Source organism: Bradyrhizobium oligotrophicum, from assembly GCF_051168495.1.
Classification (GTDB): Bacteria; Pseudomonadota; Alphaproteobacteria; order Rhizobiales; family Xanthobacteraceae; genus Bradyrhizobium; species Bradyrhizobium oligotrophicum_A.
Map to the genome: position 1 here is coordinate 1 of NZ_JBNPVB010000033.1, position 40,621 is coordinate 40,621.

The 40,621-nt window shown below is 66.7% G+C and carries 31 protein-coding genes and 1 other RNA gene; 27 read left to right on the forward strand and 5 right to left on the reverse strand.

What is annotated here, in order from left to right:
* Positions 1-258: 258 nt before the first annotated feature.
* Entirely contained in the window at positions 259-891 is a 633-nt protein-coding gene (locus tag ACQR1B_RS34575) for a TetR/AcrR family transcriptional regulator (protein WP_434837374.1), read from the reverse strand.
* Positions 892-1,080: 189 nt separating this feature from the next.
* On the opposite strand from ACQR1B_RS34575, the gene ACQR1B_RS34580 reads away from it, so the two are divergent.
* The 3 genes from ACQR1B_RS34580 to ACQR1B_RS34590 all read left to right on the forward strand — a co-directional run bounded on the left by ACQR1B_RS34580 (position 1,081) and on the right by ACQR1B_RS34590 (position 6,327).
* The gene (locus ACQR1B_RS34580) at positions 1,081-2,400 is read left to right on the forward strand and encodes an HlyD family efflux transporter periplasmic adaptor subunit (protein ID WP_434837375.1); all 1,320 of its coding nucleotides are present in this window, start codon (positions 1,081-1,083) and stop codon (positions 2,398-2,400) included.
* A gap of 211 nt (positions 2,401-2,611) precedes the next feature.
* Positions 2,612-4,201, forward strand: coding sequence for a DHA2 family efflux MFS transporter permease subunit (locus ACQR1B_RS34585; RefSeq protein WP_434837376.1), 1,590 nt, complete (start codon positions 2,612-2,614; stop codon positions 4,199-4,201).
* Between the two features lie 308 nt (positions 4,202-4,509).
* Complete coding sequence (locus ACQR1B_RS34590) at positions 4,510-6,327, forward strand: ABC transporter ATP-binding protein (protein ID WP_434837377.1); 1,818 nt, start codon at positions 4,510-4,512, stop codon at positions 6,325-6,327.
* Between the two features lie 47 nt (positions 6,328-6,374).
* Here the strand turns inward: ACQR1B_RS34590 and rnpB are convergent.
* Positions 6,375-6,800, reverse strand: an RNA gene (gene rnpB, locus ACQR1B_RS34595) — RNase P RNA component class A.
* 140 nt (positions 6,801-6,940) lie between these two features.
* On the opposite strand from rnpB, the gene ACQR1B_RS34600 reads away from it, so the two are divergent.
* Both ACQR1B_RS34600 and ACQR1B_RS34605 read left to right on the forward strand, forming a co-directional pair.
* Positions 6,941-7,300 (forward strand): YciI family protein, encoded by a 360-nt coding sequence (locus tag ACQR1B_RS34600; protein WP_434837378.1) that lies wholly within the window; start codon positions 6,941-6,943, stop codon positions 7,298-7,300.
* A gap of 28 nt (positions 7,301-7,328) precedes the next feature.
* A complete protein-coding gene (locus tag ACQR1B_RS34605) occupies positions 7,329-8,573 on the forward strand; it encodes an RNA polymerase sigma factor (RefSeq protein WP_434837379.1) in 1,245 nt (414 codons plus the stop codon).
* A 4-nt stretch (positions 8,574-8,577) separates the two neighbouring features.
* Here ACQR1B_RS34605 and ACQR1B_RS34610 read toward each other — a convergent pair whose 3' ends face one another.
* Entirely contained in the window at positions 8,578-9,429 is an 852-nt protein-coding gene (locus ACQR1B_RS34610; RefSeq protein ID WP_434837380.1) for a peptidoglycan recognition protein family protein, read from the reverse strand.
* A gap of 560 nt (positions 9,430-9,989) precedes the next feature.
* Between ACQR1B_RS34610 and rsmH the strand changes: the two genes are divergently transcribed.
* The 12 genes from rsmH to ACQR1B_RS34670 all read left to right on the forward strand — a co-directional run bounded on the left by rsmH (position 9,990) and on the right by ACQR1B_RS34670 (position 23,123).
* A complete protein-coding gene (rsmH, locus tag ACQR1B_RS34615; RefSeq protein WP_434837381.1) occupies positions 9,990-10,985 on the forward strand; it encodes a 16S rRNA (cytosine(1402)-N(4))-methyltransferase RsmH in 996 nt (331 codons plus the stop codon).
* A 3-nt stretch (positions 10,986-10,988) separates the two neighbouring features.
* Positions 10,989-11,381: a cell division protein FtsL gene (gene ftsL / locus ACQR1B_RS34620; protein WP_434837382.1), complete on the forward strand. Its 393-nt coding sequence runs from the start codon at positions 10,989-10,991 to the stop codon at positions 11,379-11,381.
* Positions 11,378-13,126: a peptidoglycan D,D-transpeptidase FtsI family protein gene (locus ACQR1B_RS34625; protein WP_434837383.1), complete on the forward strand. Its 1,749-nt coding sequence runs from the start codon at positions 11,378-11,380 to the stop codon at positions 13,124-13,126. The genes ftsL and ACQR1B_RS34625 overlap by 4 nt, the downstream gene beginning before the upstream one ends.
* Positions 13,127-13,197: 71 nt before the next feature.
* Positions 13,198-14,658 carry a UDP-N-acetylmuramoyl-L-alanyl-D-glutamate--2,6-diaminopimelate ligase gene (locus ACQR1B_RS34630; RefSeq protein WP_434837384.1) on the forward strand — a complete coding sequence of 487 codons (1,461 nt, stop codon included), beginning with the start codon at positions 13,198-13,200 and terminating at the stop codon, positions 14,656-14,658.
* The gene (locus tag ACQR1B_RS34635) at positions 14,655-16,031 is read left to right on the forward strand and encodes a UDP-N-acetylmuramoyl-tripeptide--D-alanyl-D-alanine ligase (protein WP_434837385.1); all 1,377 of its coding nucleotides are present in this window, start codon (positions 14,655-14,657) and stop codon (positions 16,029-16,031) included. Before ACQR1B_RS34630 ends, ACQR1B_RS34635 begins: the two co-directional genes overlap by 4 nt.
* 194 nt (positions 16,032-16,225) lie before the next feature.
* On the forward strand, positions 16,226-17,332 hold the full coding sequence (gene mraY, locus ACQR1B_RS34640) for a phospho-N-acetylmuramoyl-pentapeptide-transferase (RefSeq protein WP_434837386.1): 1,107 nt from the start codon (positions 16,226-16,228) through the stop codon (positions 17,330-17,332).
* Between the two features lies 1 nt (position 17,333).
* Entirely contained in the window at positions 17,334-18,734 is a 1,401-nt protein-coding gene (gene murD / locus ACQR1B_RS34645) for a UDP-N-acetylmuramoyl-L-alanine--D-glutamate ligase (RefSeq protein ID WP_434837387.1), read from the forward strand.
* 49 nt (positions 18,735-18,783) lie between these two features.
* Positions 18,784-19,101, forward strand: a complete 318-nt coding sequence (locus ACQR1B_RS34650) for a hypothetical protein (protein ID WP_434837388.1) — start codon at positions 18,784-18,786, stop codon at positions 19,099-19,101.
* On the forward strand, positions 19,094-19,765 hold the full coding sequence (locus ACQR1B_RS34655) for a nucleotidyl transferase AbiEii/AbiGii toxin family protein (RefSeq protein ID WP_434837389.1): 672 nt from the start codon (positions 19,094-19,096) through the stop codon (positions 19,763-19,765). The genes ACQR1B_RS34650 and ACQR1B_RS34655 overlap by 8 nt, the downstream gene beginning before the upstream one ends.
* A 107-nt stretch (positions 19,766-19,872) precedes the next feature.
* Positions 19,873-21,024, forward strand: coding sequence for a putative lipid II flippase FtsW (gene ftsW / locus ACQR1B_RS34660; RefSeq protein WP_434837390.1), 1,152 nt, complete (start codon positions 19,873-19,875; stop codon positions 21,022-21,024).
* Positions 21,025-21,090: 66 nt separating this feature from the next.
* Positions 21,091-22,194 carry an undecaprenyldiphospho-muramoylpentapeptide beta-N-acetylglucosaminyltransferase gene (murG, locus tag ACQR1B_RS34665; RefSeq protein WP_434837391.1) on the forward strand — a complete coding sequence of 368 codons (1,104 nt, stop codon included), beginning with the start codon at positions 21,091-21,093 and terminating at the stop codon, positions 22,192-22,194.
* A 26-nt stretch (positions 22,195-22,220) separates the two neighbouring features.
* Positions 22,221-23,123: a helix-turn-helix domain-containing protein gene (locus ACQR1B_RS34670; protein ID WP_434837392.1), complete on the forward strand. Its 903-nt coding sequence runs from the start codon at positions 22,221-22,223 to the stop codon at positions 23,121-23,123.
* On the opposite strand, the gene ACQR1B_RS34675 is transcribed toward ACQR1B_RS34670, so the two are convergent.
* On the reverse strand, positions 23,087-23,824 hold the full coding sequence (locus ACQR1B_RS34675) for a carbonic anhydrase (RefSeq protein ID WP_434837393.1): 738 nt from the start codon (positions 23,822-23,824) through the stop codon (positions 23,087-23,089). The genes ACQR1B_RS34670 and ACQR1B_RS34675 overlap by 37 nt on opposite strands.
* A gap of 368 nt (positions 23,825-24,192) precedes the next feature.
* On the opposite strand from ACQR1B_RS34675, the gene murC reads away from it, so the two are divergent.
* From murC to ligA, 10 genes are all read left to right on the forward strand, one after another.
* Complete coding sequence (gene murC, locus ACQR1B_RS34680) at positions 24,193-25,596, forward strand: UDP-N-acetylmuramate--L-alanine ligase (protein ID WP_434837394.1); 1,404 nt, start codon at positions 24,193-24,195, stop codon at positions 25,594-25,596.
* 4 nt (positions 25,597-25,600) lie between these two features.
* A complete protein-coding gene (gene murB / locus ACQR1B_RS34685; protein ID WP_434837395.1) occupies positions 25,601-26,524 on the forward strand; it encodes a UDP-N-acetylmuramate dehydrogenase in 924 nt (307 codons plus the stop codon).
* A 69-nt stretch (positions 26,525-26,593) separates the two neighbouring features.
* The gene (locus ACQR1B_RS34690; RefSeq protein ID WP_434837396.1) at positions 26,594-27,583 is read left to right on the forward strand and encodes a D-alanine--D-alanine ligase family protein; all 990 of its coding nucleotides are present in this window, start codon (positions 26,594-26,596) and stop codon (positions 27,581-27,583) included.
* Positions 27,584-27,888: 305 nt separating this feature from the next.
* The gene (locus tag ACQR1B_RS34695) at positions 27,889-28,947 is read left to right on the forward strand and encodes a cell division protein FtsQ/DivIB (protein ID WP_434837397.1); all 1,059 of its coding nucleotides are present in this window, start codon (positions 27,889-27,891) and stop codon (positions 28,945-28,947) included.
* Positions 28,944-30,263, forward strand: coding sequence for a cell division protein FtsA (ftsA, locus tag ACQR1B_RS34700; RefSeq protein WP_434837398.1), 1,320 nt, complete (start codon positions 28,944-28,946; stop codon positions 30,261-30,263). The genes ACQR1B_RS34695 and ftsA overlap by 4 nt, the downstream gene beginning before the upstream one ends.
* A gap of 90 nt (positions 30,264-30,353) precedes the next feature.
* Positions 30,354-32,195, forward strand: coding sequence for a cell division protein FtsZ (gene ftsZ / locus ACQR1B_RS34705; protein ID WP_434837399.1), 1,842 nt, complete (start codon positions 30,354-30,356; stop codon positions 32,193-32,195).
* 345 nt (positions 32,196-32,540) lie between these two features.
* Positions 32,541-33,500 carry a UDP-3-O-acyl-N-acetylglucosamine deacetylase gene (lpxC, locus tag ACQR1B_RS34710; protein ID WP_434837400.1) on the forward strand — a complete coding sequence of 320 codons (960 nt, stop codon included), beginning with the start codon at positions 32,541-32,543 and terminating at the stop codon, positions 33,498-33,500.
* Between the two features lie 407 nt (positions 33,501-33,907).
* A complete protein-coding gene (locus ACQR1B_RS34715; protein WP_434837401.1) occupies positions 33,908-34,801 on the forward strand; it encodes an outer membrane protein assembly factor BamD in 894 nt (297 codons plus the stop codon).
* A 127-nt stretch (positions 34,802-34,928) separates the two neighbouring features.
* Positions 34,929-36,602 (forward strand): DNA repair protein RecN, encoded by a 1,674-nt coding sequence (recN, locus tag ACQR1B_RS34720; protein WP_434837402.1) that lies wholly within the window; start codon positions 34,929-34,931, stop codon positions 36,600-36,602.
* Between the two features lie 110 nt (positions 36,603-36,712).
* Positions 36,713-38,863 (forward strand): NAD-dependent DNA ligase LigA, encoded by a 2,151-nt coding sequence (ligA, locus tag ACQR1B_RS34725; RefSeq protein ID WP_434837403.1) that lies wholly within the window; start codon positions 36,713-36,715, stop codon positions 38,861-38,863.
* A 205-nt stretch (positions 38,864-39,068) separates the two neighbouring features.
* Here the strand turns inward: ligA and ACQR1B_RS34730 are convergent, their stop codons facing one another.
* Positions 39,069-40,346, reverse strand: coding sequence for a multidrug effflux MFS transporter (locus ACQR1B_RS34730; RefSeq protein WP_434837404.1), 1,278 nt, complete (start codon positions 40,344-40,346; stop codon positions 39,069-39,071).
* Between the last annotated feature and the right edge of the window lie 275 nt (positions 40,347-40,621).

Sequence of the window (40,621 nt, forward strand, 5' to 3'; positions counted from 1 at the left end):
CGGCCAGACCTGTGGTACCTGCCGCCTGCATTTTTTTGAGCAGGCGGGCCACGGGCGCGGCCAGCGCCCGGCCTTCCCTGCACCCTCGATCAGGTCGAGGGTGATCCGATCGCAAAGCTCGGGCGCAAGCCGCCGCGAGAAGGAGAGCGCATGTCTCGACTTGCTAGCATGTCTCGACTTGTCAGCATGTCGCGGGTTGCCCGCATGTCTCGACTTGCCGGCGTCAGCGCGCCGGACGGACGCGCAAGCCCGGCGGTATCAATCCTTCACGCCGTAATTGGCGAGAAACATCCGCACCGCGCTGCCCACCACCTTGCGAATGCGGTCGGGCGAGGGCGCCGGCTCGGCCTGGAAGATGAAGGGCAGGAACAGCGTGGCCTGGCACATCAGATGAAACTGCGAGGCTGCGAGCTGGCAATCCTCGATCGCCAATTGCTTCGCCGCGACGCGGCCGCGCAGATAGGTCGTGAGGCAGCCGATCGTGCCTTCCAGCACACGGTCGTAGTAGCGGCGGCCGACATCGGGCATGCGCTCGGCAATCGCCATCACCGTGCGGATCGCCGAGCCGCCGCCCGGACGGCACACCAGGGCGATATAGGCCTCACCGAACCCCATGAGATTGGTCGCGATGTCGCGGGTGGCGTCGAACCTGAACAGCAGCGCGGTGCGGGTTTCCTCTTCGACGATCGCTTCGAACAGGCCGATCTTGTCACTGAAATAGACGTAGAGCGTGCCCTTCGAGACGCCGGCCGCCCGCGCGATCTCGCCCATGCTGGCGCCGTCAAAGCCCAGGTCCATGAAGACCTTGCGGGCGCCGTCCAGGATCTGCCGCCGCTTCGAGGAATCCTCGTCCTGCGTCACCTGGGGTGTGTTTCTGGCCATATCAATCATTGGTTTAGACTGTTCCCGAAGATTTTGGCCAGCGCCAACGTCACGACAGCAAAGGCACGGATATGTTGCGCTGGCGAAGATATAAATTGACCGAACGGTTCGGTCAATGATAGATGTGGATTGACCGAACGGTTCGGTCGGAATTACGGGGCCGGGATGGCCCCGCTTTTCATGGGGTGGGAGTCTGCAATGGCCGCTGCGAGAGACCAGGCTGTACGGGCACGCCGTCCGGACGCTGAGGACGCGCCGGGACAGGTCAGCCGCGACGCGGCCCGTCTTCAGGCGAACGATGCCGGGCAGCGCAAGGCGTCCGATGCGAAGCCGGCCGATGTGACGGCGGACGTCACCACCGAAGCGCCGCTGGAATCGGCGCCGCCCGCCGGCAAGGCGCCGCCGACCGCACCGGCCGTGGCGCCGAAATCCGGCAAGCGCAAGCGCGTGCTGGCCGGCATCGGCCTGCTGCTGGCGCTCGCCGCCGCCGGCTACGCCACCCACTATTTTCTGGTCGGCCGCTTCATGGTCTCGACCGACGACTCCTATGTCCGCGCCAACAACACCGTGCTCGGCGCGCGCGTCTCCGGCCATATCCAGGAGATCGTGCCGCGCGACAATGCGGTGGTGCGCAAGGGCGACCCGATCTTCCGCATCGACGACGGCGACTACAAGATCGCGGTCGATGCCGCGCGCACCAGGATCGCCACCCAGGAGGCGACGATCGCGCGCATCGGCCGCCAGGTCGCCGCGCAGCAGAGCGCGGTCGAGCAGGCGGAGGCGAACCTCGCCTCGGCCGAGGCGTCGATGAAGCGGGCCGGACTGGACTATGAGCGTCAGCAGGCGCTGAGCACCAAGGGCTTCGCCTCGCACGCGACCTTCGAGCAGTCGGAAGCCGCGCGCGACCAGGGCATGGCGGCGGTCCGCGCGGGACGCGCGGCGTTCGACGCCGCGCGTGACAACGTCGAAGTGACGAAGGCGCAGCAGGCCGAGGCGCAGGCGCAGCTTGCGGAGCTGAAGACGACGCTCGCCAAGGCCGAGCGCGATCTCGATTTCGCCACGGTGCGCGCGCCGGTCGACGGCACCTTCTCCAACCGCCTCGTCAACACCGGCGATTTCGTCGCGGTCGGCCAGCGGCTCGGCAACGTCGTGCCGCTCGACGACGTCTTCATCGACGCGAATTTCAAGGAAACCCAGCTCAAGCGCATCCGTCCGGGGCAGCCGGTCACGATCAAGGTCGACGCCTATGGCGCGCGCGGCTTCAAGGGCGTGGTCGACAGCATCTCGCCGGCCGCGGGCTCGGTGTTCACCCTGCTGCCGCCGGACAACGCGACCGGCAACTTCACCAAGATCGTGCAGCGCCTGCCGGTCCGCATCCGCGTGCCGAAGGACGTCGCACGGCAGAACCTGCTGCGCGCCGGCATGTCGGTCTACGTCACCGTCGACACCACCGACGGCGCCAAGGATGCCGACAACGAGGCCGACCTCGACGCACCGGCGACGGTGCAGGGGAAGTAGGAACTGAGCGGCGGGGGCCGTGCTCTCGCCCCGATTTCGCTATTCGCCTCTCCCCGCTTGCGGGGAGAGGCCGGATGGCATCGCAAGATGCCATCCGGGTGAGGGGGACTCTCCACGAGCTCGATCTGTGGAGAGTCCCCCTCACCCCAACCCTCTCCCCGCAAGCGGGGCGAGGGAGCGCACCGTCTGCTGAGCTGGACCTCGAATCACCATGGCCACCGCAACGACAGCCAATCCCAGCATGGGCGCGCCGGCGGCGCCGTCCGACCGCATCGCGCCGCGGCGGCTGGTGGCGTTCCTGATCATGGTGTTCGGGATGTTCATGGCGATCCTGGACATCCAGATCGTCTCGGCCTCGCTCAGCGAGATCCAGGCCGGCCTGTCGGCGAGCTCCAGCGAAGTGTCCTGGGTGCAGACCGCCTATCTGATCGCCGAAGTGATCGCGATTCCCCTGTCCGGCTTCCTGTCGCGCGCGCTCGGCACGCGGCTGTTGTTCGCGATCTCGGCGGCCGGCTTCACGATCTCGAGCTTCCTGTGCGGCTTCGCCTCCTCGATCGAGCAGATGATCGTGTGGCGCGCGCTGCAGGGGTTTCTCGGCGCCGGCATGATCCCGACCGTGTTCGCCTCGGCCTACACGGTGTTCCCGCGCTCCAAATTCCACATCGTCGGTCCGATCATCGGCCTCGTCGCGACGCTGGCGCCGACGGTGGGGCCGACGGTCGGCGGCTACATCACCGACGTGATGTCGTGGCACTGGCTGTTCTTCGTCAACATCGTGCCGGGCGTCATCATCACGGCCGGCGTGCTGGCGCTGGTCGATTTCGACGAGCCGCATTTCGAGCTGCTCGACCGCTTCGACTGGTGGGGCCTCTTGTTCATGGCCGGCTTCCTCGGCTCGCTCGAATACGTTCTGGAGGAGGGGCCGCAATATGAGTGGCTGCAGGACAATTCGGTCGCGATCTGCGCCGCGGTCTGTGCGGTGTCGGCGGTCTGCTTCTTCTGGCGCGTGCTGACGGCCGACGAGCCGATCGTCGACCTGTTCGCGTTCGGCGACCGCAATTTCGCGGTCGGCTGCCTGCTGCAGTTCTGCATCGGCATCGGCCTGTACGGCCTGACTTACATCTATCCGCGCTATCTCGCCGAGGTCCGCGGCTACAGCGCGCTGATGATCGGCGAGACCATGTTCGTGTCCGGCATCACCATGTTCCTGATGGCGCCGGTGGTCGGCCGCCTGATGGTGAAGGTCGACATGCGCCTGATCATCGCGTTCGGCCTCGTCATCTTCGCGATCGGTTCCTATGAGATGACGGGGATCACCCGCGACTACGACTTCTGGGAGCTGTTCGTGCCGCAGGTGCTGCGCGGCGTCGGCATGATGTGCGCGATGGTGCCGACCAACAACATCGCGCTCGGCACGCTCGCGCCCGACCGCGTCAAGAACGCCTCCGGCCTGTTCAACCTGATGCGCAATCTCGGCGGCGCCGTCGGCCTTGCCGTGATCAACCAGGTGTTGAACGACCGTACCGACCTGCACATCTCGCGCCTGCACGAGCGCGTGAACTGGGGCAACGCGACCGCTGTCGAGACGCTGAACATGCTGCAGCAGAAGCTGCAGGGCATGGGCGATTCCGCCTTGATGGCGATGAAGCAGCTGTCGCAGATCGTGCATCGCCAGGCCGTGGTGATGGGCTATGGCGACGCGTTCTTCATGCTGACCTGCTTCTACATCGCGCTCAGCTTCATGGTGATGCTGTTGAAAAAGCCGAGTTCGCCGATGGCCGGCGGCGGCGACGCGCATTGAGCGGGGAAGCGCGCGGGTTGCCAAATCATACCATTGCTGGTATGGAACGGAAATTGTCGCTCGAACCGGGGAGATTTGCATGACCACATCGCATCTGCAGATCGCGTGCACCCGGTCGATGCTCGTGCTCTCGACCGCTGTTCTCTCCGCACCCGCGCGGTCGATGCCGGTCCTGGTGTTCCGTCGCTCGCATTGAGCGCCACCATTCTACTTCCCAACGCCTGATACCTCATTCGCAGACCGCACGCCGCGCGTGCGCCTGCTTCATTTGGAGCCGGCCGGCGCTGCGAGCGCGGCCGGATGACGCCATGACCATCGAAGTCTCCGGCCTCAAGGCCGACAAACGTCCCGCCGCCATCCGCGTCGTGATCCCCTTCGTCACCCGCCACTGGCTGAAGCAGCCGCGCATGACCCTCGGCGTCGCCGTGGCCTTGCTCGGCGCCACCGCCGCCGACCTGTTCATGCCGCTGTTCTCCGGCCGGCTGGTCGACGCCCTGACCCTCGGCCCCGGCAATGCCGATGCACGGCACGCCGCGCTGGTGGCGTTCGGCGCCATCGTTGCGCTCGGCTTCGCCTCGATCGTGCTGCGGCTGTCGGGACTGCAACTGATCGTGCCGTTCACCTTGCGCATCATGTCGGACGTCGCGCGCGAGGCCTTCGTGCGCGTGCAGCGCTTCTCGACCGACTGGCACGCCAACAGCTTCGCCGGCTCCACGGTGCGCAAGATCACCAGGGGCATGTGGGCGCTCGACCTCTACAACGACACCATCCTGCTGGCGCTGCTGCCGTCGCTGTCGGTGCTGCTGGGCTCGATGGTGCTGCTCGGCCTGCACTGGGGCGCGCTGGGCGGCGTGATCGCCATCGGTGCGGTGCTGTATGTGGCGATGACGGTCGTATTCTCGACCCGCTACATCGCCCCCGCCGCGCGCATCTCCAATGCCTGGGACACCAAGGTCGGCGGCACCTTGGCGGATGCGCTCGGCTGCAACGCGGTGGTGAAGTCGTTCGGGGCGGAGGCGCGCGAGGACGGCCGGCTGATGCGCGTCATCAGCCGCTGGAGCCGGCGCGTCAACCGCACCTGGCTGCGCTACAACACGACGGCGGCCGTGCAGCTCGGCGTCCTCCTGTGCCTGCGTTCGTCGGTGATCGGCGGCGCCGTGCTGCTGTGGATGGCCGGCAAGGCCTCGCCCGGCGACGTCACCTATGTGCTCACGAGCTACTACGTGATCCACGCCTATCTGCGTGACGTCGGCATGCACATCAACAATCTGCAGCGCGCGGTCAACGACATGGACGAGCTGGTGGCGATCCATGGCGAGCCGATCGGCATCGTCGATGCCGCCGATGCCAAGCCGATGACGGTGGCCGGCGGCCACATCGTGTTCGACGCGGTGACGTTCCACTATGGCGGTCATCGCACGCCGCTGTACGACCGGCTGTCGGTGGACATCCGGCCGGGCGAGCGCATTGGCCTCGTCGGGCGCTCCGGCTCCGGCAAGACGACCTTCGTCAAGCTGGTGCAGCGGCTGTACGACGTCAGCGGCGGCCGGATCCTGATCGACGGGCAGGACATTGCCCACGCGAAGCAGGATTCGCTGCGCAGCCAGATCGCGATCGTGCAGCAGGAGCCGATCCTGTTCCACCGCTCGCTGGCCGAGAACATCGCCTATGGCCGCCCCGGCGCCAGCCAGGCCGAGATCGAGCAGGCGGCGCGGCTCGCCAACGCGCACGAGTTCATCACGCGCCTGCCCAAGGGCTACGGCACGCTGGTGGGCGAGCGCGGCGTCAAGCTGTCGGGCGGCGAGCGGCAGCGGGTGGCGCTGGCGCGGGCGTTCCTGGCGGATGCGCGCGTGCTGATCCTGGACGAGGCGACCTCGAGCCTCGATTCGGAATCGGAGGCGCTGATCCAGGAGGCGATGGAGCGGCTGATGAAGGGCCGGACGGCGATCGTAATTGCGCATCGACTGGCAACGGTGCGCAGCCTCGACCGCATTCTCGTGTTCGACCGCGGCCGCATCGTCGAGCAGGGCAGTCACGCCACGCTCGTCGGCCGACCCGGCGGACTCTATCGCAGCCTGTTCGAGCGCCAGGCCACCGAGTTCGGCCAGCTCTCGGCTGCGGGCTAGTGAAAATGGTGAGGGGCCCGACGCTTGAGCGTCGAGCCCCTCATGAACATATCAGCCGGCCTGTAAGCCGGGTTCTGTAGGGCACCGCCATGCTTGCGCATGACGATACGCGACGGCCATTCCTCTGGGATCGCGCTTGCGCGAGACCTCGGGCAACCTACCCGGACGGCGAGCCTGACATCGCTCCCGCGGACGTCATCGCAAATGCGATTGTTTCCGCGTAGCCGTCCCTATTCGGTTTTGCTCCCGGTGGGGTTTACCATGCCGGTTCCGTTGCCGGCCCCGCGGTGCGCTCTTACCGCACCTTTTCACCCTTACTGCCTCCCTCGCGGGAGGAAGCGGTTCGTTCTCTGTGGCACTGTCCCTGGGGTCGCCCCCGCCGGACGTTATCCGGCACCGCATGTCGATGGAGCCCGGACTTTCCTCCCCGGCGGCCTTTCGGCACCTGCCGGAGCGGCCGTCCGGCCGACTGATGCGGCCTGAATGGGGCTTATCGACCGGCGCGTCAAGCCATCGCCGCGCCGGCCAAAAATATTATCCTGCGGGTGTCGTTCCGCGTCCGCGCCGTTCGACTGGATGTCGGCGAAGCAGCCGAAACCAAGGGAGCAGTTCGATGCAATATCTGCTGATGATCTACCAGAACGAGGCCGAATACGCCGCGTTCGAAGCCAATGCCGAACAGCGGCAGAAGATGATGGGCGAGTACCAGACCTTCACCCAGTCCATCGTCGCGAGCGGCAATTTCAAGGGCGGCGACCGGCTGCAGCCGACGACGACGTCGACGACGGTGCGGGTGCGTGACGGCAAGGTCCTCACCACCGACGGACCGTTCGCCGAAACCCGCGAGCAGCTCGGCGGCTACTACATGATCGAGGCCGGCAATCTCGACGAGGCCGTCGGCATTGCCGCGCGCATTCCGGGCGCCCGGTTCGGTTCGATCGAGGTCCGGCCGATCTGGCAGTACGATCACTGAGGCCAGCGCGGCGACAACGATGTCATCGATGACGCCTGATTCGATCGAGAAGGTGTTCCGCGACGAGGCCGGCCGCGCGCTCGCGACCTTGATCCGGCTCGTCGGTGACTTCGATCTGGCCGAGGACGTGCTGCAGGATGCGTTCGCTGCGGCGCTGCTCAAGTGGCGGGGGTCCGAGGCCCCCGCCAATCCGCGGGCCTGGCTGGTCAATGTCGCCCGCAACAAGGCGATCGATCGAATCCGGCGGCAGAGCAACTTTCGCGACAAGGAACGAGAGATCGTCCATGCCATCGAGCGCGATGCGGCCGCCGACGAGGCCGCAGTCCCGGCCGATCTCGACGACGACATGTTGCGGCTGATCTTCACCTGCTGCCATCCGGCGTTCGCGCCGGAGGTGCAGGTGGCGTTGACGCTGCGCACGGTCTGCGGGCTGACGACGGCCGAAGTGGCCCGCGCCTTCCTCGCCAGCGAGGAGGCGATGGCGCAGCGCCTCTTGCGCGCCAAGCAGAAGATCCGCCTCGCCGGCATTCCCTATGAGGTGCCCGGACCCGACGCTCGCGATGAACGGCTGCGCGGTGTCCTGACCGTGATCTATCTGGTGTTCACCGAAGGCTATCTCGCGACCTCCGGCCCTGAACTGATCCGCCACGATCTCGCCCGCGAGGCGATCCGGCTCGGCCGGTTGCTCCTCGACCTGATGCCGCAGGAACGCGATGTCATGGGACTGCTCGCCTTGATGCTGCTGCACGATGCGCGCCGGCCCGGGCGCACCACAGCGTCGGGCGACATCGTGCTGCTGGAAGAGCAGGACCGCTCGCTGTGGCATCGCGGGCAGATTGCCGAGGGACTCGCGCTGGTGGAACGGGCGCTCCGCATGAAAGGGCGGCCGCAGCCCTACACGGTCCAGGCCGCCATCGCCGCACTCCATGCCCAGGCGCCGAGCCACCGCGACACCGACTGGCGCCAGATCGTCGGTCTCTACGAGGTGCTGCTGCGGATCGCGCCATCGCCCGTCATCGAGCTCAATCATGCCGCCGCCGTCTCGATGGTCGACGGCCCGGCGCGGGCGCTCGCACTGGTCGATTCGCTCGCCGCGCGCGGCGGCCTGAAGCAGTACGACCTGCTGCCGGCGGTGCGTGCGGATCTGCTGCGGCGGCTCGACCGGCGCGAGGAAGCGCGGGCGGCCTATCGCATGGCGAGCGAAGCGACGCAGCTCGCGCCGCTGCAGCGGCTCTATGCCCGCAGGCTTGCCGAACTCGATGCTGCGTCCTGAGGTGTCACACCCGCGGTGCCGGGTCCTCGGCGGGCAGGCTCGTCAGCAGGGCATGCAAGGTCCACAAGGTGGAGCGGTCGGCGATGCCGTCGATCTTTTCGGGGCGGAAATGCCGCTGGAACGCGGTGACGACCTCCATGGTGATGCCGTCGAACTTGCCGGTGATCGGGACGCCATAGCCGTATTTGGCGAGCGCCTTCTGCAGGCCTTTGACATCGTCGCCGATGCTGCCGAGCTTCAAGGTCTCGCCCTTGGTGATCGTCGCCGGCTGCACCCAGTGGCCGACGCCCGAATTCGCCAGCGAATGCCAGGGAAATTTCTCGCCCGGATCCTTCTTGCGCGAGGGCGCGACGTCGGAGTGACCGAGCACGCGATGCGCCGGGACGTTGCGGCGGAGCATGATGCCGCGGCACAGCGCGATCACGGCCGCGATCTGCCGTGGGGGGAAATCCGGATAGCCCCAGTCATGGCCGCGGTTGACGATCTCGACGCCGATCGAGCAGGAGTTGATGTCCTCGTCGCCGCCCCAGGAGGAGAGACCCGCATGCCATGCGCGCAGCGCCTCCGGCACGCACTGCACGATGCGGCCGTCCTCGAGCACGACGTAATGGGCCGACACCTCGGTCCCTGCCGTGCACAGCTTGGTGATCGCGCCCTCCATGTCCGGCATACCGGTGTAGTGGAGGACGATCATGTCCGGCTGGCGGCCGCCCTTGCGCTCACCGAAATTCGCCGACGGGATCACGTCGGACGCGATCGACGAATCCGGCGTGAAGACAGGCAGGTCTGAGATGCCCTTTGGAATCGGCAGCGCACGTAGCCGCTTCGATTCGGGCTTGTCTGTTGAATTCGGCATGAAGCACTCGAAGCGGAGGGCGGCGACGGGCAAGGGCTCAAATCGAATATGGGCAGGCACTACGCTTTTACATCCGCTGGCTGCAATCGAAATCGCATGCTGGCCACTCGGATTGATCAGACCGTTGCGCAAACGCGGCGGTTCGTTGCCGGCACCTGCGGCCAGAGCAAGCAGATCGAAGTTTCGTCGACTCTCCCGTTCCAGACACGTGCCCAACATCCGCCACAGACCGTCAACGGTTTGTTAACGCTAAACGCCGTTACTAAGTGGTGAAGAGCCAAGCCGGCTTTCGGGACGGCAGCTGCCACATGCAAGGTCATCCGCGGGAGATCACGGTCTTGAACGGTGCCGGGAACCTCCGGCGGCGCGCGATCGATGACGGATCGGGGATCGCCCCGGCACGATCACCACGTGCCGGGGCTCACGCATGGGCGGGGCAGGTCGTCGCCCCTCCCGGGGGATGGCTTGGCGAGTTGACGGGGTGCGAGGATCGAAGGCGCGATGGGCTCGCAGCCGAGCAAAATCAGTCCGGAGCAGTGGCATCCTTGTGGAGCGGCCGCGTGAGCACGGCTGACCAGCGCCACATTCCGGTGCTCGGCCCCGAAGCGGTCGAGATGCTGGTGCCGCGCGACGGCGGAACCTATGTCGATGCGACCTTCGGCGCAGGCGGCTACACGCGCCTGATCCTGGCAACGCCGGGAACGCGGGTGATCGGCATCGACCGCGACAGCACCGCGATCGCCGGCGGCGCCGGCCTGGTCAGCGAGGCGGCCGGCCGCCTCACGCTGGTCGAGAGCCGATTTTCGGCGCTGGCCGATATCTGCGCCGCGCAGGGCCTCGGCCATGTCGACGGCGTCGTGATGGACGTCGGCGTGTCGTCGATGCAGCTCGATTCGGCCGCACGCGGCTTTTCGTTCCGGTTCGACGGTCCGCTCGACATGCGCATGGGTGGCGAGGGACCGACCGCAGCCGACATCGTCGCGCAGGCCTCCGAGCGCGATCTAGCCGACGTCATCTACATCTTCGGCGAGGAGCGACATTCGCGGGGCGTCGCGCGCGCAATCGTTGCTGCGCGGAAGGAGCAGCCGATCACGACCACGCAGCAGCTTGCGGGCATCGTCGCGCGCGTCGTGAGATCCAAGCCGGGTGACATCCATCCGGCGACGCGGACGTTCCAGGCGCTGCGCATTCTCGTCAACGAGGAACTCGACGAGCTCGAACGGGCGTTATCCGCAGCGGAGCGCATCCTGGCGCCCGGCGGCCGGCTGGCCGTCGTCTCGTTCCATTCGCTCGAGGACCGGATCGTCAAGACGTTTCTCAGTGACCGCAGCAAGACCGGTGGCGGCTCGCGCCATCTGCCGGAGATCGCGCAGGAGACACCGAGCTTCCAGCTGCACAACCGCAAGCCCGTCGTGGCCGCGGAGAATGAGATCGAAGCCAATCCCCGGGCGCGGTCCGCCAAGCTTCGCGGTGCCGAGCGAACGGCGGCGCCGATCCATCTCCCGTCCTCGTCATCTCCCTGGCCGCGCTTGGCCGATGTCCTGCGAGGAGGGTGACCGATGCGCCTCCTGCACCTCGTCGTGATCTGCTCGCTGATCTTCGCGGCTGCCTATGTCTATCGCATCAAGATGGAATCGACCGCGCGCGTCGAGCGCGTGCTGCAGTTGCGCGCCGAGATCCGCGAGCAGCGCGAAGCCATCGCGATTCTCCGCTCGGAATGGGCCAAGCTCGATGCGCCGCTGCGGCTGCAGGGGCTGGTCGAGCGGCATCTGCCGCTGAAACCGCTCAACGCCACGCAGTATGACGGCCTCAAGAACCTGCCGGAACGGCCGCCGCGATTTGCGCGGCCGGACAATCCGGATCCGATCGGATCGATGATCGATGCGATCGACGCGATCAACGAAGAGCCGCCCGTGACCGGATCGGTGCCTCGCCCGGAGGACCAACAATGACCGATCAGCTTTGGCCTCACGTCAAGCCGCAGGAACCGTGGCGGCAACGGCTGGTGCGTACGCTGCTGTACGGGCGCGGGGTTGATCGCACCGCCAAGGCGCGGGCGCGCGTCGGCCTGGCGATCATCGCCTTCGCCGCCGTCTACGCCGTCATCGGCGGCCGCCTCGTGATGTTCGCAGTTGGGTCCGACGGTCCGAGCGCGCGCCGCGCCGCCCAGCAGGACGCGATCGCGACCGCACGGCCCGACATCGTCGATCGCAACGGCGCCGTTCTTGCCACCGACATCAAGACGCCGAGCCTGTTCGCCGAGCCGCGCCGCCTCATCGACAAGGACGAGGCGATCGAGCTGCTGACCGCGACCTTGCCGGATCTCGATACGGGCGAGGTCCGCGACCGGCTGCTGTCGCGCAAGGGGTTCGTCTGGCTCAAGCGCGAGATGACGCCGAAGCAGCAGCAGGACATCCATCGGCTCGGTCTTCCGGGCATCGGCTTCCTGCGCGAGAACAAGCGCGTCTATCCGACCGGCAACGAGGTGGCGCATCTGATCGGCCTGGTGAACGTCGACAACCAGGGCATCGCCGGCATGGAGAAGTGGCTCGATAATCAGGGCCTCGCCGACCTGCACCGCGCCGGCTTCGCCACGGATCGTCTGCAGCGCCCGGTCGAACTCTCGGTCGATCTGCGCGTCGAGCATGCGCTGCGCGACGAACTGCTCAAGGCCAAGGACAAGTTCAAGACCAAGGCCGCCTCCGGTCTCGTCGTCAACGTCCGGACCGGCGAGATCATCGCGATGGTGTCGCTGCCGGACTTCGATCCGAACAACCCGAAGGAAGCGCATGATCCGGACCGGATCAACCGCCTGACGACAGGCGTGTACGAGATGGGCTCGACCTTCAAGGCGTTCACGCTGGCGATGGCGCTCGACACCGGCAAATATGATCTCAACTCGCTCTGGGATGCCCGCGGGCCGCTGCATTACGGCAAGTTCGCGATTCACGACGACGAACCAAAGGGCCGCTTCCTCAACATGAAGGAAGTGTTCTATTTCTCGTCCAACGTCGGCGCCGCCAGGATCGCGTTGTCGCAGGGCGTGGAAGCGCACAAGGCCTTCCTGCGCAAAATGGGCCAGTTCGACCGCTTGCGCACCGAACTGCCGGAGAGCGCCTCGCCGATCCTGCCCAAGCGCTGGGCCGAGTTGAACACGGTCACGATCGCATTCGGTCACGGCATGGCGGTGGCGCCGTTGCAGGGCGTGATGGGCGTCAGCGCACTGGTCAATGGCGGCCTGCTGATTCCGCCGACCTTCATGAAGCGCACCGAGGCGGAGGCGATGGCGGTCGCCAAGCGCGTCATCAAGCCGGAGACCTCCGAGAAGATGCGCTATCTGATGCGCCTCAACGCCGAGGTCGGCACCGCGCGCAAGGCCGACGTCAAGGGCTATTACATCGGCGGCAAGACCGGCACCGCCGAGAAGGTGATCAACGGCCGCTATGCCAAGAAGAAGGTGTTGACCCTGTTCACCGCCGTGATCCCGGCGGACAAGCCGAAATATCAGGTTCTGATCATGCTGGACGAGCCGCAGCCGCTGAAGGAAACCTACGGCTTCATCACCTCCGGTTGGAACGCGGTGCCGACCGCCGGCAACGTGATCTCCCGGATCGGGCCGCTGCTGGGGATCGAGCCCCGTTTCGACCTGCCGCCGTCCGACCGCCAAATTCTTGCGGCATCGCGGCTGACGCAGTAAGCCGTCGACGAATCGCAGGGCTTTGGGAAGCTGCCGCCGCCCGGGCGGAGCCAGGACCGGTACGGACCAGGATGAAACTTCACGACCTCCTCGGCGATCAGGCGGGGCTCGACCCGGCCGTCGCCGCCGTCGAAGTCTCCGGCCTTGCCGTCGACAGCCGTGCGGTCCGGCCGGGTGACCTGTTCTTCGCGCTGGCAGGAACCAAGACCGACGGCGCCCGCTTCGTGGCAGCCGCCGTCGCGGCCGGCGCGGTCGCCGTGGCCGGTGCTGCGGTTCCCGGGCAGAACCTCTCCGTTCCCTTCATCGCATTGGCGAACCCGCGGCGGGCGCTGGCGCTCGCCGCGTCGCGCTTCTTCCCGCGGCAGCCGGCGACGATCGCCGCCGTGACCGGCACCAGTGGCAAGACCTCGGTCGCGGCCTTCACGCGGCAGATCTGGCAAGCTCTCGGCCACAGTTCGGCCAGCATCGGCACCGTCGGGCTGGTGTCGGACAAGCGCACGGTCTACGGCTCGCTGACGACGCCCGATCCGATCGCGCTGCACCGGCAGATCGACGAGATCACGCAGGATGGCGTCACGCATCTGGCGTTCGAGGCCTCGTCGCATGGGCTCGATCAGTTCAGGCTGGATGGCGTCAGGGTCTCGGCCGGCGGGTTCACGAACCTGTCGCGCGATCACATGGATTACCATCCCGACATCGCACACTATCTCGACGCCAAGCTCCGGCTGTTTCGCGATCTCGTACCGCCGGGCGGGCCTGCGGTGATCTCGGCCGATCACGAGTGCTCGCCCGAGGTCGTGGCCGCTGCGGAAGCGCGTGGTCTTCGTCTAATGACGGTAGGAGCGAGCGGCGACGGCGCGGGGGACGGCATCCGGCTGGTCGCCGCGGCGATCGATGGATTCGCGCAGCAGCTCCAGATCCAGCATTGCGGCCGCATGTACACGATCCGCCTGCCGCTGGTCGGTGCGTTTCAGATCGAGAACGCCCTGGTGGCTGCGGGTCTTGCGATCGGCACCGGCAGCGATCCGCAAGGCGTGTTCGAGGCGCTGGAAAAGCTCGAGGGCGCCAAGGGGCGGCTCGAACTGGTCGGCGAGCACAATGGCGCGCCTGTTTTCATCGATTACGCGCACAAGCCGGATGCGCTCGCCAAGGCGCTGCAGGCGGTGCGGCCCTATGCCTCGCGAAGACTGTCGGTGGTGTTCGGCGCCGGCGGCGACCGTGACACCGGCAAGCGGCCGCTGATGGGCGCGATCGCCGCCGCTGAAGCCGACGCTGTCATCGTCACCGACGACAATCCGCGAAGCGAAGATCCGGCTGCGATTCGCGCCGCGATCCTGGCCGCCGCACCCGGCGCCCGCGAGATCGGCGACCGCGCCGAGGCGATCCGGGTCGCGATCAGCGAGCTGCAGCCCGGCGATGCGCTCGTGATCGCCGGCAAGGGGCACGAGACCGGACAGATCATCGGCGGCAACGTTCTGCATTTCAGCGATCATGAAGCGGTCGCGGATGCACTGGCAGCGAGGGCATCATGACGCAGGCGCTGTGGACGGTGGCCGAGGCGGCGCGCGCACTCGGCCTCAGCGGCGACTATCCGGAGACACCGATCGGTTTCGTGACGCAGGACAGCCGTGCCGTAAAGCCCGGCAGCCTGTTCGTCGCGCTGAGCGGCACGCCCAGCGGCGGCTTCGTGTCGAGCTTTGCGTCCAGCCGCGACGGCTGGGAGTTCGCGGCCAATGCCGAGACGGCCGGCGCGGTGGCGATGATCGTGCCGCACCGGATCGACGGCATTTCTGTTCCGCAGCTCGTGGTGCGGGATACGCTGATCGACGGATTGTGGGCGCTGGCGCGCGCCGCGCGCGCGCGCTTCCATGGTCCGGTGATCGGACTGACCGGCAGCGCCGGCAAGACCTCGACCAAGGAGTTCATCGCCGCCTATCCCGGCGCGTCGGCCAGCCCGGCGAGCTTCAACAATTTCTGGGGCGTGCCGCTGACGCTGTGCAATGCCGATCCCTCCGCTTCGGTCTGGGTGGTCGAGATGGGCATGAACCAGACGGGCGAAATCGCGCGGCTGACGAACCTGTCGCAGCCGACCGTGGCGCTGGTCGTGAACGTGCAGCCGGTGCACCTCGAGAAGCTCGGCAGCCTGGAGGCGATCCGGAAAGAGAAGGTCTCGATCGCGCGCGGCCTGCCCGCCGATGGCATCCTCGTGCTTCCCGCCGGTCTCACGGCGCCGGAGTGGAGCGGCAAGGTGATGCGCTTCGGGGACGACGCCGAGGTGCGGGAGCTCTCGCATACGCCGGATGGCGAGAGTTGGGACGTGGCCGCCGCCGCCTGCGGTCGCAGGATCGAATTCGCTCTGACGCCTGGTGCGCCGCATCGTCTGCACAATGCGCTCGCCGCACTCGCCTCCGTTACCGCGGCGGGGCTCGATCCGGCGCTGCTGGCGCAGGAGCTGGGGCAGGTCGGCATTATGACAGGGCGCGGCGTCGAGCAGACCATCGGCACCATCGTTCTGATCGACGACAGCTTCAACGCCAATCCGGCCAGCATGGCCGCGGCACTCGACAGCCTGCAGGCGCGCCCGGTGCAGGGACGGCGGATCGCAATCATCGGCGACATGCTGGAGCTCGGCGACGAAGCGCCGGCCTATCATGCCGGGATGGTCGGTCATCTCGCTGGAATCGACGGCGTCTATTGCGTCGGTCCACTGATGCGTCACCTGTTCGACAATCTGCCGCAGCAGAAGCGGCTCGGCTGGCACGAGGATCCGGTCACGCTGGATCCCGGACGGGTTGCGGCGCTGCTCGCACCGGGAGACGTCGTCGTCATCAAGGGCAGCAAGAAGATCTTCTGGGTCAACAAGTTCGTGTCGAAGCTCGCCGCCGCCCTGCAGGGGCTGCGTTGAAATCAGGCGATATCGCGGCGCGGCAGAAGGATGTTTTTCCACTGGTGGTCGGGGCGGCGATGCTGGACGGATCATTCCCGTCGGGCGACGATTCGCACCCGGCCCCGATCATGGTTAAAAGAGGCTGGTCCGGATTCGCATTCGCGGATCCGTTCGCGTGGCTCGGTCTCGGTGAGGCGGCATAGGCGGGTTGGATGTTCTACTGGTTGATCGAGCTGACGAATACGTTTCCGAGCCTTGCGATGTTTCGCGGGCTGCTCAACGTGTTTCGTTACATCACCTTCCGGACCGGTGGTGCCGTCGTCACGGGCGCGCTGTTCGTGTTCCTGTTCGGCCCGTGGATCATCGATCATCTGAGGTTGCGCCAGGGCAAGGGACAGCCGATCCGCACCGATGGCCCGCAATCGCACATCATCAGCAAGAAGGGCACGCCGACCATGGGCGGCCTGATGATCCTGTCCGGCCTCGTCGTCTCGACCGTGCTCTGGGCCAATCCGCTCAACCCCTATGTCTGGATCGTGCTCGCGGTCACGCTCGGCTTCGGCTTCGTCGGCTTCTACGACGACTATCTCAAGGTCACCAAGCAGTCGCATTCGGGCTTTGCCGGCCGCCTCCGCTTGATGATCGAGGCCGCGATCGCGCTGGTCGCCTGCTACGCGCTGGTTCGCCTCGGTCGCGATCCGTCGTCGACCGGCCTTGCGATCCCCTTCTTCAAGGACCTCGTGTTCAAGTTCGGCTGGATGTACGTGATCTTCGGCGCCTTCGTCATCGTCGGCGCCGGCAACGCCGTCAACCTGACCGACGGGCTCGACGGCCTCGCGATCGTGCCCGTCATGATTGCCTCGGCGAGCTTCGGCCTGATCGCCTATCTCGCCGGCAACGCCGTGTTCTCCGACTATCTGCAGATCCATTACGTGGCGGGCACCGGCGAGCTCGCGGTGCTCTGTGGCGCGGTGCTCGGCGCCGGACTCGGCTTCCTCTGGTTCAATGCGCCGCCGGCGTCGATCTTCATGGGCGACACCGGCTCGCTTGCGCTCGGCGGCATGCTCGGTTCGATCGCGGTCGCGGTGAAGCACGAGATCGTGCTGGCCGTCATCGGCGGCCTGTTCGTGCTCGAAGCGGTGTCGGTGATCGTGCAGGTCGCCTCGTTCAAGCTGACCGGCAAGCGCATCTTCAGGATGGCGCCGATCCATCATCATTTCGAGCAGCTCGGCTGGACCGAGCCGCAGATCGTGATCCGGTTCTGGATCATCTCGGTGATGCTGGCGCTGGTCGGCCTGTCGACCCTGAAGCTGCGCTGACATGATCCCCGTCACCTCATTCGCCGGCAAGACGGTTGCCGTGTTCGGGCTCGGCGGTTCGGGTCTGGCGTCGTGTCACGCGTTGCGTGCCGGCGGCGCCGAAGTGATCGCGGCCGACGACGGCGCTGATCGGATGACGGAAGCGGCGCAGGCGGGTTTCATCACCGCCGATCTGCGCACCGTCTCCTGGGCGAACTTCGCCGCGCTGGTGCTGGCGCCGGGCGTGCCGCTGACGCATCCCGTCCCGCATTGGACCGTATTGAAGGCGCGCGAGGCCGGCGTCGAGGTGATCGGCGACATCGAGTTGTTCTGCCGCGAGCGCAGGCGCCACGCGCCGGATGCGCCGTTCGTCGCCATCACCGGCACCAATGGCAAGTCGACGACGACGGCGCTGATCGCGCATCTGATGCGCGTGGCCGGCTACGACACCCAGATGGGGGGCAATATCGGCACCGCGATCCTGTCGCTGGAGCCCGCGCGCATGGGCCGGGTCCATGTCATCGAGATGTCGTCCTATCAGATCGACCTGACGCCGTCGCTCGATCCGACGGTCGGCATCCTGATCAATGTCAGCGAGGACCACATCGATCGCCACGGCACGATCGCGAACTACGCGGCCGTGAAGGAGCGGCTGGTGGCCGGCGTCCAGCCTGCGGGCACCGCGATCGTCGGCGTCGACGACGGGTTTTCGCGTGCGGTTGCCGATCGGCTGGACCAGGCCGGCAAGCGCGTCGTGCGCATCTCGGTGAAGAATCCGCTGGCCGACGGAATGTATGTCGAGCACGAGACGGTCATGCGCAGCGCCGGTGGGGCACGCAGCGAGATCGCCCGGCTCGGCGGCATCGGCTCGCTGCGCGGCCAGCACAATGCGCAGAACGCGGCCTGCGCCGCGGCCACCGCGCTCGCGCTCGGTGTCGGTCTGGACGTGCTGCAGCAGGGGCTGCGCAGCTTCCCGGGTCTGGCGCACCGGATGGAGCAGGTCGGCCGCCGCGCCAACGTGCTGTTCGTCAACGATTCCAAGGGCACCAACGCGGATGCGACCGCGCATGCGCTGTCGTCGTTCGCCGACATCTTCTGGGTCGTCGGCGGCAAGCCCAAGGCCGGCGGCATCACCAGCCTCGCAGGCTTCTTCCCGCGCATCCGAAAAGCGTATCTGATCGGCGAGGCGGCCGCCGAGTTCGCCGGCACGCTCGGCGACCAGGTGCCGCACGACATGTCCGGCACGCTCGAGGTCGCGGTGGCCCGGGCCGCCGCCGACGCTGAGGCCTCAGGGCTGAAGGAGGCCGTCGTCCTGCTGTCGCCGGCCTGCGCCTCGTTCGACCAGTTCCGCAATTTCGAAATCCGCGGCACCCGCTTTCGCGAACTGGTGCAGGCGCTGCCGGGGGTGGAGCCGGTGGTGTAGCGAACGGACGTTGCTGGCTCGAGATCCGTGATCATGCTATGATTGCGGCATGGAAAGTCAGGCGGAATTGCTCGTTTCCAAAGACCTGCTCTCCGATCTCGAACGGCGTTTCTTTTGGTGGGAGCCGGTGGGATCGGAGCCTCGTTCGCCGGCGCGAATCCTCGCGCAAGCGATGAGCTTTGCCGGCTTCGACGAGATCCTCAGATTTGAACGGGAGCTGGGTCCCGACCTGCTCGTCGACGTGATGCTGAGCGCACAGCCGGGTTGGATCGATGCCCGTTCGTGGGAGTTTTGGCGCGGCCGCCTGATGCGCGCGACCGGGCGCGTGGTCCCTCTGGAGGCGCCGACGAGATCGTTCGATGCGTGACCAGTTTGATACGCACCTCGACATCCTGCCTCTGGCCCAGCAGCAGGTTTGGCCGGAGCTGGCGCCGGCCCCGGATTTGGGCTTCGTGCTCTATGGGGGAACGGCCGTCGCACTCCATCTGGGCCACCGAACGTCAGTCGATTTTGACTTCTTCAAAGCTGAGCCGCTCGACAAGGCGAAAATCTCGTCGGCCCTTCGGTTCATGCGGGACGCGCAACCTCTTCAGGAGGACGTCAATTCTCTCATCGTGGATGCGGTCGCGCCAGCGGGTCGCGTGAAAGTCTCGTTCTTCGGTGGCCTTGCCTTGGGACGGATCAACGACCCATTGCAGACCCGTGATCGGGTCCTGCTGGTGGCGTCTCTCGAGGATCTCCTTGCAACGAAGCTCGAGGCTATCCTCGATCGCGCCGAGGCAAAAGACTATCGTGACATTGCTGCGATGTTGCTTGCGGGAGTATCCTTGGAGCGAGCGCTCGGCGGATTTGCAGCAATGTTCAGGAGCGACGCAGCTCTGCCATTGAAGGCCCTCGGCTTTTTCAAGGATGGTGACTTGCCGTCACTCTCCCAGGATGATCGCGACGTTTTGTGCCGGGCCAGGGACGGACTGTGTGAGATCGGGCGGATCAATTTGCAGGCAGGCTTGTTGCCGAAGTCAGATGCTTGAGCGCGCTCGGACGGTCGATGCTTCAAGGCCAGCGATTCCATTAACCCTTCGATAACCATCATGGGCGCCAATGGGCTGATTCCTTCAAGGCCTCAGGTGGACGCCCGATGCTCTCCCGTGAAGAACGCAATCCGCTGTCCGACTGGTGGTGGACGGTCGACAAGCCGCTGCTGGGCTCCATCCTTGCGCTGATGCTGTGCGGGGTGATCCTGTCGCTGGCGGCGAGCCCGCCCGTGGCGACCCGGATCGGGCTCGATGCCTTCCATTTCTTCAACCGTCACGTCCTGTTCCTGCTGCCGTCCTTCGTCGTGCTGATCGGCGTCTCGTTCCTGTCGCCGCGGCAGATCCGGCGCAGCGCGCTGGTGGTGTTCGCGATCGCCATCGTGCTGATCGTGCTGACGCTCGCCATCGGTCCCGAGGTGAAGGGCTCGCGGCGCTGGATCACGCTGGTCGGCGTCAACATCCAGGCCTCCGAGGCGGCCAAGCCGGCCTTCGTCGTCGTTTCCGCCTGGCTGTTCTCGGAATCCGCGCGGCGACCCGACATGCCGGCGACGACGATGGCGCTGGTGCTGCTGCTGATGCTGGTGTCGCTGCTGGTCATGGAGCCGGATTTCGGCCAGACCATGCTGATCCTGATGGTCTGGGGCTCGCTGTTCTTCATCGCCGGTATGCGCATGATCTGGGTTGCAGGCCTCGCCGGCGCTGCCGGTGCCGGACTGTTCGGCGCCTATCTGCTGGTTCCGCACGTCGCCGGCCGCATCAAGCGCTTCATGAATCCGGCCTCGGGCGACACCTTCCAGGTCGACACCGCGATGGAGGCGTTCTCCAATGGCGGCTGGTTCGGACTGGGACCGGGCGAGGGCATCGCCAAGCGCAGCCTGCCGGACAGCCACACCGACTTCGTGTTCGCGGTGGCCGCCGAGGAGTTCGGCATCATCCTCTGCCTGGCGCTGGTCGCGCTGTTCGGCTTCATCGTGATCCGCACGCTGTCGCGCGCCTATGCCACCGAGGACGGCTTCGCGCGTTTCGCGGCCTCGGGCCTCGCGATCCTGTTCGGCATCCAGGCAGCGATCAACATCTCGGTCAATTTGCAGCTGATCCCGGCCAAGGGAATGACCTTGCCCTTCATCTCCTATGGCGGCTCCTCGATCATCTCGCTCGCCTATGGCGTCGGCATGATGCTGGCGTTGACCCGGCAGCGGCCGCGCATGGAGGTCGAGGCGACGGATGCGGCCGGCGCGATGCGCAACTACGCGTGAGGCTGCATGGGTTTCGAGCCGGCCGGCCGCTCGCAATGACGACACATTGCCTGTAAACAAGCCCGCATGACCTCTCCTGCGCCCCTCATCCTCCTGGCCGCCGGCGGTACCGGCGGCCATCTGTTTCCGGCCGAAGCGCTCGGCGTCGAGCTGATCAAGCGGGGCTATCGCGTCCGTCTCGTCACCGATGCCCGCGCGCTGCGCTACAGCGGCCTGTTCACCAAGGACATGATCGACGTGGTGCCGAGCGAGACGGTGCGCAGCCGTTCGCCGGTGGCGCTCGCCCGCACCGCGCTGCTGCTCGGCACCGGCACCGTGGCCGCTTTCAATCTGATGCGGCGGCTGAAGCCTTCGGCGGTGATCGGTTTCGGCGGCTATCCGACGGTGCCGCCGCTGCTGGCCGCGCGGCTTGCCGGCGTGCCCAGCCTGATCCACGACGCCAATGCCGTGCTCGGCCGCGCCAACCGCTTCCTGTCCGCGCATGTGAAGGCGATCGCGACCTCGCTGCCGGGCGTGCTCGACCGCGATCCGGCGCTGGCGGCCAAGACCACGACGGTCGGTACGCCGATGCGTCCTGCGATCCTGGACGCAGCGGCCGTGCCCTATGTCGCGCCGGACCCCTTGGGCCCGCTGCGGCTGCTCGTGATCGGCGGCAGCCAGGGCGCGCGAGTCATGAGCGACATCGTGCCCGGCGCGATCGAGCGGCTCGAGCCCGCGCTGTGGAGCCGGCTGGTGCTGACCCAACAGGTCCGTCAGGAGGACATGGCGCGGGTGCGCGCGGTCTATGACCGGCTCAAGATCAATGCCGAACTCGCGCCCTTCTTCACCGACCTGCCGGCGCGGCTCGCGGCCAATCATCTCGTGATCTCGCGCTCCGGCGCCGGCACGGTGGCCGAACTCGCGGCGATCGGCCGGCCGTCGATCCTGGTGCCGCTGCCCGGCGCCATCGACCAGGACCAGTTCGCCAATGCCGGCGTGCTGTCGGAGGCCAACGCCGCGATCCGGATCGTGCAGTCCGAGTTCACGCCCGCCCGGCTCGCTTCGGAGATCTCGGCGCTCGCCGCCGACCCGCCGCGTCTGGCTGCCATGGCCCAGGCCGCGCGCGCCGCCGGGCGGCTCGATGCCGCGGAGCGCCTGGCCGATCTCGTGATCGAGACGGCGGCGCTCTAGTCGAGTGAGAGCGCGGTGATGCGATCATGAACCAGAGGGCGGACGACGGCGCCATCGTGGCGGACGATCATCCGATGCATCTGCGCCGCCATCCCTCCTTCGTGCCGGTGTTCGTCGGATTCTGCGACCAGCTGATCGCGCCGCTGCGCGGCCAGCGCCTGATGATCAAGCTGTTCGGTCAGCGCGCTCCGACGGAGATCGCCGCTCATATCGTGATGATGCACCTGTCGGCGCGCAAGCCGGTCGAGCGGCCGACCCTGACACGGCTGCAGGCGCGGCTGCCAGGTCCGCGGCAGACGGCGGCATTCGTCGCAGTATTGCGCGGCCTGTCGCTGGTGAACGTGGAGCGCGATCCCGCAGATGCAAGGATCCGCTATCTGGTGCCGGGTCCGGTCATCCTCGACGGCCTGCGAGGCTGGCTTGCCGTGCATCTGGATTGTCACGCCCGGCTGACGCAGATCGACGAATTGAGTTCTCGTCTGCAGAGCGATGCCGGCTTCTACGCCGAGACGATCCGGCAATGTGCGACCTGGCTCGATCGCGCGAACCGGCCGCTGACGGCATTCTCCGACCTTGCCTGGACCGACGAGCACGACAGCGGCATCCATCTCGCGCTGACGCTCGTTGCCCGTTCCGCCGGCGGGCGCGAGGCCATCGCGATGTCGACCGCCGAACTCGCGAGCTCGCTCGGTGTCTCCCGCTCTCATATCCGCAATCTGCTGGCGGCGATGGAGGCGCGTGGTCTCGTGCGCTTTGACGACGGACGCCGGCGCCTGTCGCTGGCGCCGGGTTTTGTGGCTTCTGTCGAGGCCTGGTTCTGTCACCAGGTGTGCTGGCTCGCCGCGGCGGCCGCACGCGCGGATCGCGCGCTGCGTCGGCCGCTTGAATTGCGTCAGATCATCGTGACCCGACCGGAGCCGATGTCATAGATGCCGCCGACGATCTTCACCTTGCCGTCGGCGACCATGCGGCTGACGATCGGCTTGGCGGTCGACAGGCGACGGACATTGCTGCGCACGTTCTCCGCGGTGGCCTCGGCCGGCAGATCCTGCGGCTTCTTCGCGATCGCCGCCTCGACGCCGGGTTTGAGCGCATTGATCAGTGCGGGGAGGTGGCCTGGCAGCTTGGTGCCGTCCTTCAACACCTTGATCGTGGCATCGATCGCGCCGCAGCCGCTATGGCCGAGCACGAGCACCAGCGGCGTGCCCAGGAACTTGACACCATATTCGAGGCTGGCGAGGCCGTCGTCGTTGACGAAATTGCCAGCGACCCGGACCACGAACAGCTCACCGGGCGCCTGATCGAACACCAGCTCCGGCGCCACCCTGGAATCCGCGCAGCTCACGATCGCGGCGATCGGGTACTGTGCCGCGGCGCGCGCCGCCCGGCCGGCGGAGAAATCCTTGTTGTCGAGATTGCCGGCGACGTAGCGCGCATTGCCGTCGACGATGCGCTTCATCGCGTCGTCCGGAGAGATCGCGTTGGGAGTTGTCACGCTGTCTTTCGTCGGTTTGGCGTCCTTCGCAAAGGCGGGGAGTGCGCCGACCGCCGCGGCAGCCAGCACGGCGCCGCCGCCGAGCAGCCTGCGGCGGGATAATACGGGGGATTGCGTTTCACACAGCGAGCACATCGGCGGGGGTCTCCATCCAGGATTGAAAGGTGCGCGCCCGGCACGCCGGCCGCAGTATGAGCCATGCCACGCGAATTGACGCAGTGAACGCGCAAAAATTGCAGGTATCGGGCTAGGGATGGGTTCCGTGCGATCGCGCTTAACGAGTCCTGAATGGGGGCCAGCCCGGAGGGAACTGCCAGCGCCCGTCACCGGTCGGCCGAACCGCCAAAATCGGCCATAAATCGGGCGCGCGTCCGCGAATTTGGCAATGTTTACGGCCCGAGCGGACTTGTCCCGGTCGGTCATGTCTTGCAAGAAGGGCTGATGATTCGTGGCTGCGCCCCTCTCCTGACGGGCGCCCGGACCCCTTGAGACGAGACGCCCCCATGAGATTGCCGCGCGAAATTGGACCCATCCACTTCGTCGGGATCGGCGGCATCGGCATGAGCGGTATCGCCGAGGTGCTGTGCAATCTCGGCTACACGGTGCAGGGGTCGGACGCGTCCGACAACGCCAACGTTGCGCGCCTGCGCGAGAAGGGCATTACCGTCAGCGTCGGCCACAAGGCGGAGAATGTCGCGGGTGCCGATGTCGTGGTGGTCTCGACCGCGATCAAGCGCGACAATCCGGAGCTGATGGCGGCGCGCGCCCAGCGCATTCCCGTGGTGCGCCGCGCCGAGATGCTGGCCGAGCTGATGCGGCTGAAGAGCTGCGTCGCCATCGCCGGCACCCACGGCAAGACGACCACGACGTCGATGGTCGCGACGCTGCTCGATGCCGGCGGGCTCGATCCGACCGTGATCAATGGCGGCATCATCAATGCCTATGGCACCAATGCGCGGCTCGGCGCCGGCGAGTGGATGGTGGTCGAGGCTGACGAGAGCGACGGCACCTTCCTGAAACTGCCTGCGGATGTCGCGATCGTCACCAATGTCGATCCCGAGCATCTCGATCATTTCAAGACCTTCGACGCCGTGCAGGAGGCGTTCCGCGCCTTCGTCGAGAACGTGCCTTTCTATGGCTTCGCCGTGATGTGCATCGATCATCCGGTGGTGCAGGCGCTGGTCGGCAAGATCGAGGACCGCCGCATCATTACTTATGGCGTGAACCCGCAGGCCGACGTGCGTCTCGTCGACCTCACCCCGATGGGCGGCGGCTCGAGCTTCAAGGTCGTGTTCCGCGACCGCAAGAGCGGCGCGACGCATGAGATCGCCGACATCGCGCTGCCGATGCCGGGCCGGCACAATGCCTCGAATGCAACGGCTGCCATTGCCGTTGCCCGCGAGCTCGGCCTGTCCGACGAGGCGATCCGCAAGGCGATCGCAGGCTTCGGCGGCGTCAAGCGCCGCTTCACCCGCACCGGCGAATGGAATGGCGTGACCGTCATCGACGATTACGGTCATCATCCCGTGGAGATCGCGGCCGTGCTGAAGGCGGCGCGCGAATCCACCAAAGGCAAGGTCGTCGCCGTGGTGCAGCCGCATCGCTACACCCGGCTGCAGTCGCTGTTCGAGGAGTTCTGCACCTGCTTCAACGATGCCGACGCGGTCATCGTCGCCGACGTCTATCCGGCCGGCGAGGCGCCGATCGAGGGCATCGACCGCGATCATTTCGTGCTCGGCCTGCGCGCCCACGGCCATCGCGACGTTGTGCCGCTGCCGAAGGCCGTCGACCTCGCCGGCCTCGTCAAGGATCTTGCCAAGCCGGGCGACCTGGTCGTGTGCCTCGGCGCCGGCAACATCACGCAATGGGCCTACGCGCTGCCGAACGAGCTCAAGGCGTTGGGGTAGGGCGGTGAGCTTTCCCGACATCACGCCCGATCTCAAGGCCGCGATGCCCGAACTACGCGGGCGGCTGCTGGCCAATGAGAGCCTCGCACCGCTGACCTGGTTTCGTGTCGGCGGACCGGCGCAGGTGCTGTTCACGCCTGCGGATGCCGACGACCTCGCTTATTTCCTGAAGCATGTGCCGGCCGAACTGCCGGTCCAAGTCATCGGTGTCGGCTCCAACATGATCGTGCGCGACGGTGGCGTGCCGGGCGTGGTGATCCGGCTGGCCCCGCGTGCCTTCGGTGAGGTCAAGGCCGAGGGAGATGTCGTCAGCGCCGGCACAGCGGCGCTCGATAAACGGGTCGCCGAGGTCGCGGCCTCCGCGAACCTCTCGGGCCTCGAATTCCTGTTCGGCATTCCCGGCACCATCGGCGGGGCGCTGCGGATGAATGCCGGCGCCAATGGCGGCGAGACCAAGGACATCCTGGTCGAGGCGACCGCGATCGACCGCCGCGGCGAGACGCATCGCTTCACAAATGCCGACATGAAGTTCACCTATCGTGCGAGCGGCGTCGATCCGTTGCTGATCTTCACGGCGGCGCGCTTTCGCGGCACGCCGTCGGGGCCCGAGGCCATCCGGGCGCGCATGGCCGAGGTGCAGGCGCATCGCGAGACCGCCCAGCCGATTCGCGAGAAGACCGGCGGCTCGACCTTCAAGAATCCGCCGGGACATTCGGCCTGGAAGCTCGTCGATGCCGCGGGCTGCCGCGGTCTCAAGGTCGGCGGCGCCCAGGTCTCCGAAATGCACTGCAACTTCCTGATCAACACCGGCAACGCCACCGCCGAGGACATCGAGACGCTCGGCGAGACCGTGCGGAAGCGGGTCGAGGCCCACTCGGGCATCGCGTTGCAGTGGGAGATCAAGCGGATTGGAATCAAGGCGAGCTGAGCTCGTCTGTTTGCTCAAGCAGCTCGGCGCAACCGCGACCGCAGTTGCAGATCAACCGGGAACATCTTGATGCGCACCACGATTCTGTTCGGCGGCTCCAACAAGGAACGGCTCGTGTCGGTCGCCAGTGCGCAGGCGCTGCACGCGGCGCTGCCCGACGCGGATCTCTGGTTCTGGGACGCCGACGACACCGTGCATCAGGCGAGCGGCACGGCGTTGGCCGCGCACGCCAAGCCCTTCGAGGAGCCGTTCACCGCCGACGGCGCCCGGATCGGGACGCTTGCCGAGGCGCTCGATCGTGCCAAAGCGGAGGACCGCGTCCTGGTGCTCGGCCTGCATGGCGGCCGGGCCGAGAACGGCGAACTTCAACTGATGTGCGAGCTTCGCGGTGTGGCGTTCACGGGCTCGAGTGCGGCTGCCTCGCACCTCGCCTTCGACAAGGTTGCGGCCAAGCGCTTCGCCGTGCTCGGCGGGGTGACCGCGGCGGAAGGCGTCGCGCTCGACGATGCCGAAGCTGCGCTGACGCGCTACGGCCGCCTGATCGCCAAGCCGGTGAAGGACGGCTCGAGCTTCGGGCTGATCTTCATCAACGCCAGGCAGGACCTCGTCGCCGTCAGGGCGGCGGCTGCGACCGAGGAATATCTGATCGAGCCGTTCGTCACGGGGACGGAGGCGACCTGCGGCGTGCTCGAACGGTCCGATGGATCGCTGATTGCGCTGCCGCCGATCGAGATCCTCCCGGCCGACGGCGCCTTCGACTATTTCGCGAAATATCTCGCGGCGGCGACGAAGGAGATCTGTCCGGGACGCTTCAGTCCGGAGGTCACGGCCGCGCTGCAGACCGAAGCGATCAAGGCGCATCGCGCGCTGTCCTGCGGCGGCTATTCGCGCACCGACTTCATCGTCTCGGCCGATGGGCCGGTCTATCTCGAGACCAACACGCTGCCGGGACTGACCGCCGCCTCGCTGTATCCGAAGGCCTTGGCGGCGGAGGGCATCCCCTTCGTCGATTTCCTGCAGCAGCAGATCGCCCTGGCCGAGCGGCGCGTTCGCAGATAGGCGCGTTCGATAGCCGCCCCGCGGGAACCCGGCCCGGCGTCACCCGGTGGTTCCCGTAACCTGTAAAATGCTTAAGAATTCCCGGCAAGGTCCTCATAAATCGGAGAAAAAAATCGCCTCCGCGGACCGATTTTACTTTTTGTTTACCAGGACGTCCGAAGGTTAACGCTGGCGCCCAGTGGTGCTCGGCCGCCGGAGCGAGCCGTCGCGACGAACGCATCGCGATGGTCACCAGCGTCCGGCCGGGACTGCAGGCGTCGGTCCGCGACGTATTTGCGGGCACAAACAGTTGATGAGCTCGTGCAATGGATGGTGCAGGACGCCTCGCTCGATCGCAGAGGCCTCAAGCGAACCTGAAAGCCGCTGCCCTTGGCGCGGCAATCCTGCTGCGCGAGTATGTCTCAGCCCATCTTCCACGCTTCAGGTTCGCGCCGCGCGGCACGAAAAAGACGCTCGGTGGACGGCCCGCCCGCAGGGACCGGGCCGACATGCAGGCCGCGCTCGCACCGATGATCGAGCGCGAGGCGCCGCCACGCGTGGTCGACTTCGTCGAGCGCTATCTGCCGCGGCGTCTCGGCACGGTGGCGACCGTGGCGCTGCTGTTCGGCAGCGTCTGGCTCGGCATCGTCAAAGGCGGCCACGCCCAGGACGTCAACGCGGCGCTGTCCGACACCCGCAATGCCCTGGCCAATGCGGCCGGCTTCCGCATCACGGCGGTGGCGATCAACGGCCGCAAGCAGCTGACCCAGGACGAGGTGCTCGCGATCGGCGGCGTCTCCGGCCGCTCGTCGCTGCTGTTCCTCGATGCCGCCGCGGTCCGCGACAAGCTCAAGGCCAATCCCTGGATCGCCGAAGCGACGGTGCAGAAGTTCTTCCCGAACCAGCTGCAGATCGACATCGTCGAGCGCAAGGCGTTCGCGCTGTGGCAGCAGGACGGCCGCCTCTCGGTGATCGCCGACGATGGCGCCGTGCTCGAACAATATGTCTCCCGCCGCTTCCTGACCTTGCCGCTCGTGGTCGGCAAGGGCGCCGAAAGCCGGGCGCGTGATTTCCTTGCGCTGCTGTCGCGCTATCCGCAGGTGCGCGCCGTGACCAAGGCGGCCGTGTTCGTCGGCGAGCGCCGCTGGAACCTGCGCACCAAGGATGGTCTCGACATCCGCCTGCCCGAGAACGACGTCGGCAACGCGCTGGCGACGCTGAGCCAGCTCGACCAGGACGACAGACTGTTCTCGCGCGACATCGTCGCGATCGACATGCGCCTGACGGACCGTCTGACGGTGCAATTGTCCGACGACGCCGCGAAGGCCCGCGAGGATCTGTTCAAGGACAAGGCGAAGTCCAAGAAGAAAGCCGGTGACGCATGACCGGCTTCGAACGCCAGACCCCGAAGACGCGCCCGATGGGGCAGAAGCGCACCGCGCTGGTCGCCTCGCTCGACGTCGGCACCAGCAAGATCGCCTGCATGATCGCGCGTCTGCGGCCGGCGCCGCCGAGCGACGCGCTGCGCGGCCGCACCCATGCGGTCGAGCTGATCGGTTACAGCCAGATTCAGTCCCGCGGCGTCAAGGCCGGGGCCGTCGTCGATCCGGTCGAATGCGAGCAGGCCGTGCGCCAGGCGGTCGCGCTGGCCGAGCGGATGGCCAAGGTGCGGGTCGAGTCGGTGCTGCTGCCGGTCGCCGGCGGCCGCGTGATGGGCCACCTGATCGAAGCGACATCGGACATCCGCGGCGGCGCCGTGACCCAGGCCGACGTCAGCCGCGTGACCTCGACCGGCATGCACCATGCCACCGGCGAGGGGCGGGCGGTGCTGCATGCCCTGCCGGTCGGCTACACGCTCGACGGCGTGAAGGGCATTCGCGATCCCCGCGGCATGCTGGCCCGGCAGTTCGGCGTCGACATGAACGTGGTGACGACCGACGCCACCGTCGCCAAGAACCTGATGCTCGTGGTCGAACGCTGCCATCTCAACGTCGAGGCGATGGCGGCGAGCCCGTATGTCGCCGGGTTGTCGGTGCTGACCGACGACGAGGCCGACCTCGGCGCCGCCGTTGTCGAGATGGGCGCGGGCACCACGACGATCGCGATCTATTCCGGCGGCCGCTTCGTCCATGCCTCCGGGTTTGCGCTCGGCGGGCACCACGTGACCATGGATCTTGCGCGCGGACTATCAGCGTGCATTGCAGATGCCGAGCGAATCAAGACGTTATATGGCACGGTGCTGACTGGCGGGTCCGACGCGCGTGAGTTGATGTCTGTTCCGACGGCCGGTGACAACGAGCGGGATGTTCCGCAGATCGTGTCCCGCGCCACCATCGCGAACATCGTCAGGCACCGCGCAGAGGAGATTTTTGAAATGGTCCGCGACCGGCTGAAGGATTCGCCCTTTGCGGCAGAACCCAAGGCGCGCGTCGTCCTCAGCGGAGGAGCCTCCCAGCTGACGGGCCTCGTCGAACTCGCGACGCGGATTCTCGACCGCCCGGTGCGGGTCGGCCGTCCGCTCGGCTTCGGCCGTCTCCCCAACGAGGCCAAGAACGCCGCCTTCGCGGTGCCCACCGGGCTCTTGGTCTATCCGCAATACGCGCACCTCGAACATGTCGAACCGCGGCATACGCGGCAGGTCGGGACAGGAACCGACGGCTATTTCGGAAAGGTCGGACGATGGCTACGCGAGGGCTTCTGATGACCGAATTCCGTCCCATGCGAATTTCATCAACACCACCCGCGGCCGGCGGCCGGGGCGAACCCACGCGCGCGTGATCGAGAGGCAACCATGGCACTCACTATTACCCCTCCTGATATCCACGAGCTGAAGCCCCGGATCACCGTGTTCGGCGTCGGCGGCGCGGGTGGCAACGCCGTCAACAACATGATCACGGCGGGCCTGCAGGGCGTCGACTTCGTCGTCGCCAACACCGACGCGCAGGCGCTGACGATGTCGAAGGCGCAGCGCATCATCCAGATGGGCACGCAGGTGACCCAGGGCCTCGGCGCCGGATCGCAGCCCGATGTCGGCGCGGCCGCCGCGCAGGAGGTGATCGACGAGATCCGCGATCATCTCTCGGGCGCCAACATGGTGTTCGTGACCGCCGGCATGGGTGGCGGAACGGGCACGGGGGCGGCTCCGGTCATCGCCAAGACCGCGCGCGAGATGAACATCCTCACGGTCGGTGTCGTCACCAAGCCGTTCCACTTCGAGGGCGCGCGCCGCATGCGCACCGCGGAGATGGGCATCGCCGAGCTGCACAAGGTCGTCGACACGCTGCTGATCATCCCGAACCAGAACCTGTTCCGGGTCGCCAACGAGAAGACCACCTTCGCCGACGCCTTCGCGATGGCCGACCAGGTGCTCTATTCCGGCGTCGCCTGCATCACCGACCTGATGGTCAAGGAAGGCCTGATCAATCTCGACTTCGCCGACGTCCGCGCCGTCATGCGTGAGATGGGCAAGGCGATGATGGGAACCGGCGAAGCCTCCGGCGAAAAGCGTGCGCTGACCGCCGCCGAAGCCGCCATCGCCAACCCGCTGATCGACGATTCCTCGATGAAGGGCGCCCGCGGCCTGCTGATCTCGATCACCGGCGGCAAGGACCTGACCCTGTTCGAGGTCGACGAAGCCGCGACCCGTATCCGCGAGGAGGTCGACCAGGACGCCAACATCATCGTCGGCGCCACCTTCGACGAATCGCTCGACGGCCTGATCCGCGTCTCGGTGGTCGCCACCGGCATCGAGCAGGCGCAGTTCAACCGGAACGTCACGACGACTGCACAGCCGGCGGCGGCTGTCGCTCCGATTGCCGCCGCCCCGACCGCTCATGCGGGTCTTCCTGAAACCCGGCTCGCCGACCTGACCGCGCGCCTGCGTGCCGACAATCAGCGGCTGGCCGAACGCGCCGCCAAGCTCGAGCAGCAGGCGTCGCAGGCACCAGTCGTTGCCGCCCCAATGCCGGCGCCGATGGCGCCCGCGCCGCGCCCGGCTCCGAATCTCGAGCGCGATACCCTGGCGGCGGTGGCTGCCGCGATGGCGAGCGAGCCTGCGGCGGTGTCGGCACCGGTGCAGCCCGCCTCCTATGGCGATGTGACGGTGCGGCCGATCGCTCAGAAGCCGTCGCTGTTCCCCGAGCCGGAGGCCCAGCGCGCGGCCTCCGTGGAACCGGTGGCTCTGCCGGAGACGTTCATTCCGCAGGCGGCTGAGCGGGTTCCGGCCCGCGCCCAGCGCATGCCGAAATTCGAGGACCTGCCGATGCCCGCGCAGGCCGAAATCCGACAGGCGCGGGGCGACGAGGGCGACGATCATCCGCAGAAGACCCGGATGTCGTTGCTGCAGCGCCTCGCCAATGTCGGTCTCGGCCGCCGCGACGAGGACGCCGAACCGCCGATGTCGGGCAGGGCAGCCGCTCCGGCGATGCCGCAGATGCCGCCGCTGCCGGAACGCAAGCCGCAGCGGAACGTTGCTCAGCAGGTTGCGAGCCACGAATCGCCCGTCTCGGAATATGCCCGCCGTCCGGCACCTCAGGGTCTGGATGCCCATGGCCGTCCGGCGCCTGTGTCCCCGGCGCCACAGGGCGACGACCATTTGGATATCCCGGCCTTCCTCCGCCGGCAGGCCACCTGAGAATTGTTACAGCCCAGAGGGTTCAGAACAGGCCCGGCTCGCGAGAGCCGGGCCTTTTCGTTGGGGTCCCGAAGGACGTGCGCGATTGTTCAACTAACTGATTTTAAATGATTAATTATTCTTTGGGTGTTTAGGTGGGGAGCGGGAAGGGTAAAGGCCGCGTTCCAGTTTGGTTAAGGCTTGGCGCGAATACGGCAGAGATGGGGTAACAATCCGTAAAGAAGCGTGAGTTGGCGCTCTTCGGACCCCTGGCTAAGGTTTGCCGTGACTTGGGGAATGCCTGGAAATGAGTCGGTCGCGAGGGGCGGCCGATAGGGGTTCAGGCGGGGTCTTGGGCGATCGTCGATGAAATTCAGCCGGCAAACAACGCTTCGTTCGCAAGCCACCGTTACCGGTGTAGGCGTCCACTCCGGCGCCCCGGTCAGCCTGACGATTGGACCCGCACCGATCGATGCCGGCATCGTGTTCCTCCGCACCGGCCTCGATGGCGCTGACCGCGAAGTCCAGGCCTCCTTCGGTTCGGTGATCGCCACCGAACTCGCCACGGTCCTGGGCGACCGTGATGGCCCGCTGGTCTCCACCGCCGAGCATGTTCTCGCCGCCCTGCGCGGCATGGGTGTCGACAACGCCGTGATCGAAGTCGACGGCCCGGAAGTTCCGATCATGGACGGCAGCGCGGCTCCGTTCGTGGCTGCGATCGACCAGGCCGGAATCGTCAATCAGTCCGCGCCGCGCCGCTACATTCAGGTGCTCAAGCCGGTTCAGGTGACGATGGGCGCCTCGATGGGCGAACTGCGCCCCAACAATTCGGGCTTCCGCGTCGAGGTCGAGGTCGACTTCGCCAATGCGGTGATCGGCCGTCAGGCCTACCATTTCGAGCTCAATCCCGAGCGCTTCCGCCGCGAGATTTCTCGCGCTCGCACCTTCGGCTTCATGAGCGACGTTTCGCGGCTCTGGAATGCTGGTTTCGCTCTGGGCTCGTCGTTCGACAACACGCTGGTGTTCGACGAGGAGCGCCTGCTCAATCCCGAAGGTCTCCGCTACGCCGACGAATGCGCCCGCCACAAGGTGCTGGACGCGATTGGCGATCTGGCGCTGGCCGGCTTGCCGCTGCTCGGCACCTACCGTTCGGTCCGTGGCGGCCACAAGCTGAATCACGCGGTCCTGACCGCATTGATGGCCGATCGGACCGCGTGGCGGCTGGTCGAGGGCGAGACGGTGCGCCGTCCGCGCGTTGCGGCAGAGGCCGTCGGCGGCATGGTCGGTGGCATGGTTGCTCCGGCCTACGGTCCCGACGTGTCCTGAGCATCCGGCTCCCGGCTGGATTCGGGAGCGATCTTTGCATCATTTGATGCCGTGACCGGCGAGATTGCGTGCTTTTGTCGCGGCGTTGTCATCGGCGCGCTGAGTTTGCCCCTGGTTTTTTGTCAATGTTTGTTGCCGGCCGGGTTTTCCTGGTCGATGGGCCCCGGCATTTCCGGCTTTTCCAACGGCGTCTGCAGCGGTGACCCTGATGCGCGGGCGCAGCCTCGGTCTCGCCTTAATCCGGGCGGATTGGCTTCCTATGCGGTTGGTTGATGAAGTGTTTTCGGTTAGAGAGGCCGGGGTCGCGTGATGCGGATTACCGGCGGGGCTCTTTCCTTCGCGGTCATGAGATGATGATCATGGTGCGCGGCGTAGATCAGATCACAGGCATCGGGTTCCAAAGAAGCATGTCGAACCAGCGTCTCACGCGCGACCTCTCTCATCCCGCATTGTCGGTCGGCCGCGGTCTGCGGCTCGCGGCATCGCTGGCGCTGCTGGCGCTTCCCCTGGCGGGATGCGGCACCGGCGGCCTGTGGGACAAGTTCATGGCCAAGGACGACACCTTCGTCGATGAGCCCGCGGACAAGCTCTACAATGAGGGCTTGTACCTGATGAACGAGAAGAAGGATGTGAAGGGCGCGACCAAGAAGTTCGAGGAGGTCGATCGCCAGCATCCCTATTCCGACTGGGCCCGCAAATCGCTGCTGATGTCGGCCTACGCTTCCTATCAGGCCGGCGATTACGACGGCTGCATCGGCGCCGCGACCCGCTATGTGACCCTGCATCCGGGCAGCCCGGACGCTGCCTACGCGCAGTACCTGATCGCGGCCTCGCATTACGACCAGATCCCGGACATCAGCCGCGACCAGGGCCGCACCGAGAAGGCGATCGCCGCGCTCGAAGAGGTGGTGCGCAAATATCCGACCTCCGAATACGCCACCAACGCCAAGGCCAAGATGGAGGGCGCCCGCGACCAGCTCGCCGGCAAGGAGATGGATGTCGGCCGCTACTACATGCAGAAGCGCGACTACACCGCGGCGATCAACCGCTTCAAGGCCGTGGTGACGCAGTACCAGACCACCCGCCATGTCGAGGAAGCGCTGTACCGGCTAACCGAGGCCTACATGACCATCGGCATCGTCGGCGAGGCGCAGACGGCGGCCGCCGTGCTCGGGCACAACTTCCCGGACAGCAAGTGGTACAAGGATGCCTATAATCTGGTGAAGTCGGGCGGTGTGGAGCCCGAAGAGAACAAGGGCTCCTATATCTCGCGGGCATTCAAGAAGCTCGGCTTGGGCTGACAGCTCTGCGGCCGGATGATCTGATCCGGCTTTGTTCTCAATTCTTGTTTTGTTCTCATTTCTCTGCTAGGGTCGAGTCGTTCGCTCAGGGGCTTTGCTGCCCCCTTTACGAAGGACTTGAGCCTCCATGCTGGCGCGACTGTCTATCCGTGACATCGTCCTGATCGAACGACTCGATCTCGAGTTCGCCCAGGGACTGGCGGTGCTGACCGGCGAGACCGGCGCCGGCAAGTCGATCCTGCTCGACGGGTTTGCCTTGGCGCTCGGCGGTCGCGGTGACGCCAGCCTGGTGCGGCATGGCGCCGACCAGGGGCAGGTCACCGCCGTGTTCGAGATCGGCAAGGACCATCCGGCGGCGAGGATCCTCGCCGCGAATGGCCTCGACGCCGACGGCGAGATGATCCTGCGCCGGGTCCAGTATGGCGACGGCCGCACCCGCGCCTTCATCAACGACCAAGCGGTCAGCGTTCAGACCTTGAAGGCGATCGGCGCCACCCTGGTCGAGATCCACGGCCAGCATGACGAGCGCGCGCTGGTCGATGCCGCCACACATCGCCGGCTGCTGGATGCCTTCGCGGGTCTGGAGAAGGATGTCGCGGCGGTCGAGCAGCTCTGGGCCGCACGCCGGACGGCGACCACCGCACTGGAAGAGCATCGCGCCAGCATGGAGCGCGCCGCGCGCGAGGCCGATTATCTGCGCCATGCCTCGGACGAACTGAAGAAGCTGGCGCCGAAGGAGGGCGAGGAGACGCAACTGGCTGCCCGGCGCACCGCGATGATGCAGGGCGAGAAGATCGCGGGCGATCTGCGCGATGCCCAGGATGCCGTCAGCGGCAACCAGTCACCGATCGCTGCGCTGGCGGCGGCCGTCCGCCGGCTGGAGCGGCGCGCGGTCAGCTCGCCGGCGCTGGTCGATCCGGCGGTGAAGGCGATCGATTCGGCGATCAACGCGCTGGAGGAAGCGGACCAGCATCTGACGGCGGCGCTGATCGCGACCGATTTCGATCCGTTGGAACTGGAGCGCATCGAGGAGCGGCTGTTCGCGCTGCGGGCTGCCGCACGCAAATATTCGACGCCGGTCGACGGCCTCGCGGCGCTGGCCGCCAAATATGCCGCCGATATCGTGCTGATCGATGCCGGCGCCGAGCAGTTGAAGAAGCTGGAGGCGGCGGCTGCGACAGCCGATGCCCGCTACGCGGCGGCGGCGGTCAAGCTGTCGGCGGCGCGCACCAAGTCTGCCGAGAAGCTGAACCGAGCGGTTCATGCCGAGCTTGCCCCGCTCAAGCTCGAACGCGCCAAGTTCATGACCCAGGTCGACAGCGACACCGAGGCACCGGGGCCCCAAGGCATCGACCGGGTCGAGTTCTGGGTCCAGACCAACCCGGGCACGCGTCCGGGCCCGATGATGAAGGTCGCCTCCGGCGGCGAGCTGTCGCGGTTCCTGCTGGCGCTCAAGGTGGTGCTGTCCGACCGCGGCTCGGCGCCGACGCTGGTGTTCGACGAAATCGACACCGGGGTGGGCGGCGCGGTGGCCGACGCCATCGGCGCCCGGCTGGCGCGGCTCGCGCATGGCGTCCAGGTCATGGCGGTGACGCATGCGCCGCAGGTCGCTGCAAGGGCGGACCAGCATCTGTTGATCTCGAAGGATGCGCTCGACCGCGGCAAGCGGGTCGTCACCCGGGTCAACACGCTCGCCACCCTGCACCGCCGCGAGGAGATCGCGCGCATGCTGGCCGGCGCCGAGGTCACCGCCGAGGCGCGCGCCGCGGCGGACCGGCTGCTGGAGGCCGCGGCGGCGTAAGTTTGAGGGTCCAGGCCGAACGCTTTTGGCTCCGGCGCGCGCATTGTGTACACCGTCATTTCGGGGCGGCTCCAGACCGCTCCCGTTTTGACGAGCAGACATTACGCAGCATGCCCAAGACAGCCAAACCCAAGAAGCCCGCCGACGTCGCCGACCTCACCAAGGCCCAGGCCAAGGTGGAATGGAAGCGGCTGGCGCTGGAACTGGAGACCCACGACCGGCTCTACTACCAGGACGATCAGCCGAAGATCTCGGACGCGGCCTATGACGAGCTGCGCCGTCGCTTCAATGCCATCGAGACGCGCTTTCCCGAACTCGTGAGCAGTTCCTCGCCGTCGCAGAAGGTCGGCGCCGCGCCGTCCGGCCGGTTCAAGAAGGTGCGGCACGCGGTGCCGATGCTGTCGCTCGACAACGCCTTCGCCGAGGAGGACGTGCGCGACTTCGCCGGCCGCATCGCGCGCTTCCTCAAGCTTGCCGAGGATGACCGTATCGATTTCTCCGCCGAGCCGAAGATCGACGGGCTCTCGATGTCGCTGCGCTACGAGGGCGGCGAACTGGTCACCGCCGCGACCCGCGGCGACGGCACCGAGGGCGAGGACGTCACCGCCAACATCCGCACCCTGAAGGACGTGCCGCAGAAGCTGCACGGCCGCAACCTGCCCGACATTTGCGAGGTCCGCGGCGAGGTCTACATGACCAAGCAGGCCTTCCTCGCGCTGAACGAGCGCCAGAAGGAAGCCGGCGACACCATCTTCGCCAATCCGCGCAATTCCGCTGCCGGCTCGCTGCGCCAGAAGGATCCGACCATCACGGCGTCGCGGCCGCTCGGCTTCTTCGCCTATGCCTGGGGCGAGATGAGCGCAATGCCGGCCGGCACGCAGAGCGGCATGATCAAATGGTTCGAGCATTGCGGCTTCTCGACCAACCCGCTGACCAAGCTGTGTCGGTCGGTCGACGAACTGATCGCGTTCCATCATCAGATCGAGGCGCAGCGCGCCGAGCTCGACTACGACATCGACGGCGTCGTCTACAAGGTCGACCGCATCGACTGGCAGGAGCGGCTCGGCTTCGTCTCGCGCACGCCGCGTTGGGGCATCGCACACAAATTCCCGGCCGAGCGCGCCATGACCGTGCTCAAGGACATCGAGATCCAGGTCGGCCGCACCGGCTCGTTCACCCCCGTCGGCAAGCTGGAGCCGGTCGGCGTTGGCGGCGTGATCGTGCAGAACGTCACGCTGCACAACGAGGACTACATCAAGGGCATCGGCAACAAGGGTGAGAGCTTGCGCGAGGGCCGCGACATCCGCATCGGCGACACCGTCGTGATCCAGCGCGCCGGCGACGTCATCCCGCAGGTGGTCGATGTGCTCATCGACAAGCGGCCCGCCGATGCCGCGGAATTCCACTTTCCGAAAAAGTGCCCGTGTCCCCTCCACACCGACGTCGTGCGCGAGGAGATCGCCACCGGCGAGGAGGGCTCTCGCGCGCGCTGCACCGGTGAGTTCGCCTGTCCTTATCAGAGGATCGAGCATCTCAAGCTGTTCGCCTCGCGCCGCGCCTTCGACATCGACGGCCTCGGCGAGAAGCAGATCCAGTTCTTCTTCGACCAGGGCTGGGTCAAGGAGCCGGCCGACATCTTTACCCTGGCCGCACGCAACGCCAAGCTGAAGCTGGAGGAGGTCGAGGGCTATGGCGAGACCTCGGTGCGCAACCTCTTCAATGCGATCGAGGCGCGGCGCCAGATCGCGCTGGAGCGCTTCATCTATGCGCTCGGCATGCGCCATGTCGGCGAGACCACGGCCCTGGCGCTGGCGCGCGGCTACGGTTCATGGGACGCGTTCCACGATGCCTGCCTGAAGGTCGCCAACGGCGATGAGGAGGCGATCGCCGAGATGGATGCGCTCGACCAGATCGGCGACACCGTGATCAAGAGCGTTGCGGCCTATTTCGGCGAGGACCACAATCGCAAGATCGTCGAGCGGCTGACCAAGGAAGTGACGATCCAGGATGCGGAGAAGCCGAAGCGCAACTCGCCGGTCGCCGCCAAGACGGTGGTCTTCACCGGCACGCTGGAAAAGATGACGCGCGACGAGGCCAAGGCGACCGCAGAGCGGCTCGGCGCCAAAGTGTCGGGCTCGGTGTCGAAGAAGACCGACTACGTCGTCGCCGGCCCCGGCGCCGGCTCCAAGCTGAAGGAGGCGCAGAAGCACGGCGTGCAGGTGCTGACCGAGGACGAGTGGCTGAAGCTGATCGGGGAGTAGCAATCCCGCGGTGTTGGTCGCCGTCAACGCTGGTTGCTACACCCACAACTGTCATCATCCGCGAACGCGGATGATCCAGTATTCCAGAGGCAGTCGTGATAGAGTCGATCCGCCTCGGCGTACTGGATACCCGCCTGCGCGGGTATGACACCGAGAGGAACGCGCGTGCGTACAATCCCTCGCGTCCGTGGTCACATCACCGTCGTCACATTACCCCGGCGTCATCCTCTTCCGCAGCCTCGATCAGCTCCCTCGTCATCGTCACCGATGTGCGCGGGACCAGGAAGATCATGCTGCAGACGCAGGCCAGCGACAGCGCGAGGATCGCCGACGTCAGCGGCAGCGTCGTGGCGTAATGGCCGCCGAGATACGCGCCGAGTTGCGAGGTGAGCGCGCCGATCCCCATTTGCAGGAAGCCCATCGCGCCGGACGCCGTGCCCGCCGCGCCCGGCCGCACGCTGATCGCGCCCGCCGCGGAATTGGCCATGACAGCGGCATTGGCGAACATGATCAGCATCTGCGTACCGAACAGGATCGACGGTACCTGGTTGAAGCCGAACAGGCTCCAGCTGAAGTTCAGCGCGGCGCCCGTGAGTTGCAGCCCCAGTCCGAACCAGATCAGACGGTCCAGGGAATGCCGCGGCGCGTAGCGCACGCAGAACAGGTTGCCGACGAAATAGGCAAAGCCGGTGGTCGCAAACCACGCGCCATATTCCGCCGATGAGCGGCCCATCTGCACCTCGACGATGTAGGGACCGCCGCCGGCGAAGGCGAAGATGATCTGCGACGCCAGCACCTGGCACAACATGTAGCCAAGGAACGCGCGGCTCTTCGCCAGCGCGGCGATGTCGCCGCGGAAGCTTGCGCCCTCGACGCGGGCCGGGCGCGTCTCCGGCAGCGCCAGCGTCACCGCTACGGCCACCGCAATCGAGGCGGCAGCGACGACGTAGAAGATCGCGTGCCACCCGAACGCGATCTCGATCAGGCCGCCGGTCAGCGGCGACAGCATCTGCGCGATCATCATGACGGCGACGACGAGGCTGATCATCGCGCCGATGCGCTCGCGCGGATAGAGATCGCGGATGATGGCGCGGCTGATGACCATGCCGCTGGCGCCGCCGAGCGCCTGAAAGAAACGCGCGGCGATCAACTGCGGCAGCGTCTCGGCGAAGATGCAGCCGAAGCTGGCCACGATCGACAGCGCGAGCCCCGCGAGCATCACCGGACGGCGGCCGAACCGGTCCGACAGCGGTCCCAGCAGCAATTGCGAGATCGCGATGCCGATCATGTAGAACGACACCGTCATCTGCACGACGGAGGCATCGCGGTCGAAGGTCGTCGCCAGCAGCGGCAGCGCCGGCACCAGCAGGTACAGCGAGATCGGCGCCAATCCGGTCATGACGACGAGCAGGATCAGCAGTGTGCGCGACGGCGTGGCACGCGGTGGCGCGGCCACGGGCGGTCTGCTGATCATTCCATGCATCGGGAGGTGTCGCTCGGATCGTTTCGGACCAAGTCGACTGTAGCGACCTTCCGCGTCACGGAAATGCCTGTTTCCGCATGAGGCCATACCGGGAGCGGGACAGTTGCATCAAGCGTCCTGCGGTCTGGACCCGCCGTCGCGAGTGTCCGAGCATGGCGCTGGCTCGTCCGAGCGATCGTGTAGTTCGTGACCTGATCCGTAGGGTGGGGTGTGTCCTGAAACGATCATAGACCCAGTGGGATGAGGAGACCACACGAGCTGAAGTCGATGGGGCT

Excerpts from the sequence above, each read along its gene's own strand:
- lpxC (WP_434837400.1), top strand. The coding sequence starts at position 32,541 with ATGAAATTCAGCCGGCAAACAACGCTTCGTTCGCAAGCCACCGTTACC.
- murC (WP_434837394.1), top strand. The coding sequence starts at position 24,193 with ATGAGATTGCCGCGCGAAATTGGACCCATCCACTTCGTCGGGATCGGC.
- ACQR1B_RS34695 (WP_434837397.1), top strand. The coding sequence starts at position 27,889 with ATGGATGGTGCAGGACGCCTCGCTCGATCGCAGAGGCCTCAAGCGAAC.
- mraY (WP_434837386.1), top strand. The coding sequence starts at position 16,226 with ATGTTCTACTGGTTGATCGAGCTGACGAATACGTTTCCGAGCCTTGCG.
- ACQR1B_RS34580 (WP_434837375.1), top strand. The coding sequence starts at position 1,081 with ATGGCCGCTGCGAGAGACCAGGCTGTACGGGCACGCCGTCCGGACGCT.
- ACQR1B_RS34675 (WP_434837393.1), bottom strand. The coding sequence starts at position 23,824 with ATGTGCTCGCTGTGTGAAACGCAATCCCCCGTATTATCCCGCCGCAGG.
- ftsW (WP_434837390.1), top strand. The coding sequence starts at position 19,873 with ATGCTCTCCCGTGAAGAACGCAATCCGCTGTCCGACTGGTGGTGGACG.
- ligA (WP_434837403.1), top strand. The coding sequence starts at position 36,713 with ATGCCCAAGACAGCCAAACCCAAGAAGCCCGCCGACGTCGCCGACCTC.
- ACQR1B_RS34690 (WP_434837396.1), top strand. The coding sequence starts at position 26,594 with ATGCGCACCACGATTCTGTTCGGCGGCTCCAACAAGGAACGGCTCGTG.
- ACQR1B_RS34600 (WP_434837378.1), top strand. The coding sequence starts at position 6,941 with ATGCAATATCTGCTGATGATCTACCAGAACGAGGCCGAATACGCCGCG.
- ftsA (WP_434837398.1), top strand. The coding sequence starts at position 28,944 with ATGACCGGCTTCGAACGCCAGACCCCGAAGACGCGCCCGATGGGGCAG.
- recN (WP_434837402.1), top strand. The coding sequence starts at position 34,929 with ATGCTGGCGCGACTGTCTATCCGTGACATCGTCCTGATCGAACGACTC.
- ACQR1B_RS34670 (WP_434837392.1), top strand. The coding sequence starts at position 22,221 with ATGAACCAGAGGGCGGACGACGGCGCCATCGTGGCGGACGATCATCCG.
- murD (WP_434837387.1), top strand. The coding sequence starts at position 17,334 with ATGATCCCCGTCACCTCATTCGCCGGCAAGACGGTTGCCGTGTTCGGG.
- ACQR1B_RS34655 (WP_434837389.1), top strand. The coding sequence starts at position 19,094 with ATGCGTGACCAGTTTGATACGCACCTCGACATCCTGCCTCTGGCCCAG.
- ACQR1B_RS34585 (WP_434837376.1), top strand. The coding sequence starts at position 2,612 with ATGGCCACCGCAACGACAGCCAATCCCAGCATGGGCGCGCCGGCGGCG.
- ACQR1B_RS34610 (WP_434837380.1), bottom strand. The coding sequence starts at position 9,429 with ATGCCGAATTCAACAGACAAGCCCGAATCGAAGCGGCTACGTGCGCTG.
- ftsZ (WP_434837399.1), top strand. The coding sequence starts at position 30,354 with ATGGCACTCACTATTACCCCTCCTGATATCCACGAGCTGAAGCCCCGG.
- ACQR1B_RS34650 (WP_434837388.1), top strand. The coding sequence starts at position 18,784 with ATGGAAAGTCAGGCGGAATTGCTCGTTTCCAAAGACCTGCTCTCCGAT.
- ftsL (WP_434837382.1), top strand. The coding sequence starts at position 10,989 with ATGCGCCTCCTGCACCTCGTCGTGATCTGCTCGCTGATCTTCGCGGCT.
- ACQR1B_RS34625 (WP_434837383.1), top strand. The coding sequence starts at position 11,378 with ATGACCGATCAGCTTTGGCCTCACGTCAAGCCGCAGGAACCGTGGCGG.
- ACQR1B_RS34715 (WP_434837401.1), top strand. The coding sequence starts at position 33,908 with ATGTCGAACCAGCGTCTCACGCGCGACCTCTCTCATCCCGCATTGTCG.
- ACQR1B_RS34590 (WP_434837377.1), top strand. The coding sequence starts at position 4,510 with ATGACCATCGAAGTCTCCGGCCTCAAGGCCGACAAACGTCCCGCCGCC.
- ACQR1B_RS34605 (WP_434837379.1), top strand. The coding sequence starts at position 7,329 with ATGACGCCTGATTCGATCGAGAAGGTGTTCCGCGACGAGGCCGGCCGC.
- murG (WP_434837391.1), top strand. The coding sequence starts at position 21,091 with ATGACCTCTCCTGCGCCCCTCATCCTCCTGGCCGCCGGCGGTACCGGC.
- ACQR1B_RS34575 (WP_434837374.1), bottom strand. The coding sequence starts at position 891 with ATGATTGATATGGCCAGAAACACACCCCAGGTGACGCAGGACGAGGAT.
- ACQR1B_RS34635 (WP_434837385.1), top strand. The coding sequence starts at position 14,655 with ATGACGCAGGCGCTGTGGACGGTGGCCGAGGCGGCGCGCGCACTCGGC.
- ACQR1B_RS34730 (WP_434837404.1), bottom strand. The coding sequence starts at position 40,346 with ATGCATGGAATGATCAGCAGACCGCCCGTGGCCGCGCCACCGCGTGCC.
- ACQR1B_RS34630 (WP_434837384.1), top strand. The coding sequence starts at position 13,198 with ATGAAACTTCACGACCTCCTCGGCGATCAGGCGGGGCTCGACCCGGCC.